The following is a 57,671-nucleotide window of genomic DNA, read 5'->3' on the forward strand; positions in this document are numbered from 1 at the left end:
CACCGTGATCGTAATCAGTTGGATAAACGTTTCCACACCATTGAAAAAGTATGCTTCAGCTTTGTATGTTTTCTTTCGGCTGTCGAGGAAAAGATTATTTTCTTGGTTGAACTTCTCGATCTCTATGTGCTCGTTGGCAAACGATTTTACTACGCGGATTCCCGATAGACTATCCTCTACCTGTGCGTTTACGTTCCCAATTCCCTCTTTATTTTTTCTTAATGCCTTGTTTAACTTCTTATTAAAATACAATGCAAAGACACCTAAGAATGGTAAAAAACAGAATACGGCGATCGTTAATGGTACGTTAATAGAGAACAAAATGACAAATGCTCCAATAAAGCGGACTAAATATTTGAGGTAGTCTTCTGGTCCGTGATGATACAGCTCGGAAAGGAGCAACAGGTCGTTCGTTATTCTAGACATGAGCTGTCCTGTCTTTTCCTTATCGTAAAAGGTAAAGGAAAGCTTTTGCATGTGCGCGAACAGCTCACTGCGCATATCACTTTCCATTCGAGCACCGATTTCATGGCCTTTGTAGTCCACAAAGTAGTTTCCTATATTCTGGATTGCGACTAAAACTAGCATCAGCCCACCAATCCAATACACTTCACTTAACGCAGTAGACAAGTCTCCTTCCAAAACATCTTTCGTAATATACCGAACGAGTAGCGGAAACACCAAAGTCACAGCAGATACGATAAAGGTGCACGCCAATACCGAAAGAAACAACGTTAAATATGGTTTGTAATATGAGAAAAATTTTTTTACTGGAAAACGCATGATTTACCCCTTTTTGTGTGTTTTTTAAATAAACACATATAAGGGGGTACACCGTTTACAATTTAAGAGAGTGTTCCACCCTTATATGTTTGTACGGTTTGATTCATCATGTTTTTCATGTTAATTGCCTCCTTGTTCGTTGATAATTTCATTGTAAACGATTCCTTAGAGAAATGAACAATTATTTCAGAAAGTGACGTCTATACAGTTACAGGAAAAGAAAATATAGATAATAATAAAAAAAGTACATGATCAGAGAATTAGAAATTATCGGTTCCAACTTTCTTTTTATATCTGTTAACAATTGCATTCCTATGATTTCAATTGCTGTTTAACTAAGGTAAGCCGCTATAGCTCACTATTCTTACATCAGGGAGAAAATCATGGCGCAAATAAAAACCCACAGAGAAAAATTCATTTTCTCTGTGGGTTTTGAGACAGCACTTTTTTTATTTCTAGTTCTTTATATCATTATTTTTCTCATAATTCCTTTGTCATAAATACACTGTTTGGATCTTCTATATAATCTGAAAACGGCTTACAATACTGAAACCCGAAGCTAGCATATAGTCTTTTTGCTGGTTCGAAAGCTTCCATTGATCCCGTTTCCAAACTTAAGCGTCGGTAGCCTCGTCGTTTGGCTTCTTCAATAATATGTTGAAGGAGTCGCTTTGCAACCCCTTTTCTTAAATGCAATGAAGATGTTCGCATTGATTTTATTTCTCCATGTTCGGCATCAAGTTCTTTAAGTGCCCCGCATCCAACTAAGTCATCTTCCTCCCATGCACTCCAAAAAGTTATTTCTGGTTTCCGTAATGCGTCAAGATTTAGTGCATGTATGCTTTCTGGCGGAGAATGCATTGTCATACCTTGAAGATGCTCTCCCACCAATTCGGCCACTTTAGATCCAGTTAAATCATCTACTTTAATATCCATTAGAATCCCTCCTCGGTTACGGTAGAATATACATTATTATAATTTAATAGCAGATCAAGTTTTGAATCTGATGCAATAATTTGATTTTTCAATCATTAGTAAATATGTATATACAGCCTGTTTTAAACAATCACTTTCTCAAAACAGGCTCGATGATATTTATAAATCTGTTTTTACGATCGAGTAAACATTTACATCATTCGGGACTCCATTTTGATACATATATGCTCTTAAAATACCTTCTTTTTCGAAACCTAAATTTAACAGCAATTGATTCGATGCATCATTTTCGAGAAAAACAACGGCTCCAATACGCGTTAAATCAAGCTGTTCAAATCCAAAAGAAATCAATTTTGCAATTGCTTCTCTTGCATAGCCATTTCGCCAATAATCCGGGTGAATTTCATAACCGATCTCGGCTCGGTGATGCTTTGGCAGCCATAGGTTGAATCCGATCGTACCAATTAAATGATTAGTCCCTTTGCGTTTAATCCCCCAGCGAATCCCCCGTTTTTCAGCATAGATTTTCGAAAAAAATTCCACAAACTCTCTCGCCTGTTCTAACCTCGTTAATGGTTCTTGTCCGTAATAGCGAGTAACAAGCTGATTCGAAAAACAAGCAAAGATATCTTCCGTATCTTTTTCTGTTATCTCTCTTAATTCAAGTCTTTCTGTTTCTAATTCAGGAAACATCGCGGCTCCTCCCCTTAAAGCTCATAGTAGCACTAAACGTACGAAAATTCCGCTTCGACTACCGCTGATATTGACAAGGTTCCTGTTTGAATCGGTGTTGTACTGCTTTCCATCGCGTATACGCGCGGTCTCGGTACACCATCTGGAAAGAGCTCCTTTATCTTAAACGGCGTTTCATTTAAATTGACAGATAAAGAGTTGGTGATGGCTCTTGCTTTTTCTTGGGCATTCTTGACCGCCAGAGCTAATGCACGATTTTTTCCAGCAGACTCATCTTTTAACGTAAATTGGATAGACGAAATTGAGTTTGCTCCGCTGGCAACTGCCGCATCGACTATCCTTCCAGTTAACTCAACTTGATCAAGGGTGATTTGCAGAAGGTGAGTGACAAGATAATTACGGAAAACCTGCCTTCCTTCCACATAATCGTATTGAGGCTCCACCCGGTACGTAACCGTTTGAATCGCTGACTCAGGAACCCCTAAATTGGCTATTGCAGAAATAATTCTGTTAATCACAGCGGCATTTTCCTGCTGCGCTTCACTGACACTCTTATTTTCGGTTGTTGCCCCCAGGATGATTTTTGCTTGATCGGGTGCTGCTGAAATTGTGCCTTCTCCTATTACTAGAAGCGTATTTCCAGCTGGCTTTACCGGTGACAAAGAAGGCTGGCGAAAAAATTGCGGATCACGTCTCATTAAGAACCCTCCTTTCGTTTGTAGAGCAGTTCTTTTCATTATATTTCAATATATAGGCTGATGTGTATTACCTTTTAAGAAATCAAACGAAGGCCGACAGCAGAAACGAGGATCAGGCTTATGAAAAAAATACGCTTCCATTCCTTTCTCTCACCAAAGGCAATCATTCCGAGCAGCATACTCCCGGCTGTACCGATTCCCGTCCAAACAGCGTAGGCCGTCCCCATTGAAATACCGGTCATTGCCAACGATAATAGTGAAAAACTTGAGCCGTATGCAAGTACGAGAAACAAATAAGATGTCCAGTTTTGATACACGGTTACACGTTTAATGGCAAAAACACCGAACACCTCACAGAAACCTGCAGAAAAAAGAGCAATCCAAGCCATTAGGAAGCACCCTCCTTTTCTTCGCTAGTTATGAACTTTAAGCCAATAATCCCAGTTGTTAGCAATGCAATAAACAGAATTTTAAGAGGATGAACTGGTTCGTTGAAAAGAAATATTTCTGTAATCACTGTACCCGCTGTGCCAACACCAGTAAAAACAGCATACATCGTACCAACCGGCAGCTTTTCAGCAGCGCGGAGCAGCACTTTGAAGCTGATTAAGATGATTACAGCTGTTACGGCCCACTGCCACCATGTGGTTGAATATTTCAAACCCGCAACCCAAACAACCTCGAATACTCCTGCAATTAACAAGAACCACCATTCTTTATTCATTGGATGTAGTTCCCCCTTCAAGCTTTTACTGTCTTATCAGTGTAATTAAATTTTTCCATAAAGTATAATGATAGATAATGATATAGGCATCATTTTACTTGATAGCAAAAGAGGTGAAGGATGTTCATGGAACTAACAGATTTCAAAATCTTCGCAAAAATCGCAGAGGAAGGCAGCATATCCCGGGCAGCTGAAAAATTGGGCTATGTCCAATCCAACCTGACAGCCCGTTTGCGGAAACTTGAGGAAGAATTGGGAGTAGCGCTTTTTTACAGGCTTCCAAAAGGGGTCACTTTGACAGAAAAGGGAGCAGTATTTTTAAAATATTCTCGTACTATTTTGCATTCATCTGAAGAAGCCCTTAAAGCTGTACGTGATACTCCTTATCCGAGCGGACCTCTAACAATTGGTGTTGTAGAAACAGTAACTTGCGGTAATTTCATGAATACACTTTCCGAATTCCAAACCCTTCATCCTGACGTCTCCCTCTCTATCTTGACCCGTACTTCACAAGAATTATTGGCAAAAGTGTTTAACCATCAACTGGACGGAGCCTTTGTTACAGATCCCAGCAATTCTCCTCAGTTGATTTATGAATACAAGCGCAAAGATGAGATTGTGTTACTGACAAAATCACCTGGTGCTTATCCAGACCTCAACGATACGAAATGGGCTGTTTTTCCTGAAGGTGATCCGTTTCGAAGAGTGTTGGAGGAATGGCTTGAGAGTGAAAAAATTCCTTTAAAGAATTTGATAGAAATCAGCTCATTAGAAACAATTTTAAGCTGCGTGCAATCAGGGCTGGCTGCTACGCTGCTTCCGAAATCTGTATTATCCGGAAATTATGAGTCCCTGGGTACTTATACGATACCGGAAAAATTCAGGTTTACGAATACTTGCATGGTTCGTCGAAAAGACCGTTTTTCAAGTAAAGCATTCAATGCATTTGCAGAGATGGTTAGGGAAAAAGGACTGTAATTCAAATGAAAAATCCGTACTGATACGAGCACGGATTTTTCACTTTACTCCTCTTCCATTGTCAATCCCTCAACATGCTTTCTATCAAGCTGATGTTTCGCCTTCCGGTAGTCCTTTGATTTGAAGATGATATCAAAGTCATAATCTTCAGGGTACAACTCTTTCGCAGCAATATACAATTTCAAGCGTTTGTGATTGATCGTTTGCTTTTCCTCCTTCACTTGCACAATGTAGTTTCCTTTCTGGTCCGGCCCTTGATAGACGATGCCTGTTTCATTTGTTGCTGTTATCGTTACATTATCTCCTTGCTCAAACTCTGTAACCTTTTCCTCGCTAGCCTTTGCGTACTTTGGTGTTTGCGCTCTTCTCGCGTATTTGTTGGTAGCAATCTGTTTGGAATAGCGCGGCTCCTTCAGTTCATTCTCATCAAATTTGCTTGTGAACGGATGCTCTTTTTTGTACGTAATTTCATAAGCCTTTTCAATCATACTTGGATGCATGCCCAGCTTTAAGGCAATAGCAAACGCCTGGCTCTTTCCGCTTTCTCCAAGCAACAGACGATAGGTTGGCTGAAGGGTTTCCAGATCAAATTCCATTGATCCGTTCAAAAACCCCTCTTTTCGATCTGCAAACTCCTTCATCTCACTGTAATGCGTCGTTGCAAACAGTGTCGCCCCCTTTTCAAAAAGCTGTTCCAAAATCACAATTGCTAAACCCATGCCTTCACCCGGATCCGTGCCAGAACCGAGCTCATCAAGCAACACAAGCGAATGGTCATTCGTTTCTTGCAAAATCTCAATGATATTTACGAGCCTTGAACTAAAAGTGCTCAGGTTTTCTGCTATGCTTTGTCCGTCGCCGATATCCACGAAAATTTGCTGATAAATGTGGAGAGTACTCCCCTCATCAGCCGGGATATGGAGACCGGACTGAGCCATCATCGTTAATAAACCAACTGTTTTTAAAGTGACTGTTTTCCCGCCGGTGTTTGGACCTGTTATCACGAGAGCGCGGTTTTCCTGTCCGAAACAAAGCGAAAGCGGGACAGCCTTTTCCTTTAGCATCGGGTGCCTTGCCCGTTTTAAGTCAATGAGATAGTCTTCATTTACTGACGGTGATGTCCCCCTGAGGAGCTGGCTGTACTTTGCTTTTGCAAACAATACGTCATAATGATGCATTGTGTCAGCCGCAATTTGAATCGTCTGCTCACGGGAGAGGAAGTTCTCTGTAAGGACATATAAAATCCGTTCCATCTCCCGCTCTTCAGAAAGCCTGAGCAAATCAATCTCCTCTCTCATATCCGAAAGCTCATTTGGCTCAATAAACAGAGTGGCGCCCGATGCAGAAGCATCAACAACAGTTCCATTGATTTTATTCCGGTATTCTTTCTTAATCAGAAGGACAAACCTCCCATTTCTTTCTGCTACCATGGTATCCTGCAAATAATTTGCGTATTTTTTCGACTTGGCCATTCCTTCAGCCTTATCCTTTAATTTCGCAAGCTGTATTGACAGCTGCCTCCGAACAGAAGCCAAATGACTGGAAGCATGATCATCAAGCTGCCCATGCCTCATACAGCGATTTAATTCATCCTCCAGATCGTTTAAATTGTCAATCGATTCCGCATACAAACTAACCGTCGGTGCCGCCGCGTTTTTATCCTTCATAAAATTCTTCAGCTTTCGACAATGGTCGAGAAAGGATAAAATACGTGAAAATTGGACTGCCCGCAAATATAACCCTTTCTTCGCTTGCTGAATGTATTGATCCATCTCATCCAACGCATGAATTGGGACACTAGAACTAATGTTCAAAATCTGTACAGCCTCCTGTACTTCTTCCAACATCCGTTCGATCGCCCGTTTATTCATGATCGGCGTTAAATTTTTTATCGTGTCCTTGGCGCGAGACGTCCTTGCGAAGCCTGCCACCTCCTGTAACACTTCGTGAAATCCTAATACATCAATTGTTTGCTGGTTCATTTTTTTGATCCTCCTTCATTTTTTCCAATCAAAAAAAGCCGCCATGAACAAACGCTCATGACGGCCAGAAGAAATAATTTTCTGCACAAAAAAACATTTTATGCACAAAAAAAGCCACGACAATACATGCCATAGCTTGGATTTAACCATTCTTCTTTGCTATGATGCTTGTTCTTAACAATTCTCGAAAAAGGGTGCACGAAAGAAACCTGTGCTTTACACAGTTTTTCACCTTTTCAAGACCGTATTGAATTACGGATTAGTTAAGAACAACCACACTCATAAAATAATCTCCTTTATTGGAAGGGGTTAGACATTTTTTAGTTTATGCTTTTTTCAAGAATCTGTCAATGTCCTTTTTGATTGAGAGTTGAATCACTTCTTTGCCTAACATTACTCATCACAAACCTGTTTTTTGGAAGAGTAGGCATTCTCACCAGACTGAAGCTCAGATCCTGAGATGGTACAGTATAGTCGAGCTGCTTCGCAAGAAAGTCTACACTTGCCTTCATGATTTCAATTGTCACCCATTCGCCCGCACACCGGTGGCCCTTCTCATGATCACCGCCGCCCTGGGGAATGAAATCAAATGGACTTCCCTGCCAATCCTTGAAACGCTCCGGGCGGAATTTATCCGGCTCGTCCCACAGTCGCGGATCATGGTTTGTCCCATAAATATCAAGCAGCACCAGTTGTCCTTTATGGAAAAGGCATTGTTTCCAAGTGAAGTCCTGGCGCACCCGCGCTCCTAAAAAAGGGCCGAAGGGATAAAACCGGCGAACTTCCTGAACAAACCATTGATTCATATTCTCGTCATCAGACTGCAGCTTCTTCCGATACTCAGGATTGTCATGCAACGCCAACGCTGAAAAGGTAATGTAGGTAGCAATTGCAACAATAGGCCTTAATACATTGATCAGCTCTATCGCTGCCATTTGCGTATCCATCGGTTTCCCGTCCAGATTTTGATGAAATGCCATTTTATACACCGCTGTATGCTCAGGCGCATCTAAAGTTCCGGACCGGACATTATCAATCACTTCCCTGATCCACTTCTCCGCCCGTGCCCTGGCCTGTCTCCCGCGCCAGTGTCTCGGTCCTGCCGCTCCAAACGCATCGACCATCTCCCCAAAATCACTGGCTCTTTGCGCAACCTCTTCTTCCTTTAAGGGAACCCCTGTCCATTGACAGACTGCCCGGCACAACATCTCCTGTGTTTCATCAAAGAGAACCACTTTGTCCTTGCTTTCCCACCTGACTGCACTCTTTTTCCACTCTTCGATCATCAGATCCGTCAGAGATTTTTGGCGTTCAGGTGTCATCAGCGACATAAAGAGGAGCTTACGCTTCTTATGAGCTTCACCATCCATAGCCTGAACGGCATTTTCTCCAAACAACGTTTTTTGAACTCTTTTCGGCGCTGCACCCTTTCGTTGAAACCGCTCCGTATCATAAAACACTTTTGCCGCTTCCTCTCCGCTCATACATATCACCTTCTCCCCCAACAAACGAGTTTGAAAGATGTCTGATTCATAGCGGCGGCATCTGTTTTGGATAAACTGATATCCTTCCAATAGCAAAGCAAGACTGTTATCGAGCGTTTTATCAGAGGGGACATTTTCCGTCATTTTCATACGTACTCGATCTCCTTTTTCTTTACGTTTCGTAAGCGTCTTTATTCCAGAATAGATTCCCATCTATGCGATGGTTTTATACCACAAGATGAACGGTAGTCTTACTTGTTTAGTTGTGGATTGTTCTCTTTTTTAGCAGTTCTTCACTGCCCGATCTTAAACGAAATACTTAAGGTTACTTTCCCCTAAAGTTTTGATTTTCAAACTGGAGAGAACAGAGAGATTGAAGGAGAACAAAGCACTAGGTTTAATGGATATAAGGCATAAGACTCATACTGCATCCAATTCATCCAGTTTATAGTCATGCTCTCATCTAGGCAATAGTAATCAAAATCCTAGAAAACATTGAAATATTCTCCATCAGGTGATACATTTTTGTTTGTAATCGAGTAAACGTTTACATTCAACAAATGGGAGATGGGAGATGTGGGTATGAAAAAGAAAAAGCGGTCTGCTGCAATTACATTGTCACTGTCATTTACGCTGGCTGTAAGTTTATCAAGTGGAGTAAGCGCGGAAACAGTATCTAGCAATGGGGGCGATAATAACAGTAAAAATGGAGTTTTTTATGAAATCTATGTCAACTCTTTTTACGATTCTAACAATGATGGACACGGGGATTTGAAAGGGATTACAAAGAAGCTGGATTACATAAACGATGGAAATCCACATAACAAAAAAGACTTACAAGTAAATGGAATGTGGCTAATGCCCATTCATCCTTCACCAAGCTATCATAAATATGACGTAACCGATTACTATAGTGTTGCCCCCGAGTATGGAAATTTAAGAGATTTTAAAAAACTGACAAAAGAAGCTCATAAGCGTGGTACGAAAGTCATCATCGATCTCGTCGTTAATCATACGAGCAGTGAACATCCTTGGTTTAAGAAAGCCGGTACAGATAAAAACAGCAAATACCGTGACTTTTATATTTGGGCAGATGATGAAACAGACCTAAATGAGAAAGGTCCATGGGGACAACAAGTGTGGCATAAAAATCCATACGGTGAAGGGTACTATTATGGAACGTTCTCGTCTGTGATGCCTGATCTAAACTTTGATAATCCAGAAGTGCGTGAAGAGATTATAGATGTTGGGAAGTTCTGGCTAAAACAAGGCGCTGATGGTTTCCGGTTAGATGCAGCTCTTCACGTATTTGAAGGGGAAACGCCAGAGGGCGCAAAGAAAAATATTGAATGGTGGAACGAATTTCGTGACGCAATGAGAGAGACAAATCCACAGACATATTTAGTCGGTGAAGTCTGGGAACAACCTGAAGTGGTTGCGCCATATTATCAATCTCTAGATTCTCTCTTTAATTTTGATTTAGCCGGCAAAATCATTGATTCAGTGAAAAACGGGGCAGATCAAGGTGTAGCTGACGCAGCCTCTGCTACAGATGAATTATTTGAATCCTATAATCCCAATAAAATTGATGGCATATTTTTAACGAATCATGATCAAAATCGTGTCATGAGCGAATTAAATGGAAACATAAATAAAGCAAAGACGGCAGCTTCTATTCTTTTGACTCTCCCTGGTAATCCATTCATTTATTATGGAGAAGAAATCGGCATGACAGGCAAAAAACCAGACGAGCTTATTCGCGAACCCTTCCGTTGGTATGAAGGTGATGGAGAGGGTCAATCCAGCTGGGAAACACCGGTTTATAACACCGGTAATAACGGAATCTCAGTTGAAGCACAAGATAAAGAAAAAAATTCTCTGTTAAACCATTATCGTAAAATGATCCGAATTCGCCAGCTGCATGAAGAGCTAATAAAAGGCGATTTAGCATCCATACAAGTTGAGAACTCACAAGTCATTGCCTATAGCCGCTCTTATGAAAAGGAGTCGCTTCAAATCTATCATAATCTATCAAATAAACCAGTCACCATAACGGTTCCACAAAAAGGAAAGCTGATTTTTTCAAGTGAAAAAGGCGCGAAAAAAGTGAAGTCAACTTTAGTCATTCCGGCGAATACGACAGTGATAATAAAATAAAATGAAGCTTCAATCAGTTGGGGTGTTTACATCCCCAACTGATTGTTCGATAAACCAATCAGGTTTTTAAGGGCAGCCCATCCCACCTAGTAAACCTAGCAAATTAAAGTTTGCTAGGTTACTTTATATTATTGATTACTGTTTTACCATCTGACACTTGATACAATTCAGCACCTAAAGAGGGGTTTTTTCTTCCAATATTTCTTCAATATCACTTTTTGGAATCCACTTCTTATATAATCCTCGCTCCCAAGGTAACCCTGATGGGGGAAACCCTACTTCTTTCGTAATTTTATAGCTCCCTTCTCCTAATAATAATTGAACTCCGTTAGTTTCCCATATTGGGAATTTATGCCCTTTATATTTTGCAAACTGATCAATATAATACAAAACGTCAATTTCATCTCGTGTAACAAATTTTTGATAATTACCTTTTTCATTTAATTCGAAGTCATCTGGTGCAAGTGATGAGTCTTTTACGAATAACTTATAGATTTTGTCGTTTTTTGTAATATATTCATATTCTACCCCTTTATATACTGCTCTCTTCCCGCTTCTCATCTTTATCCCCTCCTATTTCATTAAACTAATAAACTTCTTATCCTCTTCATTATAAATTGCAATTAATTTTTCGCCTTCATTCTTAATTTCATATAATAACAGCCTTACTAGATCCCTTATGCTAGAAAGTTAGTAAAAAAAATGAAAAACATTAAATATTGGACTAGTAATCGTAATTTAATGCTTTTCAACTTACTTCATTTTGTAGTTGCTTTTATGGATAGTTAAACCCCCTCCTATTTTCAACGACTCTCGGAACTTTGAGGTGAGGTCTTACTGCCCGTTAATAGGGGTTAAACTGAATCGAACTACTATTTAATTGGCCCATGATATGACAAGTCTCAGCCTTCTTATAAATGAATATCTTTTTCCTCTTCTATAATTTCAATATCTTCTTTTTTACTTTTTTCTCATAATAATATTTATCAGTCCGTTCAAATCCATTTTTCTGTTTCGAGTAAAGAAACCTTAGCCAGCAATTAATAATAAAGAGTGGTAAACCATCCCTTCATCGCTTTCCAGCATTTCATATTCCTCTTTCATTGCGCGAACCATTTCATTCACTTCTTTTACGGTTTCCGATCGTTTTTTTTCGGCATTATCGATTGGAATAGAATCAAGCCAGGTTTATATCACATAAATGAAAAACACCCTATGTTTCTCTTCGTAACATAGAGTGTTTTTGCGACTGTGCCATCACTTATCAACCAACTAAAAGAACATTGATCAGAAAAGACGCTGCGATATTACTTGAAAAATATGAGCTTGTTATTTGAATTTCTAACCATGGACGTTATTAGCACTTTCTTCTTATTCCAGTTTATATTGAAATTCAAAGTTGAAATAATCCCTTTAAAATTTTACAATTCTATTTCTTTACGTTCTTCTATTAGTTTTACCTCATTTTTAGGTACCCATTTTTCATAAAAATATTTATCCGTCATAGGAAAGTCTAATTCATTTGCAGCTTTACTATCTGCTCCTAATAAATATTCACCATTATACTCTCCATTTATAATTAAATCATAACCTTTATATCTACCAAATGTTTTTATCTTACAAGGGTTGCTTAGCTCTTCTTTGGAGACATTTTTTGTTAAAATACCATCTTTATAAACCTCAAATCCTGCTTTCATATCTAAAGGATCATTGCTTATTAAAGTAATCGAATCATCTTTTTTAATTATTTTATATTCTTTCTCATTATATTTCGCATATATTCCTTTTTTATACATATATTCACAACGTCCTTTTCTATGGTTTTATGAATTTTCCTAAAGTGGCATCAAAAACCCCTAAAAGTTTTTCCTCCCCAGCAGATACTTTATAAAGTTCTGCTCCGTCTTCTGGAGAAAATCTTTGGCCTGAAGTAAACTTCCATTCTGGAACTATTTCTCCGTTTCTCGAACCTGTAAAACCATTTTGCGTACATGGTGGACCATCCGTATTAGTACCACTAAATCTTTCTCCGTATGGGATCTCTATTTCATCAATTTCTTTAGTTTTAAACCTTATCATTCCGTACGAATCTCCATCTGCTGGAAATGGTCTTGTCCCATCTGGGAATGAATAATCCAGTCTGAAGGATTCAACAACATCTCCATAATTATTAATATGTCCTACATCTTCTGCCTTTGCTATATAACCACCTATTTCTGTATATTTTCCAGATAGATAATTCTCAATATCTGATGAAGGGATAGTTTTTTGCAAAAGGGTATTTTCCTTAATTGGTAGAACAGCATCTCGAAAATCTTTCATTATCTTCACTTCTGCATCTGTTAACTCAGATACAGATTTTAATTTCAAGTCATTAAACTCACCTGGTGTTATTCCATGCTTTTTAAGTTCATTATCAATCTGATGACGAAACCCTTTCATTTCACTTGTTACATCAAAGCCAAATTCTCCTTTGCTGGATCCACTAGATTCCTTAGTTACATCGCTTGTAACATTACCATTTTTCATTGAAAACTCCTGTGAGATTTCACTGTACGGCAATTTGTTTCTTGTTTGCACATGGTCCACATATCGCGCCAATCCGCCCACTGCCGTTATCCCAAGTGCATTCGTCAGGCTTTGCGTGCGTTTTTCGTCCGAAAGCTTGTTGCCGAACATGTCCCTTCCTGTTGCTGCTTCGCCAAAGCCGTTGGCTGCGACTAAACCGTAGATACCCATCTCACTCTTATGTAAGATATCCATACCTTTAGTGCTCTTATAGGCGTCTAAGGCATGGTTTGCCGCGTTTAAGCCCTTTGCAGTTTTATAGATCGCACTTCCGCCTTTAATCGCCCGGCCCGCCCAGCCGACGACTGGGATAAAGCCCGCAGCTGCCATCGCTCCGGCCGCGACTCGTTCTGCGGTGGTAAGCTTTTCGCATGTGACAGGGTCGATGCCTTCTGTTGCTCTCTTAAAATCATAATATCCCGAGATCTCTCCTGTAAAGGTGCATGTCGCATCCCATGTTTTTTCCTGCCACGAGCGGTTTTCCAACTCTTCTTGTTCTTTTGCCAGTCTCCTTTGTTCGATTTGCTCCTGTTTAAATTCTATGTACTCCTCATGTCTAGCAGCATTTTCTTCCCGTATCTTGTAGATTTCGCTGTTGTGATAGGCCTTGGCATCGAAGTGGATCGGAGTGACGTTTCCGCCGCTTCCAGTCGAGGCAAGCAATTGCTGATAAAGAGTGGTGACGATCGCTTCATCGCTTTCCAGCATCTCATATTCCTCTTTCAGCGCGCGATCCATTTCATTCAGTTCTTTTACGGTTTCCGATCGTTTTTTTTCAGCATCCTCGATTTGGGAATGGAAGGATTCTTTTGAAAAAGGTGTGAGGGAAATTAGGTCGTCAATTTGACGGAATGTACCTTTTAATTCCCGGTGCTGCTCAGATACCATTTCCTTCGCACGAGTGAGGCCGTTAGATACATCCTCTTCGACAAAAGGAACATGTACCTCGGTATTGCCGGCAAGATCAAAATCCTCTTCCGTACCAGGTATCCCTTTCAAAAAGGCAATATTTTTATCAATAAGGTGAACCCACTCGTTCACCACGTCGATTTGGGCTTGATAAAAGCTTTTGATTGCCTCAGCCCCTTTTCCATGAAATCCATCGAGGTTAATAAGCGACTGCATGCTTCGTTTCACATGATTCATTTGGCGCTTAAGCTCTTGATACTCATCGGCTCGAGTTTTTGCTGCAGATACTAGTGTTTTCGCTTCATAGACTTTGTTCGCCATTCGACCAATGCCTTTCTATATGTATTTTGCATGAACGATCACGATGACCTCTGCTGATGTATATCGACTTTATTTGATCGCTTGATCCTGTTCTTTTAAGGTGTTTACATTATCTCTTGTATCTTCGAGGTTTTTTAATACGGCCTCCTTATATTGAGAAACCAACTCATGGATGTTTTTTTCTCTTTCCAGCCATTTTGCGGTAAAGTCTAGTTTGTTGTCACCAAGAGAACTGGCGGAAGGACTTCTTAATGAGAGTCCTTCAACCGCTTGATTAATTTCATTCAGCTTCGAAATGACTTCTTTATGCCTAAGTTGTATCGTTGTCATTAAAACAGCCACCTTTTCAAATCGTTAAATTTGTCCCCTGCTGCTTCCCATGCATCTTGTCCCGCGTCCGCTATTTCTACCGCTTCGCGCGCCAGGATGCCTGCAAAAGACAGTGTTTCCTTTTGCATGTTTAATTGTGCAATCTCCCAATCTATCCTATCTTTATAGCTTTCATATTCATGATTTAAGATGTTTTCAATCGTTTGATGGGCTTCATCACGGGAGTCGTTAAATTTGTTCGCCCGTGATCCTGTCCATGATTTTGCTAACTCGGGTTTTAATATTTTTCTGCATTCTCCCAAATAATCATTTTGCTGGTGTTCTATTTCCTTTTTGGCCTGATTCAATCGGTCTATCTTTTCCTCGACATCTGCAACTTCCCCCGATATGGCGCTGCGGATATGAACAAGACTATCCAAACTAAACAATTGCTTTCACCTCATTAGACAGATTCATCGTATGGCATCTTTTCCCACATCTATCTTTAGTGTAAGGAGAAAGCCACGCTACTTAAATAGGATTATCTTCCTCTTTTCTCTATTTAACAGGATAAAAGACCTATTAATGTGCCGAGAAGTACATTTATTTTTTATGGATTGTACGCTTTAGGACCACTTCGATGTAATTAGATCTTGGTTTTGTGCAATTAAACCCCGGATCCGTGCTATTGTAGGACGCTTCAGTGCATTTAAACTTCGTAACTAATAAAATTGACGGATAATAACTATTTTTTTATACTTGATGGATTGAAATCAGAAATAAGGTGAGTATTGACATGGATTTTCAGATCCGCTTTTTATCATTTTATGTTATACACATTGAAGGTAAGGACGAACAAGCAAACAAACGGTTCAAACACTTTCAAACGCTTGATTCCGATGAATTTGATAAAAGTGAATTAAAGGATTTTTTAGATGGAGAACTAAAGAAAATTGTGAAACGAAAGTCGGAACGCCATCCGAAATCGGAACAGGTGCCGACCAAAATTGGACACTTTGTCGTAGAGCCGGGGCATGAACTTGACTCCAATCCTAACTATAATTTATTTCACCGTACCCGCTTTGCCGATACGAAAGAGCAATTTAACGAAATGAGCGAGCAATTCGTTCGTACATACTTGGACACAAGCGCAGTCCGCGGAGGTGCCTTTCTTGTTGCATCCGCTGTGCCGCGAAAATATTACGATGATTCCTTTGTCTTCATTATGAAATGTGATTTCGAGCCGAAAGTGGCTTCCATTGCAGACGAGGCATCGTTAATTAAAAAGGTCGAGATGGCGATTACAACCAAGAATATGAAATCGATTCAATATCCGTATATGCCAGAAGAAGGCATGGTGGAAGAAGGAGAACTAAAAATCCACCAAGCGTCACATGCTCGCTACTTTGAAGACTTTTTAAAGTACGTGGAATACGGTGAGTCGATGCCGGAAATCATGAAATCGCAGGTTATGGATATGGTGCAGGAGCATGTGTACGAAACGTTCGAAGAAAACAGCGAAGAACTTCAGCAATTCGAGCAAGACATGGAAATATGGGAAGCCAGCCCTAAGCGGGAGATTCAAGAGAGACTAACGACTGCTCAGGTTGTGGAAGCGACGGCTCAGATTGTGGAGCATACGCCGGAAGCAGAAGTAAAAATGAAGCTGGGAGAAACAGAGATTAAAGGTTTGCTTGCGGATTTTGGGGAGAACATTCACCTTGCAAAAATAAACGGACGATACGTATTGCTGGTGGAAGCAGACGGAATCTCTTTTGAAAAAGGATTTTCTCCCATTGAGTTTCATCGACCCGAGGGGCTGCATGAGGTGATTGAGAGGATTAATAGGAAACATGTCTAAGTAAACATTATTAATGAATATTTAATATATTACTTTCACCCCAAAAAAGAGCAAGATATGCTCTTTTTTTGGGGTATTTTTTACTTTCGCAACACAAAACATTTCTACCACAAAAAATTCCCTCAACACCACTTAACATGGTACCATTTAATTAATTACTACCTGCTTTCTAAAATTCGAATAAAAATTTATGAAAAAAGAAAACTTTCTCCATTGCTGTCCGTATATAATGTAAAGGTAAAAATAAAGGACGTGAAACCTATTGAGCTTCTTTACAAAATTGTTTGGCAATAAAGAGAAAAAAACTCCCGTTGTGGAAGAACGTACGGTCATGAATCTGAGAACAGGTGATATTGTGACCTATGATCTTGAGGACTATGAGGTTGTCGGGAAGCTTTCGTACAATGATCATGGTTTTAAGTGGTATGCTTATCAGCTTCAGGGTGCGAGCCGCGTGATTTGGCTTAGTGTCGAGGTTGATGATGAGCTGGAGCTTGGTATATATGAAAAATCCAAGCTGAAACTCGAAGAGCCGATTCCGAAAAAGCTTGCGGTGGATGGGGTAGATTATTACTTGGATGAGTCCGGAACGGCGGTTGTCCGCGGGGAAGGACGAAGCCAAAATGTCGATGGAGTCCAATGCCAGTATTTTGATTTTTATGATGATGCGGAAGAAAAGTACCTATCCGTAGAGATTTGGGGCAGCGAAATTGAAGTCAGCACTGGATATGGAATTGAAGAATATGAAATAAAAATTATTGCAGGAAGCAATTAACTAAAATTGGAGGAATCAAAGATGTTTCAATTTTTCAAACGAGTAAAAACAGTAGTTGGTTCTGAATTAAATGCGATGCTTGACAAGGCAGAAGACCCGGTAAAAATGCTCGATCAGTTTATGCGGGAGATGCAAGCAGATATCCGTGATGCAGAAACAGCGGTAGCAAAGCAGATCACGAATGAAAAATTGCTGTTTAAGAAAGTGACAGATGCTGAACAGATGGTTTCAAAGCGTGAAGAGCAGGCTGTTAAAGCTCTTGAAGCTGGAAATGAAGACCTTGCACGCCGGGCGCTTGAAGATAAGAAAGTTCATGCTGAAACAGCGGCAACACTTCGCGAATCTTATGAACGAGCCAAAACGGATGCTGCCTCTCTTCGCTCAAAACTGGATGAAATGAAGAGTGAATTTAATGAAATGAAGTTGAAAAAGGATTCATTAAAAGCACGTGCAGAATCCGCAAAAACTCGGACAAAAATGAACAGGGCCATGTCCAACTACGGCGACAATGAATCGAAGGCCGGATTTGCACGGATGGAGGAAAAAGTCCTTCAATATGAGGCTGAAGCAGAAACAAGTGAAGAAAGGCGTTCTTCCAGCCGCAGCTTGGATGATGAATTAGATGCGTTAGACGATAATGGCGTCGAAGACGAATTAGCGGCACTCAAGAAAAAATTAGGAAAATAAGGTATACAAAAAGAAAGGATTTTGAAAAGATCCTTTCTTAAAGTCTGCCCTGCTTTTTTGCGGGACAGATTTTTGTATTGTTTAGGAAAGCGGGTGATGATCGTGAAGAGGGCGTTAGTGTCCGTTATCATTGCAGGTGTGCTCGTTTTTTTAGCCGCATGCGGGAACGGATCAGGTTCAACCTTCAGTGAAGATATTGAAGACTTTATCAGTGATAACTATCAGCTTTATGATACCGTTTCATCCACGGAAAACAGCGGTAATTTTTCAACAATCTATCTTGCGGATAATCAGGATATCTCTGCTGTCGCAAAAAAGCTTCAGAACCATTCAAAGCCGACAGAAATGAGTGAGTTAAAGGACGATAAACAAATTCTCGTCTATGACGATCAGTTTGTTACATTGACTAAATCAAAAGAAAATTCCGCTGATACGTTGGTGGAAGTAGCGGATGAGGATTTTGTCCGTCACAATTACCGGCCAAGCTTTTTTCAAGGTTATTTATTGGCATCTTTTATTAACAATCTGTTCGGAAACAATTGGAGCAGAGATCGAAATCAGGCGTGCCGTGTGAACCCGGATCATTGCTATGGAGGCTACAATTCTTCCGGAGGGTTTGCCGGAAAAAAAGGCACTCCTTCAGTACGTGGCGGTTCATCCTCGGTTCGCGGAGGCGGGCCCGGCACAGGCAAGTAAAACAAGAAAGGGGATTATTAAAATATGCAACCGTTTTTGCTGACTATCATGTACTTTGTAATTGCGATTATTATCGTTGTCGCAAGCCTTGCTATTTTTGAATTGCTGACAAGGAAATATAAGGATTGGGACGAAATCTTAAATGGAAATAAGGCCGTCGCGCTTTCCATCAGCGGCAAAATTGTAGGGATCTGCATCATTTTAGCGTTTGCGATTTACCACAGCCTCGCCCTGCATGAAACTCTGATATGGGGAGCTGTTGGTATTGTGCTGCAGCTTATCGCTTATGTCTTATTTGAATTGCTCACTCGAAAATTTTCTGTGGAAGAACAATTAAAGCAAGGAAATATAGCAGTCGGAATCATCAGCTTTGCTGTTTCGGTAGGCCTAGCCTTTGTCATCGGCGCATCTATTACATAATCGTGAAAAAGCAAGAGCTACCCGAGTAAGGAGTCGAATGAAATGAAAAAGCAAGAGCTACCCGAGTAAGGAGTCGAATGAAATGAAAAACCTGACAGACCTGGGCACGAAGCAAAGCAATACGATATATTGGGCTTCAGGGATTGTCTCCATTTGCGGAATTATTTTTGAAGTATTATTTGGAGCAGCAGGCTCTTACATTTTGGGAGATGGTGTTAAGCAGTATACGCTCACCATCTCGCTTTTTTTAACAGGAATGGGCATCGGCGCTTCCATAAGTGAACGAGTCTCGAAGCATTTAATTCTGTCCTTTGTGTGGATCGAATACGCCATTGGTCTTATCGGCGGCTTATCGACATTTTTGTTTTTTGGTGTAACCGCTTTTCTTCCGGACGGAACCGATGCCCTTTTTTTATATTTCATTACGTTATTGATTGGGGCACTGACTGGACTTGAATTGCCGATATTGATTCGAAAGGCAAACGCTATCGGTGTCACCTTGAAAAAAAGTACAGCTAGAGTACTTTTCTCCGATTATGCCGGAGGGTTGATTGGCGGTCTGTTGTTTGTTTTTTGGCTGCGTCCCGAATTTGGCTTGGTCAAATCGGCTTTTATCGTCGCGCTAATCAATGTAGGCGTGGCATTGTGGATTCTCTTTTATTTCAAAAAAGAAATCAGCCGCTTTCGCTGGCACGCAGCAGCAGGCATTGCCTTATTTATTACTTTATTGTCCGGCGTTTTTTGGGGAGATGAGACTGCCTTTACATTTGAGCAGCGTCTCTACCGTGACCCAATTATCCACCAGGAGCAATCTGAATATCAGCAAATCATCCTAACGAAAGAGGAAGGTGATGTGCGGCTCTTTCTCGACGGCCAGCTTCAATTTAGTTCAGCCGATGAATACCGCTATCACGAAACGCTTGTCCTCCCTGCTATGGGAAGTGTAAAAAATCCTAATCGTGTCTTAGTTCTTGGCGGTGGCGATGGTCTCGTATTAAGGGAGCTGTGGAAATATGATGAAGTGAAAAACGTTGATTTGGTTGATCTCGATCCGGCCATGGTCAAGCTGGCAAAAACAGATTATGATCTCGTCCGTTTAAATGAAAATTCATTTTCTGACCCGAGGGTAAATGTCCACCATCAGGATGCGTTTAAGTTTATGGAACAATCAGATCAATTGTATGATGTCATCCTTGTCGATTTACCCGATCCAAATAATGAATCCTTGAGCAAACTGTATACACTTGAATTTTATCAGCTGCTCCGGAATCATCTTCGACCAGGCGGTACGCTTATGCTTCAATCCACAAGCCCTACATTTGCTACGAAGGTTTATTGGACAATCGATTACACTATTGAACAAGCAGGGCTGCACACGAAAAACCTGCACTTGGATGTTCCGAGCTTTGGTGATTGGGGATTTGTCATGGCAAAAAGAGAAAACATGAAGAATACCATCAATAATGTGAAGCTTCCTAATAAGACCAAATTTTTAACTAAAGACGTCCTCCAAGGGATGACAACGTTCGGAAAAGATATCGACAAAGACATAATTGATAAAAACGGAAAACCTTTCAGCTACGAAGCAAATACATTGATGAATCCGATCATCATACCGATGTATGAAGAGGCTTGGAGGAATTACTAGGGGACATGGATCACTTCACGGATTGTGAAGTGATCTTTGTTGTTTTCAAGTAAGGATTTTCATTGTATATTCAATATGAATTGTGATGTTAAAAATATTATTTCATAGTCAGTTTTTCTTCAGATAATGGGAATAGCGTCTCTCGTGATTAAATATCTATCCTTTGCTTGTTTTCGTTCTTGTAAAACCCCGTAATAACAAAACATGTAATAAACGCAACTGAAGTAACGATTATGGAAAAAAGTAATCCTATCGCCCCCATAAACGTATCATCGCCTGGATAAGAAGGTTTCAGTGTCAATAACCAATATACGAATATGACAGTCAAAACAATATAAAAACTGCTCCCGATAAACCCCATCTTTAAACGATTTATTTTTGTCCCTTGCCATGCCTTGTAAATTAATATCCATAGAAAAATACTCACGATTGCAGCAAAAAGCATGATAAATAAATGAACATATGGAATTAAAAAATAAGTTAATACAAATACGTATAGTATAAGTCCAGTAGAAAAAAAGAGTACAGCATTCACAATGAACAGGAACATTCCTGCCAGCCAATGATTTTGAAACCATTTCGTATCTTTTAGCTTGTGCACCAGTTTATGATTACTGCCAACCTTTCCTGTTAGTGGTTTTATAAAAAATAAAGTAAGTATCACTCCAACAGTTCCAATTAATAGAATAAAGGTCACAATATCCTCTCCTTAATCCTGTTCTGATTTTCATTATATACATAGTAATTCTATGTAGTCAATTATCTTCCTTCATCGATTGAACAACACTTCTCTTCTCGCTTTTTTTAAGGCACAAACCTTGTTCTCTTTTTCAGAAATGTCGAATATAATGATTAAAAAACCGCTCGTGTTGATACAACCGAACAGACAATAAAATACAGTTACACGAAGTAAGAATCCACCTTTTCCTCATTAAGCTCAAAGTGTGGATTCTTTTTTGCAGCTCTTATTTAACTGAATCGAAAAAAGGAGGAAGTCCCAAAGAATGACTTACGCTCCCTTAAAAATCCGTATTTACGCTTTCTTATTTGATTATCTCATTATCGTTTTATACGGCATTTTCGTAGTCGGCACTATTTTTGTCATATTTCGCCCGTTTATTACTCCATTATTCTCGAATTCCCCAGCAGCAGCTGAACTAACAGGATTTTTCTTGGTAACGCTGCCTACTGCCTTATCCGATACTGCCGTTTACATGATTTTAATTGCCGTCTATCTCACAGCTTTCATCTACTTTATAAGCCCTCTTATGAATAAAAAGAGAAAAACGACTTATGATTGGATTGCTGGAACAAAAGTTGTTCGTTAACAGGAAGTTTTTTTCAATCTGTTGAATCCAGTCTAGCTTTGCAAGCTCCCCCTCAACCAAGGGCGAGATCGATAGAAACCGATCGGAATTTGAATTAAACTCGTTTTTCCTTGTGATTCCATTTTGTAAATCTCATCACATACGTTCGCATCAAATCCAAGAAGAGGATGCCCGCCCATTCCAATGGAAGACGAAGCTAGCAGCAAGCGTTGGACAAGCATTCCTGCTTCCATTTGTTGAATTCTATATCCTCTGTAACTAAGTTCTGAAATAAAGATATCCTTATCCCCAGCCACATGCAGGCAGAGAGGAACCTGGAACAAATTCACATTATACATTGACATTCCTGATTGTAACTGTAGCCGATGATCTCCGAGATGCACCTGACGTAATTCATGGGTATGACCATCATAATGATAAGCCCCGTCCGGAATGCCTTCAACATGATGCAAACAGCTGTACAGTGAGACACGTGGCTCAAAATTATGTGCACAGTCCAAATCATTTCGATACGAGAAGGAAGCCGTTGCCTCATGAAGCAATGTGGCCAGCTGTGTTGGAGTAACTTTTCCTAATACGAAATCGATGTCTGGTGAAAATCGCTTCCGGCAGGCAGCTGCCAGATCATATGATAACCGCTTCACGTCTGGTAAAGCTATCGTTTGAACTTCCCAATTCTCACTCTTAATCCCCTTGATTTGCTTGAACGATTGAGTTGATTCCAGCATCGAAGCTTCATTTACTTTGGTTATCATCGGATGCTCAATGACCTTCCGTGACCGAACGTAATGATTGTGCTGAATTGCTGGCAGCTCACGGCATAATTCGGTTGAGGAGACACTACCGTCCACGTAACTCTCGCTTGTAAACGAGACTCCAGGTTCCGCCGATAACGGAATCACTGCATACACGCTCTCCTCTTTTTCAGATAACCCAAGCAGATGGTTGATGGCCCTATCAAGAAATTGGAAGCACACCCCTGTTTCAAAACCAAAACGTTTCGCTACTTCCAGTAATTGTCCGATCAGCACCCCAGCATCCAGTCCTTGCAGGCGGTAAGCAAAGTTATTGTATTTAAAGAAATTTTTCCAAAACATCGTCGACACAAAAACAGTACCAAAGCAATCGGATACGTCACAACGATTTCCGAGAGTACGGGCAATATACGAATCGAAGTTACCTTCTCGCAACATCACCAAACGATGGTGTGCTGCATCATAATGGTATACCCCTGCAGGTAGTTCATCCACCTTCACATACACGTACAACTCACTTGGATACAATCCTCCACCTGAGGGAGCAAAACGGCGATACGACTGCATAAGGTCCACTTCTTGTTCTTTGGATTCCGTTGAAAAGGCTGACTGGCTAATTTGAGTGAGACCGAATACATACCAAAAAAAATGACCGATTCTGCGAAGATCGAGCGTAGCAGGTGCTTCACATCCTTCGATTGTCAACGGTACTTCCATTGAGAGCGGAACGACAGGCAATCCTCGATATAGCTTATACGGAAGCGGTGCATCTTCCCAATCCACTTCCCAATCCGGAGGGCTTACCTTATCAATGTCAAAATGCAGATTGTGTAAATATTTCTCTAGACTCATCCTCCATGCCTCCTAGTCACTGCTTACGGAAACGGATGCGGATATGGATTAAGCTCTTCAATAGTCAGCGGTTGTTTTGCATATCCAAGCTCCCATGGTACTCTAAGCACCCTCTCCAGCCCAGTTACGCGGGTAAGATGATGTCCGAATGTCATCGGCAGCATCCCCGGAATCAGTACTTTCACGCAATGCAGTCCGTTTCGTATCGTTTCTGATGTCGTTTGATTCACAACAATGACATCGAGGTTCAATCGACGAAATTTTTGAAATACGTCTTGAAGATCAGCGGTCAGGTCTGTATGCTTCCCCTTCCAATTGAATTCCTCCTCAAACGTTCGCACAGGACGATTATCGTCCAGCAAAAACTGCAACCGCTCCTCTGCTTGCGGCAATCCGTACAGCATGCCATGATCATCCATCTTCCGCACTAGAGATGAATCTTGCAGCATGCTGACATACTCCTCCTGGTTTGACTCAAGTTTCTCGTCAAGCGTAAGCATCATGCCAGCCAATTCATGTATGGCACTTTTCACTGCACGTACTGGGTCTAAGTGAGCTCCGGCGGCACAAATAATATTCAATCCTTTTTCTTTCCTGTTTTTTGCCATCACCCAAACGCTTGGAATTCCGTTTTCCATCGTCGAGTTAAACAAATACAGATCATATCCCGCCACCGCCCGAACACGGTCGACCATCAAATGTAACTCTTCATCGTTTGCAGAATAAAGGTCAATACGCGGGAGCGGCAACTGGGCGTACCAGGTCAACAGGAATGAATCACGTTCCACAATTTCCAAGACACCGTGGAAAATAGCCTCCTCCAAACTTCCGCCTAGCGCACAACCGTTGGAAGTTTCATAGACAAAACCGTGTCCGCATCCCAAACTGTAATAGGCGAGCAGCTCTGGAACTAGAATTGGACGTTCTTGCAATAACGAATATCCCCACACCCAATTTATCGGACGATTAGGAGTGAACGGTTTGAACGGAAAATCATGCTGCGCATACTGCTCCTTTGTATGGATCCCTACTTTGACTGGGTTAAGAGCTTGATCTTTCAGGTTACTGAAACTATCATGGACAACTGTCCGTTTGCCGCGGGCCGCTAGACCGCAGGATCTCTCCAAACCTTCCAAAATGGCAGTCACTTCGCTTACAGCATACGTATGAGTTCTGCCCGCTACTCCTTCGTCACCATTAAACAAAGGCAGATTGACACTGACATCTGCAAATGGCGGGATGAGGTCATACATTTTATCATTCAAAAATCCCGTTCGGTGATCAAGATAGTCTTTAACAAGTACTTCTTTCAGGTCATCCATCGAGCGGCAGCGATAACTGTCTGTGCTGATTTTTAAACTTGGCTGCAGAGAAATGCGAGCCAAATCCGGTGAATCGTCGGGTAATCCGCCGCAAACTGTACACAACGGGTCGGGAATAAAGGAATGCCGTGAACTTTTCAGTGTTTTCATGTTAATTAAAAATACCTGTTCCTCCAAATTGGCCGAGATCCCTTGCAACACCTTATCTGCTTCAGATTCGAGTAAATAAGCCAACTGTAAAAGTCCCAAACGCGATCCCCAGACGTCACGCTCAACTCTATCTTGCTCCTCCAGCCTTTGCTGCAGCTCCCACATCTCTTTACGGTCGCGTCCTGCCATAAGGCGCCGCGTGTCCGCACATTGAGAGCACCCCTGCTTATCCTGTCGCACCAGCGGTCCAACGACACCTTCGCCAAAAGAAACGAAGCTTCGAAGCCAAGGAATTCCGGTTGGACGTATTACTTCTTCCGCCTTAAGATGAACGGAAGGAATCCAGGCATCGTGCACCACTAGAACCAAATTAGCCGCCTCGGGTATTCCTGCCTCGAAATCGGGCTGACGGACTACCTCGTATTTACTTGAAAGATCCTTACATACGCGATCCGCCAATACTCCTTCTCCAACAACAGCCACAATAGCACTCACCGGGATTCCTCCTCTCGTATCAACACTCCAAATACTTCTAGTTCCTCTTGCATAAATGGTTCAACGGCTAGATCAAAGATTAATAGGCGCTTTTGGTTCTGTTTTAAGACCTTCATGGCGGACTGTAAAACCTCAGCTTTTGTTATCTCTTCGCTTTCGTGAATGACAAGGCTTTGGGGTACCTTCTCACCAAGAAGGACAGGTGAAACCTTCAATGGCTCCCACGTAGTGTGTTCTGTTTTGTTTTGTGCATTCAATAGCGCTTGTTGTAACGATTTCTGCAACGCCATAGTTATATTCAAACCGATATTTGCATACCAGCTGTTGTTCGTACCGACCCATACCACAGGAAAACCAAACACTTTCTCTCCTAAAGCAATGATCGGTTCACCCTGCATCGTGGTCAGTGCCTGCAAATAAAAGCGGCATCGTTCATCTTCAACAGCAGTTAACCGCACCTGCAAGACATCGGTTTCCCGACCGGCTTGCACCTTACTCAGTTTCTCGGCCAAACACTTTTCCAGCCCTCGGCAAACACCTTCTGAAAACGTTTCTCCTGCTCCGACACCTATAAATTCTCGTTGACCTGCCATGCTTCCCATTACATCCTGATGTGGCGGTAAAGTCGGAATGAGCAAACCGGCCATTCGCGACACATACGATTCAATTCCTGCTAAACCCGCTTCTCTCCTTGCCTTCTCATGTGTCAGATCTGAACAGACTATATTTGGCAGCAGCTCAGCTGGTCCCTCCGACATTGGGTCTACCGCCTGAACTTGGCATTGGGCTAACGGCAGCTGAATTATATCCCCCTCCTCCCAAATATGAAAAATCCCTGATTCGGCAGATGTCAACTGACTAAAGTAAAGAAACAGTCTGCTTGGCTCACCTTTACTCGAGGTCTGTTCGAGCCGCCGATCAAAATCTTGAACCCATTGGGCTGCCGCATGTCCAGTTACCAGTGGATGAGGTGAAAATGAATGCCAGTTTCCTTCCAATGTATCCAGATCAAGCAGGAAAAATTGATTCCTCTGTTCCGAGTCTTCCACTTCGGTATGCTTTTTAAATAGTTCAAAGACGATGACATTGGCCAGCATCGCACTCGCTGTATTAGAATACTGCTGGTTTTTGGCCATCACCGATTTGTGCAGGCGTCTCCACGCAGACTCCCAGCAACCCTCTGAATCAGGATGGACAAGCGGCCCTGCCATACCTGCCTGCTGAAAACATACGGCGGGGAGAAACAGCTTCTTCTCTTTTCGGCAATACGAATGAATACCCCGCAGCTCCTCTATATCACCCTCCTGTGATACATACAAAATCGAATGAAACGGCTGTAAAATTTCTGCCCAAGAACTCTCCCTCTCCTTATGCAGTGTAACTTCCTCTATGGATGCCCCGGGGTCTGTTTGACGTGCATGTTCCGTAAGTTCCGTTATCCGGTCTCTATTAGTTGGTATCGAGTCTGTGATCAATACATGAAACTTAGACAATCCGGATTCAAGTAACGCAGAAACCAAAGAAATAAAAAAAGAACCGGAACCAACTGCCAGCACTTTTGCTTGTCGATAGGCTTGAAAACGGTACGCACCCGAATCGCCAAAGCTGTTCAAAAATTCAATTTGAGATGCATGCTTTTTTAATTCCTCTTCTGTCAATTGATGAGGGCGGTCTTTACTTACATCTCGAACATATCCGTTTCGATACAGCACTTCCGCTATTTCGTACACCCGATCCCGGTATAGTCCCGGCAATCCGTCTGTTAAATCCCCCAGCGTATACTCTCCGTTAAACATAGGTATCAGCTTTTCTACCCACTGATCAATCATGCTTCCTTCCATACGGAAAGAACTGACGTTGTTCCGAAAATACACACCGCTTTTTGGATCAGGGAGAAAAAAAGTATCTCTTCTTACTTTCAGACGCATAGATGGGGTTAAAATTGTCATTTCGCTCCTCCTTAACCGTAAGCTGTACTCATATCTGCATCATTACTTTCAATTTCATCCTATGTAAAGCAATTTGTCTCTTATGTCTATTCCTCAAGAGAAAAGCCCCTGCAACAAATTCTGCAAGGGGCAGGTACTTCTCCTAAGACAACCTATACTTTCGTAAGAAAAATAGAATGTATTAACCTCCGCAGCGGCCACCGCCGCCACAATTGCCTCCGCATCGTCCCCCGCAATTGCCTCCACAATTACCTCCGCAGCGGCCTCCGCATCTAAAGCAGTTAAAACATCGGAAGCAATTAAAACAGTTAAAGCAAACAAAGCAGCTAAAGCAACTAAAACAACTGAAGCATCTAAAGCAGCTGGCACCGCCGAATTGTCGAGCCTGATCAATGTAATACTGGTTTTGATCCCAAGGAACTGCCTCATTTGCTTGAAATTCTCCAACATTTAACGATTGAAGTTCATTTTGAAAATTGTTCACTTTCATAACCTCCATAATAAAATTTGGCAAAATGATGCGCACATCAAAAAGGGGAAATCATAAACAGGGAGATCAATTAACACTTTAGGATACTTACCCAAACAAAATATGAAATACAGTTGGGTATTGTTACTGATTCAAACACCTAATTTATCTTTAAAAAGTTTTAAAGGGTTAAGACTACCAGCCTCTATGTGAAGCTTCCAATCAGATAGAGTAGAGTCTCCATAGGTATACAATCGTCGTTTTTTTCATAAAAAAAGAGGACTTCTCGTTTTTTAGTCCATACGAGAAGTCCTCTTACTTTTTCTATTACTATACTAATTATCCAAGATACGCTTTTAGCATCCAAATATGTTTATCTATATTTGCTTTTAATCCGATAAACAAATCCTCTGTAACATCGTCGCCTTCATCACCGGCGACGGTAATCGCTTGGATCAGTTCATTACGGATGGCTTCATAGTTCTCTACTAATTCTTGTACAAATTCACCGCTTTGCCGATCTACGTTTGTTGACTCGACTAAGCTTGTATTTGCAAGATATTCACTTAGTGTTGAGAACGGTTTGCCGCCGATAGACAGAAGCCGTTCAGCTAATTCGTCAAAAGCTTCGGCTGCTTCATTGTAAAGCTCTTCAAATTTCTCATGTAATGTGAAAAAATGCGGTCCTTTGACATACCAGTGAAATTGATGCAATTTTGTATATAACACATTGTAGTTAGCGATTTGATGATTTAGGATTTCTTTAACACTTAAAGTAACAGTAGTTTCCATGAAAATCTCTCCCTTTTATAAAGTAATTAGCTCTAGATTTTTTATTTCTTTTGAGACAGCATTCACAAGACCTTCGATGAATACGGGATCTGCATTTGGCATCTTAGGCCGGTAATAGTGAACATCCAGCTCGTCTGTGACTGCTTTGCATTCAATATCGTTATCATATAAAACTTCAAGGTGCTCGGCTACAAATCCGACTGGACAATAGATGAAAGACTCGTATCCCTTTTCTTCATACAGGGTTCTCGTCAAATCCTGTACATCCGGGCCTATCCAAGGCTCCCCTGTTTGTCCGGCGCTTTGCCAGCCGATCGCGTAATTTTTCACATTCGCCAAATACGAAATCCTCTTCGCTGTTTCTTTCAGCTGATCTGGGTACGGGTCACCATTTTGCAATATTTTTTCTGGTAAACTGTGGGCAGAAAAAATAACGACCGATTTTGTTTCGTCTTTAATAGACGACATCGTCTCTTTAATTTTCTCTGCCCAATACGAAATAAATTTAGGTTCGTCATACCATGAATCAATCGTATGGATTTCTGGTCCGTTAATTTTTTCAGACATGCTTTTTGCCCGTTCATTATATGCTTTGACACTAAAAATCGAATAGTGTGGTGCAAGAATAATGCTAATCGCTTTTTCGATCCCGTCATTTTTCATTTGTTGAACAGCATCCTCAATGAAAGGAGCTGTATGTTTAAGTCCTAAGTACAAAACAAATTGAGTATCAGGGAACGTTTGATTTAGCCGGGATTCCAATTGTTCCCCTTGCTCTTTCGTAATTTTTGCAAGTGGGCTAATTCCGCCAATTGCTTTGTATCGATCCTTCAGGTCTTCCAGTAATTCATCTGAAGGCTTTCTGCCATGACGTATGTGCGTGTAGTAGGATTCCACCTGATCGAGGCTTTCAGGTGTGCCATAAGCCATCACGAGCAGCCCGATTTTCTTGCTTCCCATGTCATTCACTCCAATTTCGCAGCATTTGTTTAGTTATTAAAAATTATATTTTTTAATCATAATTATTAGTTTATAATTATTATAATTTAATATTTTCGATGTGTCAATCAGAAATCCCCAGATTAGCAGATGCCGCTATCCTGGGGACTTATTTTACCTCTTCTAAATGCATCGGGTGATCTAGCTCATACAACTTTCGGTAATGCTCGGATTCGTGCAAGAGCTCTTGATGCGATCCACGCATTTTTATCCTTCCTTCTTCGAAAAACACGATTTCATCCATGTTCTCCATACCGACTAAATGGTGTGTAACCCAAATCAATGTTTTGCCTTCAAGCGTCCGAAAAATGGTAGACAATAGATCATGCTCAGTTATCGGATCAAGCCCTACCGTCGGCTCATCCAGCATGACAACTGGTGTGTCCTGAAGCAAAACGCGGGCCAGAGCAATCCGCTGCCGCTCTCCACCTGAAAATCGTTGACCCGTTTCGTGCACGGAGGTATTGTAGCCGTCAGGCAAGGAACGAATGTAATCATGGAGCTTGACCTTTTTCATGACTTCGATGATTTCTTCTTCTGACGCATGTTCGTTCGCCAGCAATAAATTATTGGCTACACTCGTGTAAAAAAGGTACGGATTTTGATTCAGCACTGAAATGAGCTTCGGCGTATCATTTGTAATCGCAGAGGCTTCAAACCCGTTAATCGATACTGTGCCATTTGTTGGACTTAGCACCCCCTGCAAAAGTTTAAGCAGCGTTGATTTTCCGGCACCGCTTTTTCCGATGATCGCGATTTTCTTTCCCTGTTTTGCGGAAAACGTAACATCTTTTAAAGCTTCCATCGTATCGCCTTCGTAACTGAAATGCAGCCCGTTCATGTTAATCGTGATATCAGATAAAGATGCAGTGTATGCTTCTTGTTTATTCACACCAGAAACTGATTCTGCACATTCGTTTTCAAGCTGTGTGACCCGATTTAAGGATTCCTCGTACCGCGGATATTTTTCTACCGCATTTGAAACAGGCAGCAAGGCTTCTGACAAAGGAAATACGACAAGCACGAAGGCTGCAATAAATACGCCCGCCAATTGATCGTTCGAAACCAATGATGCTGCAAAACAAATCATGCTTACGATCATAGCCGCAATCACTAGCTGGCCAACAAATTCACGGTAGTACGTCCAAGTTTTCGTACGCCTACCCATTTGGTCAAGCCTCTGTTCCATTTGATAATATCGGTCAAAAAAATTCTTTTTCTGTCCGCTCATCAGCCAGTCGCTAATCCCAAGAAAGCCGTCTGTGACATACTGGTACACATCGTTCTTTTGTTTTTTGTAGGCTTGATGTACAGCTTTCATATGGAACAAAGAAAATAACGGCATAGCAACGACTAACAGAAACAGATACATGGCCATCAAGAGAGCGAACGGAATGCTGAAGAAGCCGAGCCCGATCACCGTGAGAATATAGAGCAATAAGGTTGAAGCAGTCGGAAGCACCGTTCGTAAAAACAAATCCTGCAATCCTTCAATGTCTTCAGCTAAAACGCCGAGTATTTCTCCCGTTTTATAGCGCAGGCTTGCCCCCACTTTTGGTTCCACCAGGTGATAAAGACGAGTTCTCATTTTCGCAAGCACACGGAGAATAAAATCATGGCTAACCAACCGCTCCGAGTAGCGAAAGACGGACCGTCCCAAACCAAATGCACGAACGAGGACAATTGGTACGTAAACTAGCAAAATAGTCTCCGGCTGTAAGGAGGCTTTAGAAATCAAATATCCAGATGTAAACATTAATGCACCGGCAGATCCCACCGTCAACATACTAAGCAGCAAGATGGACAGCATGCGGTATTTATATTGTTTCACGTATGGCACGATCCAGTCTCGCTGTCTCATGATGCATCCCCCATTTGCACTCTCAGCAAGCGATAGTAAGCTCCTTGTCGATGAAGCAGTTCGTAATGTGTTCCTGTTTCCACAATTCTTCCCTTATCCATGACAACAATCACGTCCATGTCCTTCATCCAATGCAAGCGGTGAGAAGCGAAGAACATCAATTTATTTTCCGCTAAACGCAGCAGCACATCTTTTAATTCATATTCTGTTTCAATGTCGAGCTGGGCAGTCGGTTCATCAAGCAGCAATAACGGACGATTGCTCAGAAATGCCCGTGCCAGCGCAACACGCTGAGCCTGGCCACCGCTCAAGACTCTACCTCCATCACCGATGAGTTCATCTTCTTTGTTCGGAAATTTATTGACAATTCCTGTTAATCCAGCTAGTTCAATTGCACTTAAGACTTGTTCATCAGTCGCGTTCGGACAGTAAAACCGAATGTTTTCTTTAATCGTCCCTTGAAAAATAAACGGATGCTGCGGGATATATGCCGTTTGCTGCTGCCAATCCTGACAAGCAAGCTTCACCTCTTTTTCATTCACACATATCTGTCCTTTATTAGCTGAAAGAAACCCGCTAAGAACATCGACAAATGTCGATTTCCCGGCACCGCTCGCTCCGACAATCCCAACCTTTTTGTTTCCTTTTATCGCCAAAGAAATATCTTTTAAAGCAGGTTCATCATGACCTTCATGACAAACTGCCACACATTTTAATTCCAAAGAGCTATCCGCCTTCCATTCCGGCGCCGCCCCAGCTCGTGATACAGTTTCTGCTTGTTTGATCACTTTTAAAATCGCGTCTCCTGCTTCCTTCCCATCCAGCGTAGCGTGATAGTCGTTTCCCACCTCGCGAATCGGCAGAAAATACTCCGGCGCTAATAAAAGCACAAGCAAAGCAGGTTCTAACAATAAAGTTCCATCAACGAGGCGCAACCCTAGTGTTACTGCTACAATCGCAACGGACAGCATCGTAAAAAAATCTAAAGCAAAAGTCGAAAGAAACGCAATTCGCAGCGTTCCCATCGTCGATTTACGGTATCTGCCGCTCACTTTTTCGATCGTCTCCGCATGTCCGCGGCTTCTGCCGAGAAATTTCAAGGTTTCTAATCCGCGTAAGGAATCGACAAAATGATTGGATAGCACCCGGTATGAATCCCACCTATCGTCAATTTTCTTTTTCGCGGCCAAGCCCAGCAAGATCATAAAAATAATAAGAATCGGCATTGTAACAAGTAAAATAAGACCAGATAACGAATCATTCATCCAAACGTAAGCAAGAAGAATCCAAGGCGTAATACCGATCGCTGCCATTTTCGGAATGAAGAGCTCTAGATAATTTCGCAGCTTGGATAATCCTTCGATTAAAAAGGTCACTAAATTTCCCGTGCCTTCTTTTTTGGTAAACCTTGGGCCGAGAGCAAAAATGCTTTCCAGCAAATCCGTCCGCAGTTGCTCCACAGTCCTTTCTCCAAATCTGAGACACACCTTCTTTACAGCGAATGCAAAAAACTGCCTGGCAAGAAAGGCGACTATAAAGCCGCAGATTGAAGGTACCTTTGATCCTAATGATTCTCCGTGAAACAATGAGGTAATGACATCAGACAGCCATTTCGCTTGAAGGATAATGGCCGCGGTTTGAAGCAAAATGAGTCCTGACACAACGGCAAGGACAATCTTTATTCCTTGGTAGGCCATTAAATTTCTTCCCATCAGTACTCCATATGCTCCCTATGATCAACGCGTTTACGAAATACATAGTAGCTCCATATTTGATATCCCAGAACAAACGGCAATAAACCGAGGCCTAAATAGGTCATTACCTGTAAAGAGTATGGTCCTGAAGCGGCATTCTGAATCGTTAAATGATACGTATCACTGATAGTGCTGATCATCACCCTCGGGAATAGTCCAATGAACACTGAGCTCGTAAGCAGGATTAAAATCATTCCGGACATGAAAAATGCCCAGCCGTCTCTTTTTATCGTTATGAACCATCCGGAAAGCAAATAGACGAGGATTCCCAGTACAAACAAGTATTCTAATATCATTCCGTGTGCATCAAACACGTCAGTTGTAAAGAAAGTCGCAGCCAAAAAGACAACCAGCAAAAGCGCGTTGATCGGCAGCAACCTCTTTGCCGCTTTTCGGCAGCGAGTACGAAGCAAATCAACCGTACGAAGTGTGGCAAAGAGCAGACCATGCCATAAGCAAAGCATCGTTAAGGTAATGCCGCCAAGAACAGTATAGACATTTACGATGTCAGTTAGCCCCGCGTGAATTTGCATATTTTTATCAATCGGAACCCCTCTGACCAGCGCTGAGAACACGATTCCGAAAACAAGCGGAGGGATCAGACTTCCGAAGAAAATAATCCAATCCCATACACTTCTCCACACCGGATTCTCCGCTTTTCCTCTAAATTCAAATGCTACACCTCTGCCAATCAAGGCTAGCAGTAAAATGACGAAAGGAAGATAAAATCCGCTTAATAGTGTAGCGTACCAGTTCGGAAACGCGGCGAACATCGCTCCTACCGCGGTAATCAGCCACACTTCATTCGCATCCCAAAACGGACCGATAGTATTGATGAATACTCTACGTTCCGCATCGCTTTTCGCTACAATTTTCCCCGACATACCAACTCCAAAGTCAAAACCTTCGAGAAAAATAAAGCCGACAAACATAAAGGAAACAATGATGAACCAAAACTCATTAAGAGAAAGCATGTTGACCCTCCTTCGTAAATGGATCTTTATTCTCTTCTTTTTCCTCCGCTTCATGATACGGTCCTTTTTTAATTTCACGAACAAACAAAGTGACCATGACACCTAAAAGAATCAAATAGAACGCGGAGAATGTGATCAGTGAAAACAAAACCTGTCCGGCGGTTACATTTGCAGAAACGGCATCCTCCGTTTGCATATAACCAAAGACGACCCAAGGCTGACGGCCGATTTCTGTCATAATCCAGCCTGCCGAATTTCCGATAAACGGAAAGGAGATTGCCGCGATCATAATTCGCAAAAACCACTTGCTCGTTTCTAATTTTTTGCGAACCATTAAGTAAGCGCCGCAAATACTTAAGAAAGCAAGTACTCCTCCAAGACCTGCCATGATCCGAAAACTCCAGAACACCGTTTTGACAGGCGGGATATAATCCCCGTTGCCATACATTTTTACATACCTCTCTTGCAGCTCGTTCATCCCTGTCACCGATCCGGAAAAGTCTCCGTAAGAAAGGTAGCTCAACAAATACGGAATTTTAAATTCTGCAGTATTTTCTTTTTTATCGACATTGATGTTTGCTGTAACCGTCCAAGCACCCGGATCTTCGCTGTTTTCCCACAGGCCTTCACTGGCAGCCATTTTCATCGGCTGGGTTTCGACTAAATACTGCGCCTGTTCGTGTCCCGAAAGCGCTACGCCTAAAGCCGAGATCAAACCGACTGTAATGGCAATTTGAAACGACTTTTTATAAAATTCGATATGTTTTTTTCTAAGAAGCATGATCGCACTTACGCCGGTAATAAAGAACGCTCCTGTCACAAAAGAGCCGAATACTGTATGAGGGAACTCCACCCATAGCTGGCCGTTTGTCAAAATCGCAAAGAAATCATTCATTTCCAAGCGCCCGTTTTGAAGCACCATACCAACAGGATGCTGCATAAACGAGTTGGCGGCCAAAATGAAGAATGCAGAGAAAATCGTTCCTAAAGAGACGAGCCAAATGCATAAACAATGCACCCACTTCGGCAGCCGGTCCCAGCCGAAAATCCACAATCCTAAAAACGTGGACTCCATAAAGAAAGCAAGCAATGCCTCAATCGCAAGCGGAGCGCCAAACACATCTCCTACGAACCGGGAATACTCTGACCAGTTCATTCCAAATTGAAACTCCTGCAGAATCCCTGTGACGACACCGACAGCAAAGTTAATTAAAAACAAATGCCCCCAAAACTTTGCCTGTCTCTTATATTGTTCATCCCTTTTCACAACGTACATCGTTTCCATTATTGAGATGATAAACGCAAGCCCTATTGAAAGCGGCACAAATAGAAAGTGAAAAAGTGTGGTAGACGCGAATTGAATACGAGAAAGCTCGATTACATCCATTTTTACAGCCTTCTTTCTACAGATTAATATATAATGAAAAAGTTTGCTCAGTATTGAACAAACTTTTGATTTTGTCTTTATTATATACGACTTTTTTCCTGTTTCAATTGCTCAGTATTGAACATTCTATGACGTAAGTTTGGCGAAATTGTTAACGGATGATTTAGATTGTGACATTTTTAATCTATCAGATATACGAAATAGGTATGATTAGTAAGTTAGAACGTTTGTAACTAATTTGAAAAATGGTAAATCTCATTAAAATAGTCTAACATTAAACAATCCCATAAAATCTTAATATTTAATTACATAAAAAAGACACTCCTAAATATCAAAGTGTCTGTCCGTTATCGATCGTAAATTTTTGACCTGTAATCGATTCTTGGGTTAATTGGAAAAGAACTGCCTCTGCAATATCATCCGGCATGGATACTCTATTTAGCGGCAAATCACCGGCGAGTTGATACATTTTTTCGCGATTATCAGCCCACCATCTCGTATCGACTGCGCCAGGCGCGATACAATTTACTCTAATACTTGGTGCTAATGCAACTGCCAGCGATTTAGTCATCGTGTGAATCGCTGATTTTGTAGCGGCATATGGGATAGATGAACCAATGCCTGTAACGCCTGCAACACTTCCCATATTGACGATAGCACCGGATTTATGCTCCTTCATATAAGGAACGACAGCTTTAACACAATGAAACATTCCTTTTACGTTTACATTGAAGAGTGTATCCCACACTTGATCCGAAGCTGAATGTAAGTCTTCTATTGGTATTTGAGCAGTTATACTCGCATTGTTTACTAAACAATCAACTGTCCCAAATGTGTTGACAGTCCGGGATACCATCTGTTCCACTTCTTTTTCTATCGATACATTTGCTTTTACAGCGAGTGCGGTGCCTCCTCGTTTTGTAACCTCGTCGACTGCTTCCTCTGCCTCTTTTTCTGAGCGACTGTAATTGATGACCACTTTCGCTCCCTCTTCTGCTGCTTTTAACGCTGTTGCTTTTCCAATTCCAGTTCCGCCGCCTGTTATAATCACTACTTTATCTTTTAACTTCATTTGATCTCCTCCTCGCTTAATTTTACCTGCTTGTCGCATAAGAGGTATAATACTGAATAATGAGACTGATATCATTTTTAATGATATCAATGGAGGAATGGAATCTTGGAAAGTCATGATTTAAGGATTTTCAAACATGTTGCACAACTGCAATCAATGTCAAAAACAGCTGAAAAATTAGGCTATGTACAGCCTAATATCTCCCAACGACTGAAAGGGTTGGAGGTTGAGCTCGGAGTTAAATTATTTATACGTAATAACCGTGGCGTAACATTGACGAACGAAGGGAAAATTTTGTTGAATTATGTAAACCAAATGACCGTTTTAATGGAAGAAGCAAAAGCGGCAATCAATCCTCATAAATGGAGAGAGCCTTTAACAATAGGAGCAAGTCAAACAATTTCTGCTGTTAAAATACCTCAATTGGTTTCCGCATTTTTAAAAACAAATCATACTGTGGATGTGAAAATAAGGACAAGTGAGAAGTTAAAATTACTAGAAATGCTTTCTTATGGAGAACTTGATGGGCTTTTTATTAATGGTGAATACAATCATTCTCAGTTTGAAGCCGTCTATTCTTATTTTGAAAACATCACGTTAATTTCACTCACTCATGATCAATTAAAGAAACAGCATGAACAAACTTTACTAGTTAACAGCGATCCGAGCTGTGTTTATAGAAATACATTATTCGATTTTTGGAGGAAACGAAATGATAAAGAGCCAGCAATTATAGAATTTGATTCGCTTGAAGCCATTCTGCAAGCTGTCAGTGAAGGCCTTGGGATTAGTTTAATGCCAGCGGATGTTGCTCAAAATCGAAAAGAAAATACAATCCATTTTCAAGAACTAAAAGAGAAAATAAAAATTGAATTTGTTATTAAACAGAGAAAGCAGCAGCGCCATAGTTTAAAAAAATTCATTCATTTTTTACAATCATAATCAAAGCATTCAACATCCAATTCCCTAAAAAATGCATCTTGGAGAAATACCAGTTTCCGAGGTGCGTTTTTCATAGAATGACCGTTACTTTACCTCTATTAGATAGATTAATGAATAAAGGAGTTGACACTAAAAATAAAAACAGGGTTCTAAATTCACAGCGAAAATACTAGTAAAAGAATATAACAACCAAAAATTAGCTGTTAAATTAAATATCTTTACATGATTATTTCATCCCTGCTGTACTGTTTTCTTGATAATATCATTTGTAAATATTTATCATAAATAGTTCGAAACAACTATTGAAAAATCTATTCTGTGTACTTTATTTCCTCATTCATTAGTTAAGCTACCTAGAATACTTACATCATTCATTTCTCTTCAAAGTTTAATTTCATGTAAATTTTTTACGGTATATTTACAATCAAACCGACTTAAACCTCATCACTCCAATCTTTGGTGTAAATTCCCTGCTAAATCAACTCTGTTCTTGTTTACAAAACGATAACAAAGCCTATAACGTTTCGTTAATTTAACAAAATATCTGGATAGTAAACTTAAGATGACAAATATAACGAAGAAGGGAATGATGAACCTAGTGCCTCAAATTCTCTTTTCCTCAACTCTCGCTTGGTCACTTCCGGTTGAAGAAATAGTACCTTTTGCAAAAGCGTCCGGCATCGACGGATTGGAGATTTGGTCTGAGCACGTGTGGCATTATCGTTCGGATCCTCAGCTTATTCACAAGAATAATAACTTCGAATTGAACTTTACACTGCATGCGCCAAGCTGGGATTTAAACATCGCATCATTAGACCAGGAAATCAGAGAGGCTTCGATTGCAAGAATTTTTCATTCCATTGAACTAGCGGACCGGATTGGTGCAGGTTCTATTACGTTTCATCCCGGACAAGCTACACTTCCTGTCTTGGGAACTGAGTATTATGAAGAAATTCTGCTTGAATCCGTGGACAAAATTGTTCAGAAAGCAAAACAATACGGAAAAACAATGTCGCTTGAGCTAATGGAAGAAAAACCGAAAGAATTCATTACATCACCTACTGTATTGAATCATTTCATTCAGTCCTGTCACACAGCTCTTCGCACCACGTTTGATGTCGCACATATTAAGAGCTCGCAAGATCCCGTTGCCGCTTTTGCTGAAACAGCAAGAGTCGATAAGATCCATTTAAGTGACAATTTGAACACTCGTCTGCACGTCCCGCTTGGCACCGGCATAATCGATCGGGAGTCAATTCATTATTTTCTCACCCAAGTACCTCTTCCTATTGTTATTGAAGGCTTGGATCCATCGCCATCTCTTGATTGGTGGCATATTAACCTTTATTACGTAAGGAAGCTCTTCTTACCCGAAGAACAGGAGGTGTTCGGTTGAAAATATTAGTTTCCAACGATGATGGCATATTTGCTCCCGGCTTAGAAGCAATGGTACAGGTTTTACAGCATTTTGCCGATGTGTATGTTATTTGCCCAGATCAAGAAAGAAGCGCCGTCAGTCATTCCATCACGCTGCGCCAGCCGATCAAAGCGATGCCGCTCGATATTTTCCCCGGAACCAAGGGAACCTGGTGCATTAATGGAACACCTGTCGATTGTGTAAAGCTTGGCATCGAAGTGTTGATGAAAGAGCCGCCCGATTTTGTGTTTTCCGGCATTAACCTTGGACCGAATCTCGGCAGGGATCTTTACTACTCCGGAACAATAGCAGGCGCTTCAGAAGCAGTTCTTTACGGAATTCCTTCAGCTGCCGTTTCTCTTAATGCGTTTTCAAGTCAAAAAGTGAACTTCACAAAGGTTTCACAGCTATTTTACAAAGTGGCGGAGGTATTGATTCAAAACAAGCTTCCCAACACTGCTTTTCTAAACATTAATCTGCCATATTTGAGTAAAGAGCAGTGCAAAGGGGTAAAGGTGATTCCGCTTGACATGACTGTATCCCGCTACCGATATGTCGGCCTTAATGACCCGCATGGACACATTTATTATTGGCTGAAGGATCTAATGCCCGAACTGGATAACCTTGATAGTGAAAGTGATTTTCAGCTATTGCGGGAAGGCTATATTACTATCTCGCCAATCGAATTCAGAACTCATTATAAGAAAAAACAAGAACAAATCGATCGATGGTTCAACAAACATACATTCCAAACCTTTAAAGGAGTTCAACAATTATGAGAAAAAAATTAACGGTCTTACTAAGCGCACTCATTCTCTTATTACTTAGTGCATGCGGGAGCAACTCATCTTCAGGCTCAAACGATCAAAACGGGCAAAACGAACAAAAAAGTGAAAAGATAGAGGGAACCCTTCAATTTTATACCTCTCAGCCAGACGCTGACGCAGAAAAGCTGGTCGCCGGCTTTAAAGAAAAATATCCGGATGTCAAAGTAGAAACCTTCCGTTCCGGAACAGAAGAAGTTATTTCAAAGGTGAAAGCGGAGAAAATGTCAGGAAAAGTCCAAGCAGATGTTATGCTATTAGCCGATTCAGTTACGTTTGAAAGCCTTAAGAAAGAGGATTTGCTTCAAGCTTATGAATCAAAAGAAGCCGGCAGCATCCCTGAGGAATTTGTCGATGCTGATCATATGTATTTCGGAACGAAGGTAATGGCTACCGCTCTTGCCGTGAATACCGATAAGGTCAAAAGCCTGCCTAAAGGATGGGAAGCTCTCACATCAGCAGATGCAAAGGACAAGGTCATCATGCCAAGCCCGCTTTATTCCGGAGCTGCGGCGTATAACTTAGGTGTTTTCACTCGCCAAAATGATTTCGGCTGGGATTTTTATGAAAGCATTAAAGGCAATAATGCAGTTGTTACAAAAGGAAATGGCGATGTATTAAAAGCCGTTGCTTCAGGAGAAAAATCGTACGGAATGGTTGTAGATTTTATTGTGGCTCGTGCAAAAGCTGAGGGTTCTCCGGTTGATCTCGTATATCCTGAAGAAGGCGTTCCAGTCATCACAGAACCGATTGGAATTATGAAGGATGCAAAAAACGCAGCGGCCGCTAAAGCGTTCGTTGATTACGTCTTATCAGAGGATGGCCAAGAGCTTGCAGTTGAATTCGGCTATACACCGATCCGTGAAGGAATCTCTGCCCCTGAAGGCTTACAAACCATTGACAAAATGAAAGTACTCAAAACGGATATCAACGAGCTTTATCAATCCAGAGAAGACGATAAGAAAAAATTCGGTGACCTATTTGGCAAGTAATCGTAAAAGAAAGGAAGCGAAATGACATGCTATTTAAATCTTCTATTGAACAGAAAGCGAAACCCGTTTTTTCGCTTTCTTTCCTATCTTTTCATACTTTGACCTGGAAAATTATCGGTTTTGCTGTTCTCCTCTTTCTATTTCTGATGCCTATCGTCCGTTTAATAAGCTTAAGCTTTGGAGCAGAAGGTGCTTTAAGTTTTGGGGTATATGAAGAGGTGCTTACAGATCCCGCTACGTGGAAATCCATTGAAAATACGGTTTGGATTACAGCTTTTAGTACTCTGCTTTCCGTCGTGCTTGGTGTCAGCACGGCCTGGATTATGGCCTATGTGGATATCCGCGGCAAACAAGCAATGCAGCTGTTTATCTATCTCCCTTTTATCATCCCCTCCTATATTACTACCCTCGCATGGGTTCAGTTTTTTAGCGGTTCAGGACCGCTTGCGATGTTGTTTGGAGATGAGATGCTGCCTAATCTTTACGGGATGGGAGGAATTATCTTTGTTCTCGGCATTTCCCATTACCCGGTCGTCTATCTTATGAGTGTCGATGTCTTTCGAAAAATTCCCCGCGACGCGGAGCAAGCGGCGATGGTTTCCGGAGCCGGCAGATGGACTGCTTTTCGGAAAATTATTTTCCCCATGGCTCTTCCGGGAATAGGAAGCGGTGCTTTGCTTGCATTTTTATCGAACTTAGACAACTTCGGTGTACCTGCATTTTTAGGCATTCCATCAAACATTCGCGTACTGAGCACCTATATTTACGAGCAAATCATCGGTTACGGCCCCAGCGCATTTGCCAGAGCTGCAGTATTATCAGTAATGCTCGGCGTTATCGCTTTGGCAGGTACTATCATTCAAGCGATCATTGTAAGAAAAAGCAAAGCAAATGAAACGACAAAGCGCGATATGGAGCCCCGTTACTACGTGTCAACAAGATCCAGGCGATTGATTCAAGCCAGTCTTTGGAGCTTTTTGCTGTTGACAAGCCTAGTTCCGTTTCTGGCAATGGCAGCCACCTCCTTGATCAAGGCATACGGTCTATCACTATCGTGGGAAAATCTTTCGTTCAAAAACTATCTTTATTTGTTTACAGACAGCAAGGTAGCGCGTTCGGTAAGCAATAGCATTATGTTAGGCTTGGCCACAGTGATCACTTGCCTTTTCGCAGGAACCTTGCTCGCATATGTTCGATTTAAACAACCAAATCTCTGGACACGAGCAGCAGAAGGAATCGTCACATTGCCTTATGCTCTCCCCGGAACGGTTTTGGCCTTGAGCATGATTCTGATGTGGATGCAGCCTGTCCCAGGATGGTACCCAGGCGTGTACGGAACGATCTGGATCTTGCTAATCGCCTATTTGACAAGATTTCTCGTGCTCCAATTCAGAGGAAGCCTGACAGCCTTCTCCCAGCTTGATCCCAGCATGGAGGAAGCAGCACAGACGTCGGGAGCATCCGGGTTTACCAAATGGAGAAGCATTTTGCTTCCCCTGCTGCTGCCAGGAATAATGAGCGGAGCATTTCTCGTATTTCTTACGGCTTTAGCTGAGCTTACTGTCTCAAGCCTCCTATGGTCAAGCGGCGCAGAGACGATCGGCGTCATGATTTTCAGCTTTGAACAGGCAGGCTACAGCACATATTCAACCGCTTTTTCTACATTGATTGTCTTAGCCATCCTGATTGGCGGTGTCAGCCTGATGCTTTTTCAAAATTTTATAGGAAAGCGAGTGAGCTTGAAAAATGATTGAACTTAACGGCGTGAGCAAGCAATATGGTTCGTTTTCTGCATTGAATCATATTAACCTTTCATTTAAAGAAGGAGAATTTATTGCGATCCTTGGTCCTTCTGGCTGTGGAAAAACGACCCTGCTCAGGCTTCTGGCCGGATTTATCAAACCGAGTGAAGGCAGCATTTTTCTAAACGAAGAAGAAATTGCCTCGCCTAAACGGCTTGTAAAGCCTGAAAAACGAAATATAGGCATGGTTTTTCAATCATTCGCGCTTTGGCCGCATTTAACCGTGCAAGAGCACGTTGAATTTGCCCTTAAACACCACAGGTTTACCAAAAACCAATCCAAACAGCAGCAAGAGGAACGCGTTCACGACGTTCTGAAAATGGTGGAAATGGAAGCCTTTAAACACCGGTATCCTTCTGAACTTTCCGGAGGCCAAAGACAGAGGGTCGCACTGGCAAGAGCCATCGTGCCGGAACCTGTCCTGCTTTTGATGGATGAGCCGTTGAGTGCCCTCGATGCAGAGCTCAGAATGGAAATGAGGAAAGAAATTCAATCCATCCATCAACAGACAAAAGCAACAATTGTCTATGTCACCCACGACCAAAGTGAAGCACTCGCCATGGCTGATAGAATCATCGTCATGAATAACGGAATCGTTGAACAGGCAGACACTCCTGAAGTGATCTATACTAAGCCGGAAACTGTCTTCGTTTCAACATTTGTGGGCAAAAGCAACCTGATCCAAGGACAGTGGACGAAGCAAAATGTATTTATTCCGGATGGTTTCCCTATGGTAGAATGGGAGGATATCGGCATTTCACAAGAACTTAAGAATCAGAACCTCTTCCCTGTAAGACCGGAGCAATGGAAAATCGGCGACCCCACGGAAAACAGTATTGTCGGTGTGGTATCATTTGTCCAATTTCAAGGAAACGAAATCCATTATAATGTTAAAATAGAAAAGCAAATGCTCACTCTTTATTCACCAGCTTTTCAAGAGCGGTACCAGCCTGGTGATATTGTTGGACTGACTTTGGCAGTTGAAAAAAAGAAAGGAGATAATAAAACCAATGATCGATTTGCACATTCATTCCGTGTTCTCTGACGGACATTGGACACCGGAAGAAATCATTGCAGACGCCCAGAAAAAGAAGCTTACTGATATCGCAATTACCGACCATGACGCGATTCAAGGCTATCAAGAAGCAAAGAAGCTTGCTCCATCAAACTTGAACCTGATCTCCGGCATCGAGCTCAATACAGACGGTGTCTACGGTGAACTGCACATACTCGGATATAACTTCGATCCGGAACACCCTAGTATGCTAGGGCATATTTCCTGGAGATCTCAAGAACGAAAAGACTGGGGAAAAAAGATTGTTGATCGATTGAATGAACTTGGATATACGATTTCATTTGATAAATGTCTCGACCGTGTCGGGAAAGGTGTTCTCGTGCGTACTCACATCGCCGAGGAGCTTGCTGCCGCCGGTTATTTCCCTAATTGGAAGGAAGCACACCAAGCATTGCTGAAAAAAGGAAAGCCCGGGTTTGTCGAACGTAGTCCCTTTTCCGCTGTAAATGCGATTGATCTCATCCATGAAGCAGGAGGAGAAGCCTTTCTCGCCCACCCAGGCATTTATATAAAACCATTTTCATTAGAAGAACTTGTTGCTGCAGGTTTAGATGGAATTGAAGTTTGGCATCCTAAGCACAGTTCGGCTGATGTTGAATACTGGGAGAAGCAAGCTGAACGATTCGGCATGACTGTTTCCGGCGGAAGTGATTTTCATGGGCCTGTATCAAGGAATCCATTTCCAATTGGAAGTGTGGAGATTCCGGAGTGGGCTGAAACAGCGGTAAAGAAATTAGTCACCAATTAATGTTTAGGGAAACGAATTGACTCCATCTATTCGTCTCCCTTAATATTTGTCATTAGTCCGATTAGAAAAATAAAAGAACCGCAGATCAAACTTTAAAAAGTTTTCTGCGGTTCTTTTAATTATCTTTTAATTTACAAACACTTTTAAGAACACTTTAGTTCCCTGAATAGTTACTTTCATTAGCGCTTGTAGGAGTATCTGTAGTTAATTGTCCTTGTTCAAGAATGTCGTGTTGACGGACATAGGTTTTATCTCCATCAATATTCAACAAGAAGCTAGGAGCAAATGTAGAATGATTGATACTAGATGCTCCACGATTTGTCATGTAGCTTGTTACTACTACATTATTGTCGTTAGGATTCTTTGGCAATAAAGCATAATGCGAATACGTAAAGGTACGGCTGTTGAAGTCTTCATCAGACGCGATGACAAGACCAGTATCATTAAGCGGTGTATATGGTCCTGTTAATGAGTCAGATACATACCCCAACATATAGATCATATTCGGCGAAATGTTATCTACCCCCATTTTCGCACCTCTTGTATCTGTGAATAGATACCATTTGTCTTTTAATTTAAAGACATTCGCACGTTCAATTTCGTCTGTCACCAAATTGGATGTAATTAATGGGTTCATGACCTTTTTTAGTGTGAAATCATCGTTGATTTCAATAATGCCCAGAGCACCGTTTGCTAATGTCGCTAACTTTTTCTTAGGACTAGACATAATACGTTGAAATTCTGATTGAAAGTAGTAATCATCTCCACCGTAAAATGCTTTGTTATATAAAGATAAATCTCCATGGTAACCATTATCGGATCCTGTATTTCCTTCAAATACAAGGTATTTACGGCCATTATCCTCTACATAATGAGGGTCTCTCAAAGTATGGTTATCTCCGGAAGAAAACATTCCTTCATCATGAAATTGAGAAACATTCTGATAGATTTTCCCATCACCATCAAAGATTGATTTATGGTCTTGTACACCGTCAATGGTTAATGATTCATCATGTAAACCAACATTTACTTGAGCTGTAGTTAAAGTTTGTTTGCTATCACCAGTGCCGCCAAGAGCCATGCTGCCTGAGAAATCTGTATAAAAAAGGCGGATCTTATGATCGATTAATGCAGCTGAGCCTGACCATTCTTCCGTTTGATGCTTTAAAATCGGATCATTTGCATTGAATTTATCGGCATCCGTAAATACTCGTCCGGCATTTTTCCAGCTGTCAATCGAAGTCTCTCCGATTTTTTGATAAAACATATAAATAAATGTTTCATTCGTTCTTGGCTTGCCAGCAAGAGCAAATACAATATGGTAGCCGTTATATTCAGCAACAGTTCCATCCGGGTTTTGAAGCGGCCAGCTGTCCCATACATCCAAATCAATTGGTGCTTCAGAATCTGAATATCTTTTAGCTGAAGGAATATTGGCTATTTCATCAGCATTGAAATTAGGCATTCTATATTGAGAATTTTTTTCCTGAAAAGGAATCCGGGAAATATCATACCTAGTGATTTGTGAGGTATTGTATTTATTTGTATAGGAGACAAAATTATCACCTAAATTGGAACGATAGACAAATCCCGTTCTTCCGTTATAAGTTACCTGATACATACTGGAGTTATCCGGACTCGTTGTAGTTACTTTATTATTGATATCAATTGAAGTAATAATTCGTTTATCACTTGAAGTTGTATCGTATAAATTTGACTTCTTGACTACATATTTAGTGATAGGTTTCGCTTTGTCTCCCAGATCCGCACGATAAACATAGCCCGTTTTCCCCTTATATGTAACTTTGTACATGTTGTCAGACACTGGACTTGTCGTTGTTAGTTTATTATTTAGAGGAATTGACGCGATTATTTTTTTATTCCCCTTGTATGAATCATATAGATTCGTTGTTTTTACAACGAACTTATCAATAGCCTTTGGCTTGCCGCTTAGATTCCCACGATAAACATATCCTGTTTTACCGTTAATTTTCACTTGGTACATATTATCAGATACTGGACTAGTAGTTGTCAGCTTATGGTTAACAGGAATTGACGTGATGATATTAGATTTACTGCTATTTGAAGAGTATAGATTTGACGTTTTTACGGTATACTTCTCAACCGCTTTCGGCTTGTCTCCCGTGTTCCCACGATAAACATATCCGGTTTTGCCTTTGTATTTCACTTGGTACATGTTATCAGAAACAGGACTCATCGTTGATAGTTTAACATTAACAGGAACCGACGCAAGTATTTTTGATTTACTCTTATTTGAAGAGTATAGATTTGACGTTTTTACAGTATACTTCTCAACCGCTTTCGGCTTGTCTCCCGTGTTCCCGCGATAAACATATCCGGTTTTGCCTTTGTATTTCACTTGGTACATTTTATCAGAAACAGGACTCGTCGTTGATAGTTTTACATTGACAGGAACCGACGCAAGTATTTTTGATTTACTCGTATTTGAAGAGTATAGATTTGATGTTTTTACGATATATTTCGTGACCGGTTTTGCTTTATCAGCAAGATTCGATTTATATACGTATCCGGTCCGTCCCTTATATGTAACTTTATACATGCTAGATGACTTTGAACTTGTCGTTGAAAGTTTAGTATTAACAGGGATAGTAGTAATTTTTCGTTTTTTGCTTGTGGTTGTGTCATATAGATTCGACGTTTTTACTACATAATAACTACTTGTTTTTTGTGTTTTAGCCTCAGCTGCAGTATGTAAGAATGCATAGCTAAATACTAGGCATAAACTAAAAGCTAATGCGCGCAGAAAAACCTTCTTCAAATTGATCTCTCCTTTTCTAATTTCAAGTCTTTATATTACCATTAATTTGTTTATTTTAATAGTCTATTTCCCTAAGAAATCGTCAAAATCTGATTCTAACTTACTATTACAAAGGAAATGGAAATCTAATAGAGTATCTTCTATTATTTATATAAATATATAAATAACTGTAACTAATGTTTATTATTTAGAAATGAAGTATGAAAAAGAGATGGCTTTTCTATATCATAGCGAGGGCTTTAGAGAACTTATTTCTTTGCAGCTAATAAAAAAGCAGGCTAGAATCCTTCATGGAATTCCCCTGCTTTTTATTGATTATCAATTACTTTTATTAGATTTTCATAAATCTTTTTTTATCACACCATGATCTTGCAAATGTCGTTTGTAAACTCGACGGGATCGTTGACCGGCAATCCTTCAATAAGAAGCGCTTGATTGTACAATAGATTTGTATATAAATTGACTTTTTCTTTATCAGTTTCAAATGCTTCCTGTAATGACTTGAACACTTCATGATTCGTATTAATTTCCAAAACCTTTTCCGCTTGAATGTTTTGGTTATTCGGCATCGATTTCAGGATTTTTTCCATTTCGATACTTACTTCGCCATCAGTGGATAAACAGACTGGATGGGTCTTTAATCGTTTTGATACCCGTACATCCTTTACTTTGCCGGACAGCGTCGTTTTCATATATTCAAAGAGGTCTTTGTTGTCCTTCTCCTCTGACTCTGTATCCGTCTCGCTTTCTTTTACTTCAATTCCTAGATCACCGCTTGAGACAGATCTGAATTCTTTTTCTTTAAAATTTGTCAGCACTCTGATTGCGAATTCATCCACTTCATCGGTGAAATATAAAATTTCATACCCTTTTTCTGCTACGATTTCCGTCTGCGGCAGTTTTTCAATCCGTTCATGGCTTTCTCCGGAAGCGTAATAAATGTATTTTTGATCCTCAGGCATTCTTGATACATATTCATCTAAAGTGACAAGCTCTTTCTCTTTGGATGAATAGAACATCAATAAGTTCTGCAGCACATCTTTATGACTGCCATAGTCACTGTATACCCCGTATTTCAACTGTCTTCCAAAGGATTCATAGAACTTTTTATACTTCTCACGATCGTCTTTTAATAATCCTTGCAATTGACTCTTGATTTTATTCTTAATGTTTTTCGCGATAAGCTTCAACTGGCGGTCTTGCTGTAAAATCTCTCTTGAAATGTTAAGTGATAAGTCTTCAGAGTCGACCATTCCTTTAACGAAGCTAAAATAATCCGGAAGCAAATCAGCGCATTTTTCCATAATTAATACGCCATTCGAATAAAGCTCTAATCCCTTTTCAAATTCCTTTGAATAATAGTCAAACGGAATTTGCTCAGGTATAAATAAAATGGCATTGTACCTCACAGCTCCATCAACACTGATATGAATATGCTTTAAAGGCTTGTCAAACCCGTAATGCTTTTCCGAATAAAAATTCTCGTAATCTTCGTCCTTAAGCTCATTTTTATTCTTTCTCCAGATTGGAACCATGCTATTGATTGTTTTTTCTTCTTGTATATCTTCAAATTCATTTTCGCTGTCTTCTTTCGGCTTCCTTTCAGTCACGTCCATTTTAATCGGGTAGCGAATGAAATCAGAGTATTTTTTTATGATCGATTGTAAACGATACTCCTCTAAATACTCATCATACGTTTCATCTTCTGTATTTTCTTTGATTTTTAAAATAATCTCTGTTCCCACAGTTTCTTTTGGATGCGTATCTATCGTGTAACCATCCGCACCTTGAGATTCCCACTTATACGCTTCATCACTGCCGAGTGCTTTTGTGATGACGGTAACCGTGTCAGCTACCATGAAGGATGAATAAAATCCGACACCAAATTGCCCGATGATATCCTGGCCATCCTTCATTTCATTTTCTTTTTTAAAGGCAAGCGAGCCGCTCTTGGCAATCACTCCAAGGTGATCTTCAAGCTCTTCTTTTGTCATGCCGATTCCTGTATCAGAAATCTTTAGCGTTCGATTTTCCTTGTCAGCATCCACTTTTATGTAATAATTGCCCTGCTCAAACGTTAAAGTGTCATCGGTTAAAGCTTTGTAGTAGATTTTGTCGATTGCATCGCTTGCATTTGAAATTAACTCTCTTAAAAAGATCTCTTTTTGAGAATAAATCGAGTTAATCATCATTTCTAACAACCGTTTAGACTCTGCTTTAAATTGTATTTTTTCCATTAAAGAATCTCCTCTCTTTACAACAAGCACTTAAAGATAATCACTTTTTTAATATCATAGAATGTTTTTGCTGTCAATATATTCTACCAGCCGTGAAACCTTACTTTTTTCCCTTTATCAACAAGACTGGAACTGATATTATCCAAAGCCATATGAGCGGAATGGTCCCATACGTGGGCAAGGCTTAGATCAATACAAACCATTTTCGAGTTATCAGTCAAATCAATCTTTTCCTTCAAAGTCTCTGCCGTTACAAAGAAGAGCTGCCCTTTTACGTGATAGACCTTTTCTTCCCCGTTCCAATCGTTCGTTACTTCCAGCTTTGCAGATTTATAAGCATATTGTAAGACACTTAGCAATACACCAATGAGCACACCAATTGCCAGGTTATGTGTAGCGAGAACAACCAGTACCGTCGTGACCATGATAACCACTTCGGAGATCGGGGTATTCCGGATATTGCGTAAGTAGTCCCAATCGAAAATTTCGCTGCATACATAAAACATCACTCCAACGAGTGCAGCAATCGGAATCATAGAAACAAGATCACTAAATACAAAAATAAATAATAGAAACACAACCCCTGAAACGATCGTAGACAGCCTTGTTGTTCCACCATTTTTCACATTCAGATAGGATTCAGCAACCAATGCACAGCCTGCCATCCCTCCGATGAATCCGGTGGCTGTATTTGCAATCCCTTGTCCTCTTATTTCCTTGTCTTTACTCGTCTTCGTATCCGTCATTTCATCAATCTTTGATTGCGTAAGTAAAGTCTCTGCATATCCGACAATTGCGAGTGACAGAGACGTTGGGAGGATTACCCAAAGCGTATCAAGGGTAAAAGGAATATTCGGAACATGCGGAAGCGGCAGAGACGTTGATAAATTAGCCAGATCACCTACTGTCTGCAAATTCCCTCCTGGTAAAAAAGAGTAGACAAGCGTCATAATCACGATAGCAACAAGCGGCGACGGTACGACCGAGGTAAATTTCGGTATTAAATAAATTACAAGGAGTGTTCCAGCAATCATAACGTACATTCCCCAGGATTGATCTTCAAAGTAATGCAGCTGTGCTAAAAAAATAAGAATAGCAAGAGAATTAACAAATGCAGTGATAACCGAATGCGGCACAAACCTCATGAGCTTCCCTAGTCGAAATGCTCCCATCAATAATTGAATAATTCCCGTAAGTATCGTTGCAGCAAATAAGTATTCGATACCATTTTCAGCCACCAGAGCTGTCATTAATACCGCCATTGAGCCGGCAGTTGCTGAGACCATTCCCGGCCTTCCGCCGAAAATTGAAATGAGTATTAGGATGCTGATGGTCGAATAAATGCTGATCATCGGATTCACACCGGCAATAAACGCAAAAGCCAAGGAGTCTGGGATTAGTGCGAGAACGGTTGTAATACCTGCCATTACATTTAGACGTATACTGGTAAAGTTAGGTTTTATATCTTGCAAAACAGTCATTTCATTTCTCCGTTTCTGTTGATAAATAGCTATGTACAACATCTTCGTAAACAGTATATGTGAAATTGAAATATTCATCAATTTTTAGATAAGTGAAATAAGCGGATGATACAGTCAAGAATCGATACATGATTACCATAAATATGTGTTAGTTAGTATGCAAAAAAAGAGTGCCAATATAGACACTCTGATTAAGCAGACTTCATAAGCTCGAAAACATAGGGCTGACTGTTTTACGACTCTATCAAATGTGAATAAAAGAATGATTTAACTGTTTCAAGCGTGTGGGGTTGAGTAAAAGCTATATGTCCGGCACCTGTTATTTTATATAAGGTTGCGTCATTTCCTGCTTGTTTAAGTGCTTTAAAAAATTGTACGCTTTGCTCATATGGTACGACATCGTCTTGATCCCCATGCATCATTAAAATGGGTGGTGCATCAGGGTGCACGTATTCAATTGGACTAGCTTTTCTCGCTTTCTCTTTGTTTTCCTGAACAGCCCCGCCAATAAGCTTAGATTCCGGCGATTGGGGAGAATCATGGTCAAAGGCTGACGGGAATTGGCTCATGGTGAGGATTTCTGTCGGACCAAACCAGTCTACAATAGCTTGAACGTGAGTAGATTCGTGGGGATATTCCCGATCTCCATCAAACTCTTCAATTCCTTCTGTTAATCCCAGTAAAAGAGCCAAATGCCCGCCTGAAGAATCTCCCCATACACCTACTTTCTGTGGATCAATGTTATATTGGAAGGCATTTGCTTTTAAGAAACGTACAGCAGTTTTTACATCCTGAATTTGCGCAGGGAAAATAGCTTCGCTGCTCCCTCTGTATTGCACACTCGCGATGACGTAGCCTTGTTTCGCAAAATCAACAAGCTGCGGCAAGAAGCCAAAAGTATCCTGCTCCGTCCATCCCCATCCACTGCCTTGCAAATAAATAATCAAAGGATATTTTTCTTGGTTACCATCCCTGTTAAATAACGCATCCATAGGGTTTCTATATACTAATAAATTTAGCTTCAATGACGTACCCTCTACGTTTGAAAACTCAATATTTGGAATCAATTGGACATAGGAATTAATGTTTTGCTCCCAATCTAGAACTTTAATTTCTGAATCTGCATTGCTGATATCCGCCATTTTCCTTTCTCCTCCTCAAATGTAATCTTAAAAATAAAAGGTGTGCAGCAATTTCTCAATTTGCTGTGCCGGGATTTATTTCATTTTTCCTCACCTCCTAAAATGGCAACGAATGATTTCGTTGTAATCAAACCCATTACAACAATGAGAGAAGCTGACCTATTTGATATTTTACGGCAATAGCTCCAACCCGTTGTAAACAAAAATATTACAACATTGTTAAAAAGATTATGCTTCCTGAGAAGCATTCTTTTTTTGGATAATAAACTCAGTTATTTCTTGTATTGAAACTTCCTTTAGTATATCCTCCATGGCTGTTTGCGCTTTTAATAAAAAAAGCTCCAGAACCTGATTAATATTTGCTCCGACCCAACAATTCGGGTTCGGATTTTCATGAGTGTGGAAAAGCTCGCCTTCCAAAACGACATCAACTGCTTTATATACATTATATAAGGAAATATCGCTAGCATCTTTTAATAAATATGCTCCTCCCGAACCCCTTCTCACATCAATCAATCCTGATTTTTTTAGTAACCTGCTGATTTGACGGATAATCACAGGATTCGTATTTACGCTGTCCGCGATTTGCTCTGAAGTAAGAAGGTCTGTACGGACCGCTATCAGAGATAACATATGAACGGCGATCGTGAACCGGTTGCTAATTCTCATGGAATCACCCTTTCGTTGTAACAAGTATAATTACAACGAAAGAAATAGTCAATCCATTTGTAAAAAATATCAGCAATCGCTTCGCCAGTTTACAAAATGATTATAAAGATTTATGCGTTTATTATAACGTATAACAGCGAAACCGAACCTACCCTCTCCCTTCGACATTCAGGTAGCTCTTTTTCCCAACAATTCAAAAACCAAATCAGTATACTGTCATTTTCAGCAGCCAATTAGTGTTTTCGGAAAAAGTCAGTTTAGAAATCGTTTACGCTATACTAATTTTTCATCACATTACCTCCTAAATAAAACCATCTCCTCGTACTAAAAACGTCATTTATCTAGTTGAACAGTTTCCTTACTTAATTATTCAGCTCATAATTTCAATAATTCCTCCAAAAAAAATTAAATAGAGAAAACGTTTACTCTTATTACTAAAGACCTCTCATATATTACATTTTCATTAATTATCCGTCGCTTCGTCCCTTTTTTTACTCTGACAATTATACCAAAATCTCCGGAAAATTAAGCGCTAACAATTGGATAGGTACAAGGAATCTTCTTAATTTCTATCATTCGTCGTATTGTTCATTTTTGAAGGAATTGGTAGGTTAAGTACGTACTAAAATTCTATTCGATGAGGTGATTGTATGCTAAAACTTACACAATTATTCAGAGTCATGATTGCAGCAGCTCTAGTAATGGTTGTATCCTTGCCTTCAACCATTACAACAACGTTTGCGGCGCCAGCAGGGGGGCAAACACCGGCAGCTCAGCCTGAACCGGATACTCCCCTTAATAAGGATAATTTGCAAACGTTTACTGTAACCGGTGTCAAAAATTTAAAGAATGGCGTTCAATTTGATTTAGGCGAATATAAGGCTTTCATTCGTCTATATTCAGAAGATCTAGCGAAAGTTTCCGTTTTAAAAAATGGGCAAAAGGAGTTTGATTCTCCGGCCATTCATAAAAAGGATTGGAAAACACCTAGCTTCGAAACGTCGGATGGACAAGATGAGTATACGATTACAACAAAAGAGCTTACGATTAAAATCAATAAATCCAAGTTTGGTGTGAAATTTTTAGACAAGCAAGGAAACGTCATCAATGAAGATTACATGAAAAATGGCGCTTCCTCAGGATATGAAAATGGAAAGCCGTACGTATTTAAAAAGACAAATAAAGAGGAAAACTTTTACGGCTTCGGGGAACAAGGAGGATTAAACTTAAATAAACGCGGCAAAAGTGTCGGAATGTGGAATACGGATGCCTTCGGCTATTCAAAGGATACAAAGTATCTTTACACTTCCATTCCTTTCTTTATGGGTCTGAAGGATAAAAAAGCTTACGGTATTCTTTTTGATAACTCGCATCGTTCCTACTATGAAATGGCCAGTGAGTCGGATGATTACTATTACTTCTATGCAAACGGCGGCCCGCTCACCTATTACTTCATGTACGGTCCGGAAATTTCAAACGTGATTGATCGATATACAGAACTTACCGGAAAAATGGATCTGCCGGCCGAATGGACACTGGGTCTTCATCAAAGCAAATGGGAATATACACCTGATGAGATTGTGAATGTCGCGAAAACCTACCGGGAGAAAAAGATTCCGTTAGATACGATGCATTTCGACATTGATTACATGCAAGATTACAGGGTATTTACGTGGGATCAAAAATACAAAGATGCGTTGAAGCGATTAAAACAGATGGAAGGCTTCCATGCCATTGCTATTAATGATCCTGGTGTAAAGAAAGATGAAAATTACAGCGTTTATAAGGAAGGAACAGCGAAAGATTATTGGGCGAAAAACCCTGACGGCAGCAATTTTGTGGGTCCGGTTTGGCCAGGCGATTCCGTGTTCCCTGATTTTTCAAAAGAAGAAGTTCGCAATTGGTGGGCAAAAAGCCATAAACCCCTTTTTGATGCAGGAATTGACGGCATCTGGAACGACATGAATGAACCGTCTGTGTTTAGGGATGACGACAAACACAACAACACGATGCCGCTGGATACTTACTTTGGATCAGATGAAAACAAAATTTACTCAACAGAATTCCATAATTTGTTTGGCCATCGAGAAAACGAAGGAACCCATAAAGCATGGTCCATGTATAAACCGAATGAACGTCCGTTTATTTTAACGCGTGATATGTTTGCAGGTTCTCAACGCTATGCAGCGATATGGACAGGAGACAATACAAGCAACTGGGAGCATTTGCAAATGTCCATGCCGATGAACATGAATATCGGATTATCAGGAGTATCCTTTGTCGGAAATGACATTGGCGGTTTCGCATCCAGTGCGGACAGCGAACTTTTCACACGCTGGATCGAAGTCGGCGCTTTCCTTCCATTTTCCCGGATTCACTACATGCCGGATCCGAAGAATTACGGTCAGGAGCCTTGGAGATTTGGACCGGAAGCAGAAAAAACTTCGAAAAAGTATATTGAAATGCGCTACAAGCTCTTGCCATACCTGTACAATGCATTTAAAGACTCTTCCGAAACGGGCAAACCTGTTCAGCAGCCGCTTGTTTATCACTTCCAAGAAGACGAGAAAACCTATAACGTCAGCGACCAATTTATGTTCGGTGATTCCATGATGCTTGCTCCGGTTGTCAAGAAAGGTCAAACAAGCCGTAAGGTCTACTTGCCTAAAGGAGAAACATGGATCGATTTCTGGACGAAAAAAGAATATAAAGGCGGCCAAACGATTACTGTCGATGCTCCGCTTGATCATTTGCCAATCTTTATGAAAGAAGATTCAATCGTACCAACTCGCGAGGTACAGCAATACACAGGTGAAAAAGAATTAACAAACCTTGTTCTTGATACTTACGTAGACGACGAAGCAAACTATAGCTTCTACGAAGACGACGGCAAATCGCTTAACCACAAAAAAGGCGAATTCGATATAACAAACTTCAGCATTGAAGAAAAACGAAACAAAATCGAATTCAAGAAATCAATGGAAGCTGATCGCTTCGATTCTGACATTGAGCAATATACGCTTAAGCTCAATAATGAAGAAGCTCCGGAAAAAGTATATGCAGCACGCAACAATTATAAAGCAGTTGATTCTTTAAAAGACATGACAAAGACTAAACGTTCCTATTTCTACGATGAAGAAACCAAAACGATTTATATCAATATTCCTGTAGAAGAAAGCAAAAAAGTCCAGATCAAATTTAATTAATTTTTTTATAAGGGACTAATCGCTCTAGTGATTAGTCCCTTCGTCTTTTTTGAAAACAATCGTTCAAATATAGATACAAATTGGTTATTACCTCATCTTCACATAACTCCTATGCTTTTTTCCTACAACTTGCTTTGGATAATACCGCCATCTTTCATTATTCATCTCACAAAAAAATTAATTTTTTTATCAGATTATTTGTTTGTTCATCCCCGCCTTCTGCGATGAGTGACACAAGAAATAAAATTCGTTCTGATCCTTCATCATGAACAATTCATTCTAAACTTTCCAGATCAAACCTTCTTTAATACGTTGCATGGCGAATTTCCGAACGAGATAAATGAGAGAATACTAGATTTTGTGGAACAAAATTCTGATGACAACTAATTAATAAAGTGCTGGATTGTCAGTATAAAATTGACGAACCAGCCCTTATTTTATTTATAGGTTGATAAGAAATCCGCCAATCGCCCCAAAGACTACGATCATCCACGGCTGCAGCTTCCAAAAAGCCAGCATACTAAATAAGATAGCAGCGAAGGCGAAATCAATTGGTGCCAGAATAGAACTTGTCCAGATTGGTTCATAAAATGCAGAGATTAATATCCCCACCACTGCTGCATTGACGCCCATTAGTGCACCTTTAACTTTTTCGTTTCGACGTAAACTTTCCCAAAATGGCAGTGTGCCAAAAATCAGTAGAAAAGCTGGTAAGAAGATGGCAACCGTCGCTAATAACCCGCCAAGCCAGCCATTCATGATCGTCCCTAAATATGCTGCAAATGTAAATAGCGGACCTGGAACGGCTTGTGCAGCGCCATATCCGGCAAGAAAGGTTTCTTTGCTTATCCATCCAGGATGTACAAATTCACGCTCAAGAAGCGGCAAGACAACATGTCCTCCTCCAAACACAAGAGAGCCTGAGCGATAGAAGCTATCCACCATAGCAACCCATTGTAATGAAGTAATGTCCCTCAAAATAGGGAGACCAACAAGCAATCCAAAAAATAATAATAAGCAAAAAATTGCAAAACGACGTGAAATAGGGAAATGAATTCTGGAATCATCTTTTTCTTCAGGCTGTTTAAAAATAAAATATCCAATCATTGCAGATAATAAAATGATCCCCACCTGTGTGTATGCCGTCTGCCATAATAGCGTTACTACTAATGCGATTAGTGCAATCGTTTTTCGTTTTACATCCGGGGTTAACTTCTGCGCCATTCCGATAATGGCGTGTGCAACAACTGCTACAGCAACCATTTTCAATCCATGTATCCAGCCTGCATCTCCAATTTGCAGTCCTTGCAAAATTAATGCCATCATAATGAGTGCAATAACTGAGGGTAATGTGAAGCCAAGAAAAGCAACGATTCCACCAATTACACCTGCACGCATGACTCCGATGCCAATACCAACCTGGCTGCTGGCAGGACCGGGGAGAAATTGGCATAAAGCGACTAAATCAGCATAGCTCTTTTCATCCATCCATTTTCTTCTGCGAATATATTCTTCATGAAAATATCCTAAATGGGCAATTGGACCTCC

The 57,671-nt window shown here is 40.7% G+C and carries 46 protein-coding genes and 2 pseudogenes (2 of these 48 cut by a window edge); 17 read left to right on the forward strand and 31 right to left on the reverse strand.

Annotated features, from left to right (window positions below; translation table 11 throughout):
• The 6 genes and pseudogenes from JOC74_RS21100 to JOC74_RS21125 all read right to left on the reverse strand — a co-directional run.
• Positions 1–783 (reverse strand): annotated as a pseudogene (locus JOC74_RS21100) (ABC transporter ATP-binding protein) (it extends 956 nt beyond the left edge of the window).
• Between the two features lie 480 nt (positions 784–1,263).
• Positions 1,264–1,719, reverse strand: a complete 456-nt coding sequence (locus JOC74_RS21105) for a GNAT family N-acetyltransferase (RefSeq protein WP_053602044.1) — start codon at positions 1,717–1,719, stop codon at positions 1,264–1,266.
• Positions 1,720–1,878: 159 nt separating this feature from the next.
• Positions 1,879–2,412: a GNAT family N-acetyltransferase gene (locus JOC74_RS21110; RefSeq protein ID WP_053602043.1), complete on the reverse strand. Its 534-nt coding sequence runs from the start codon at positions 2,410–2,412 to the stop codon at positions 1,879–1,881.
• A 32-nt stretch (positions 2,413–2,444) separates the two neighbouring features.
• Positions 2,445–3,110, reverse strand: coding sequence for an SIMPL domain-containing protein (locus JOC74_RS21115; protein WP_053602042.1), 666 nt, complete (start codon positions 3,108–3,110; stop codon positions 2,445–2,447).
• A 74-nt stretch (positions 3,111–3,184) separates the two neighbouring features.
• Positions 3,185–3,499 carry a DMT family transporter gene (locus JOC74_RS21120; RefSeq protein WP_053602041.1) on the reverse strand — a complete coding sequence of 105 codons (315 nt, stop codon included), beginning with the start codon at positions 3,497–3,499 and terminating at the stop codon, positions 3,185–3,187.
• Positions 3,499–3,834 carry a DMT family transporter gene (locus JOC74_RS21125; protein WP_053602040.1) on the reverse strand — a complete coding sequence of 112 codons (336 nt, stop codon included), beginning with the start codon at positions 3,832–3,834 and terminating at the stop codon, positions 3,499–3,501. Before JOC74_RS21125 ends, JOC74_RS21120 begins: the two co-directional genes overlap by 1 nt.
• 126 nt (positions 3,835–3,960) lie before the next feature.
• On the opposite strand from JOC74_RS21125, the gene JOC74_RS21130 reads away from it, so the two are divergent.
• On the forward strand, positions 3,961–4,812 hold the full coding sequence (locus JOC74_RS21130) for a LysR family transcriptional regulator (RefSeq protein WP_053605934.1): 852 nt from the start codon (positions 3,961–3,963) through the stop codon (positions 4,810–4,812).
• Positions 4,813–4,856: 44 nt separating this feature from the next.
• Here JOC74_RS21130 and JOC74_RS21135 read toward each other — a convergent pair whose 3' ends face one another.
• On the reverse strand, positions 4,857–6,794 hold the full coding sequence (locus tag JOC74_RS21135; protein ID WP_211086313.1) for an endonuclease MutS2: 1,938 nt from the start codon (positions 6,792–6,794) through the stop codon (positions 4,857–4,859).
• A gap of 347 nt (positions 6,795–7,141) precedes the next feature.
• Positions 7,142–8,422, reverse strand: a complete 1,281-nt coding sequence (gene cypC / locus JOC74_RS21140; RefSeq protein WP_053605933.1) for a CYP152 family fatty-acid peroxygenase CypC — start codon at positions 8,420–8,422, stop codon at positions 7,142–7,144.
• A 438-nt stretch (positions 8,423–8,860) separates the two neighbouring features.
• Here cypC and JOC74_RS21145 point away from each other — a divergent pair, with 438 nt between their 5' ends.
• The gene (locus JOC74_RS21145) at positions 8,861–10,435 is read left to right on the forward strand and encodes an alpha-amylase family glycosyl hydrolase (RefSeq protein ID WP_053602038.1); all 1,575 of its coding nucleotides are present in this window, start codon (positions 8,861–8,863) and stop codon (positions 10,433–10,435) included.
• A gap of 174 nt (positions 10,436–10,609) precedes the next feature.
• Here JOC74_RS21145 and JOC74_RS21150 read toward each other — a convergent pair whose 3' ends face one another.
• The 5 genes from JOC74_RS21150 to JOC74_RS21170 all read right to left on the reverse strand — a co-directional run bounded on the left by JOC74_RS21150 (position 10,610) and on the right by JOC74_RS21170 (position 14,991).
• The gene (locus JOC74_RS21150; RefSeq protein ID WP_053602037.1) at positions 10,610–10,996 is read right to left on the reverse strand and encodes a UCP033725 family protein; all 387 of its coding nucleotides are present in this window, start codon (positions 10,994–10,996) and stop codon (positions 10,610–10,612) included.
• An 860-nt stretch (positions 10,997–11,856) separates the two neighbouring features.
• On the reverse strand, positions 11,857–12,231 hold the full coding sequence (locus tag JOC74_RS21155; protein WP_053602036.1) for a UCP033725 family protein: 375 nt from the start codon (positions 12,229–12,231) through the stop codon (positions 11,857–11,859).
• Between the two features lie 19 nt (positions 12,232–12,250).
• Entirely contained in the window at positions 12,251–14,233 is a 1,983-nt protein-coding gene (locus JOC74_RS21160) for a ribonuclease YeeF family protein (RefSeq protein ID WP_211086314.1), read from the reverse strand.
• 69 nt (positions 14,234–14,302) lie between these two features.
• Positions 14,303–14,563 (reverse strand): YwqI/YxiC family protein, encoded by a 261-nt coding sequence (locus tag JOC74_RS21165; protein ID WP_053602034.1) that lies wholly within the window; start codon positions 14,561–14,563, stop codon positions 14,303–14,305.
• Positions 14,563–14,991, reverse strand: coding sequence for a YwqH-like family protein (locus JOC74_RS21170; RefSeq protein ID WP_053602033.1), 429 nt, complete (start codon positions 14,989–14,991; stop codon positions 14,563–14,565). Before JOC74_RS21170 ends, JOC74_RS21165 begins: the two co-directional genes overlap by 1 nt.
• Positions 14,992–15,338: 347 nt before the next feature.
• Here JOC74_RS21170 and JOC74_RS21175 point away from each other — a divergent pair, with 347 nt between their 5' ends.
• The 6 genes from JOC74_RS21175 (at position 15,339) to JOC74_RS21200 (ending at position 20,629) form a co-directional block, all read left to right on the forward strand.
• Positions 15,339–16,403, forward strand: coding sequence for a DUF3900 domain-containing protein (locus JOC74_RS21175; RefSeq protein ID WP_053602032.1), 1,065 nt, complete (start codon positions 15,339–15,341; stop codon positions 16,401–16,403).
• A gap of 262 nt (positions 16,404–16,665) precedes the next feature.
• Positions 16,666–17,178 (forward strand): DUF4178 domain-containing protein, encoded by a 513-nt coding sequence (locus tag JOC74_RS21180; protein WP_053602031.1) that lies wholly within the window; start codon positions 16,666–16,668, stop codon positions 17,176–17,178.
• A 21-nt stretch (positions 17,179–17,199) separates the two neighbouring features.
• The gene (locus JOC74_RS21185) at positions 17,200–17,865 is read left to right on the forward strand and encodes a PspA/IM30 family protein (protein ID WP_053602030.1); all 666 of its coding nucleotides are present in this window, start codon (positions 17,200–17,202) and stop codon (positions 17,863–17,865) included.
• Between the two features lie 102 nt (positions 17,866–17,967).
• Positions 17,968–18,561 (forward strand): DUF4247 domain-containing protein, encoded by a 594-nt coding sequence (locus tag JOC74_RS21190; protein WP_225970312.1) that lies wholly within the window; start codon positions 17,968–17,970, stop codon positions 18,559–18,561.
• A gap of 24 nt (positions 18,562–18,585) precedes the next feature.
• A complete protein-coding gene (locus JOC74_RS21195; RefSeq protein WP_053602029.1) occupies positions 18,586–18,981 on the forward strand; it encodes a DUF350 domain-containing protein in 396 nt (131 codons plus the stop codon).
• Between the two features lie 82 nt (positions 18,982–19,063).
• Positions 19,064–20,629 carry a polyamine aminopropyltransferase gene (locus JOC74_RS21200; protein WP_053602028.1) on the forward strand — a complete coding sequence of 522 codons (1,566 nt, stop codon included), beginning with the start codon at positions 19,064–19,066 and terminating at the stop codon, positions 20,627–20,629.
• Between the two features lie 148 nt (positions 20,630–20,777).
• Here JOC74_RS21200 and JOC74_RS21205 read toward each other — a convergent pair whose 3' ends face one another.
• Positions 20,778–21,326 carry a cation-translocating P-type ATPase gene (locus JOC74_RS21205; protein WP_053602027.1) on the reverse strand — a complete coding sequence of 183 codons (549 nt, stop codon included), beginning with the start codon at positions 21,324–21,326 and terminating at the stop codon, positions 20,778–20,780.
• 307 nt (positions 21,327–21,633) lie between these two features.
• Between JOC74_RS21205 and JOC74_RS21210 the strand changes: the two genes are divergently transcribed.
• The gene (locus JOC74_RS21210) at positions 21,634–21,957 is read left to right on the forward strand and encodes an RDD family protein (protein ID WP_211086315.1); all 324 of its coding nucleotides are present in this window, start codon (positions 21,634–21,636) and stop codon (positions 21,955–21,957) included.
• A 32-nt stretch (positions 21,958–21,989) separates the two neighbouring features.
• Here JOC74_RS21210 and JOC74_RS21215 read toward each other — a convergent pair whose 3' ends face one another.
• From JOC74_RS21215 to JOC74_RS21265, 11 genes are all read right to left on the reverse strand, one after another.
• The gene (locus JOC74_RS21215) at positions 21,990–23,564 is read right to left on the reverse strand and encodes a SagB family peptide dehydrogenase (protein ID WP_053602025.1); all 1,575 of its coding nucleotides are present in this window, start codon (positions 23,562–23,564) and stop codon (positions 21,990–21,992) included.
• A 23-nt stretch (positions 23,565–23,587) separates the two neighbouring features.
• Complete coding sequence (locus JOC74_RS21220) at positions 23,588–25,531, reverse strand: TOMM precursor leader peptide-binding protein (RefSeq protein WP_053602024.1); 1,944 nt, start codon at positions 25,529–25,531, stop codon at positions 23,588–23,590.
• Positions 25,528–27,480 (reverse strand): putative thiazole-containing bacteriocin maturation protein, encoded by a 1,953-nt coding sequence (locus JOC74_RS21225; RefSeq protein WP_211086316.1) that lies wholly within the window; start codon positions 27,478–27,480, stop codon positions 25,528–25,530. Before JOC74_RS21225 ends, JOC74_RS21220 begins: the two co-directional genes overlap by 4 nt.
• Positions 27,481–27,661: 181 nt before the next feature.
• Positions 27,662–27,979 (reverse strand): heterocycloanthracin/sonorensin family bacteriocin, encoded by a 318-nt coding sequence (locus JOC74_RS21230; protein ID WP_312883856.1) that lies wholly within the window; start codon positions 27,977–27,979, stop codon positions 27,662–27,664.
• Positions 27,980–28,288: 309 nt separating this feature from the next.
• Positions 28,289–28,741 (reverse strand): Dps family protein, encoded by a 453-nt coding sequence (locus tag JOC74_RS21235; RefSeq protein WP_053602021.1) that lies wholly within the window; start codon positions 28,739–28,741, stop codon positions 28,289–28,291.
• Between the two features lie 15 nt (positions 28,742–28,756).
• A complete protein-coding gene (hemH, locus tag JOC74_RS21240; RefSeq protein WP_053602020.1) occupies positions 28,757–29,701 on the reverse strand; it encodes a ferrochelatase in 945 nt (314 codons plus the stop codon).
• A 148-nt stretch (positions 29,702–29,849) separates the two neighbouring features.
• A complete protein-coding gene (cydC, locus tag JOC74_RS21245) occupies positions 29,850–31,601 on the reverse strand; it encodes a thiol reductant ABC exporter subunit CydC (RefSeq protein ID WP_225970311.1) in 1,752 nt (583 codons plus the stop codon).
• Complete coding sequence (gene cydD / locus JOC74_RS21250; protein ID WP_053602018.1) at positions 31,598–33,313, reverse strand: thiol reductant ABC exporter subunit CydD; 1,716 nt, start codon at positions 33,311–33,313, stop codon at positions 31,598–31,600. Before cydD ends, cydC begins: the two co-directional genes overlap by 4 nt.
• Complete coding sequence (gene cydB / locus JOC74_RS21255; protein ID WP_053602017.1) at positions 33,313–34,329, reverse strand: cytochrome d ubiquinol oxidase subunit II; 1,017 nt, start codon at positions 34,327–34,329, stop codon at positions 33,313–33,315. The genes cydD and cydB overlap by 1 nt, the downstream gene beginning before the upstream one ends.
• The gene (locus tag JOC74_RS21260) at positions 34,316–35,716 is read right to left on the reverse strand and encodes a cytochrome ubiquinol oxidase subunit I (protein WP_053602016.1); all 1,401 of its coding nucleotides are present in this window, start codon (positions 35,714–35,716) and stop codon (positions 34,316–34,318) included. The genes cydB and JOC74_RS21260 overlap by 14 nt, the downstream gene beginning before the upstream one ends.
• 331 nt (positions 35,717–36,047) lie before the next feature.
• A complete protein-coding gene (locus JOC74_RS21265) occupies positions 36,048–36,788 on the reverse strand; it encodes an SDR family NAD(P)-dependent oxidoreductase (protein ID WP_053602015.1) in 741 nt (246 codons plus the stop codon).
• 105 nt (positions 36,789–36,893) lie between these two features.
• Between JOC74_RS21265 and JOC74_RS21270 the strand changes: the two genes are divergently transcribed.
• The 7 genes from JOC74_RS21270 (at position 36,894) to JOC74_RS21300 (ending at position 44,588) form a co-directional block, all read left to right on the forward strand.
• Positions 36,894–37,730 carry a LysR family transcriptional regulator gene (locus tag JOC74_RS21270; RefSeq protein ID WP_053602014.1) on the forward strand — a complete coding sequence of 279 codons (837 nt, stop codon included), beginning with the start codon at positions 36,894–36,896 and terminating at the stop codon, positions 37,728–37,730.
• Between the two features lie 562 nt (positions 37,731–38,292).
• On the forward strand, positions 38,293–39,126 hold the full coding sequence (locus JOC74_RS21275; RefSeq protein ID WP_082363627.1) for a sugar phosphate isomerase/epimerase family protein: 834 nt from the start codon (positions 38,293–38,295) through the stop codon (positions 39,124–39,126).
• Entirely contained in the window at positions 39,123–39,926 is an 804-nt protein-coding gene (gene surE / locus JOC74_RS21280; protein ID WP_053602012.1) for a 5'/3'-nucleotidase SurE, read from the forward strand. The genes JOC74_RS21275 and surE overlap by 4 nt, the downstream gene beginning before the upstream one ends.
• Complete coding sequence (locus JOC74_RS21285; RefSeq protein ID WP_053602011.1) at positions 39,923–40,963, forward strand: ABC transporter substrate-binding protein; 1,041 nt, start codon at positions 39,923–39,925, stop codon at positions 40,961–40,963. The genes surE and JOC74_RS21285 overlap by 4 nt, the downstream gene beginning before the upstream one ends.
• Before the next feature lie 26 nt (positions 40,964–40,989).
• On the forward strand, positions 40,990–42,717 hold the full coding sequence (locus JOC74_RS21290) for an ABC transporter permease (protein WP_053602010.1): 1,728 nt from the start codon (positions 40,990–40,992) through the stop codon (positions 42,715–42,717).
• On the forward strand, positions 42,710–43,810 hold the full coding sequence (locus tag JOC74_RS21295) for an ABC transporter ATP-binding protein (protein WP_053602009.1): 1,101 nt from the start codon (positions 42,710–42,712) through the stop codon (positions 43,808–43,810). Before JOC74_RS21290 ends, JOC74_RS21295 begins: the two co-directional genes overlap by 8 nt.
• The gene (locus tag JOC74_RS21300; protein ID WP_053602008.1) at positions 43,776–44,588 is read left to right on the forward strand and encodes a PHP domain-containing protein; all 813 of its coding nucleotides are present in this window, start codon (positions 43,776–43,778) and stop codon (positions 44,586–44,588) included. Before JOC74_RS21295 ends, JOC74_RS21300 begins: the two co-directional genes overlap by 35 nt.
• Positions 44,589–44,742: 154 nt before the next feature.
• On the opposite strand, the pseudogene JOC74_RS24390 reads toward JOC74_RS21300, so the two are convergent.
• From JOC74_RS24390 to JOC74_RS21325, 5 genes and pseudogenes are all read right to left on the reverse strand, one after another.
• Positions 44,743–46,137: pseudogene (locus JOC74_RS24390) on the reverse strand (glycoside hydrolase family 68 protein); the annotation flags it as partial.
• Positions 46,138–47,744: 1,607 nt separating this feature from the next.
• Positions 47,745–49,625 carry a molecular chaperone HtpG gene (gene htpG / locus JOC74_RS21310; RefSeq protein WP_053602006.1) on the reverse strand — a complete coding sequence of 627 codons (1,881 nt, stop codon included), beginning with the start codon at positions 49,623–49,625 and terminating at the stop codon, positions 47,745–47,747.
• Positions 49,626–49,708: 83 nt separating this feature from the next.
• Positions 49,709–51,106 carry a SulP family inorganic anion transporter gene (locus JOC74_RS21315; protein WP_053602005.1) on the reverse strand — a complete coding sequence of 466 codons (1,398 nt, stop codon included), beginning with the start codon at positions 51,104–51,106 and terminating at the stop codon, positions 49,709–49,711.
• A gap of 233 nt (positions 51,107–51,339) precedes the next feature.
• A complete protein-coding gene (locus JOC74_RS21320; protein WP_053602004.1) occupies positions 51,340–52,248 on the reverse strand; it encodes an alpha/beta hydrolase in 909 nt (302 codons plus the stop codon).
• 228 nt (positions 52,249–52,476) lie between these two features.
• Positions 52,477–52,917, reverse strand: a complete 441-nt coding sequence (locus tag JOC74_RS21325) for an Rrf2 family transcriptional regulator (RefSeq protein ID WP_053602003.1) — start codon at positions 52,915–52,917, stop codon at positions 52,477–52,479.
• A gap of 650 nt (positions 52,918–53,567) precedes the next feature.
• Between JOC74_RS21325 and JOC74_RS21330 the strand changes: the two genes are divergently transcribed.
• Complete coding sequence (locus JOC74_RS21330) at positions 53,568–56,123, forward strand: glycoside hydrolase family 31 protein (protein WP_053602002.1); 2,556 nt, start codon at positions 53,568–53,570, stop codon at positions 56,121–56,123.
• 441 nt (positions 56,124–56,564) lie between these two features.
• Here JOC74_RS21330 and JOC74_RS21335 read toward each other — a convergent pair whose 3' ends face one another.
• Positions 56,565–57,671, reverse strand: the 3' portion of a protein-coding gene (locus tag JOC74_RS21335) for a chromate transporter (protein WP_053602001.1). 99 nt of this gene lie beyond the right edge of the window; 1,107 of the gene's 1,206 nt are visible here — the last part of the coding sequence; its start codon lies beyond the right edge, outside the window — the gene reads right to left on this strand; it ends in the stop codon at positions 56,565–56,567.

Origin of the sequence: Bacillus capparidis (assembly GCF_017832095.1) — a bacterium.
GTDB classification, from domain to species: Bacteria; Bacillota; Bacilli; order Bacillales; family Bacillaceae; genus Bacillus; species Bacillus gobiensis.

What these genes read in the sequence shown, in the direction of transcription:
- JOC74_RS21105 (WP_053602044.1), bottom strand. Translation starts at nt 1,719, where the DNA reads ATGGATATTAAAGTAGATGATTTAACTGGATCTAAAGTGGCCGAATTG.
- JOC74_RS21110 (WP_053602043.1), bottom strand. Translation starts at nt 2,412, where the DNA reads ATGTTTCCTGAATTAGAAACAGAAAGACTTGAATTAAGAGAGATAACA.
- JOC74_RS21115 (WP_053602042.1), bottom strand. Translation starts at nt 3,110, where the DNA reads ATGAGACGTGATCCGCAATTTTTTCGCCAGCCTTCTTTGTCACCGGTA.
- JOC74_RS21120 (WP_053602041.1), bottom strand. Translation starts at nt 3,499, where the DNA reads ATGGCTTGGATTGCTCTTTTTTCTGCAGGTTTCTGTGAGGTGTTCGGT.
- JOC74_RS21125 (WP_053602040.1), bottom strand. Translation starts at nt 3,834, where the DNA reads ATGAATAAAGAATGGTGGTTCTTGTTAATTGCAGGAGTATTCGAGGTT.
- JOC74_RS21130 (WP_053605934.1), top strand. Translation starts at nt 3,961, where the DNA reads ATGGAACTAACAGATTTCAAAATCTTCGCAAAAATCGCAGAGGAAGGC.
- JOC74_RS21135 (WP_211086313.1), bottom strand. Translation starts at nt 6,794, where the DNA reads ATGAACCAGCAAACAATTGATGTATTAGGATTTCACGAAGTGTTACAG.
- cypC (WP_053605933.1), bottom strand. Translation starts at nt 8,422, where the DNA reads ATGACGGAAAATGTCCCCTCTGATAAAACGCTCGATAACAGTCTTGCT.
- JOC74_RS21145 (WP_053602038.1), top strand. Translation starts at nt 8,861, where the DNA reads ATGAAAAAGAAAAAGCGGTCTGCTGCAATTACATTGTCACTGTCATTT.
- JOC74_RS21150 (WP_053602037.1), bottom strand. Translation starts at nt 10,996, where the DNA reads ATGAGAAGCGGGAAGAGAGCAGTATATAAAGGGGTAGAATATGAATAT.
- JOC74_RS21155 (WP_053602036.1), bottom strand. Translation starts at nt 12,231, where the DNA reads ATGTATAAAAAAGGAATATATGCGAAATATAATGAGAAAGAATATAAA.
- JOC74_RS21160 (WP_211086314.1), bottom strand. Translation starts at nt 14,233, where the DNA reads ATGGCGAACAAAGTCTATGAAGCGAAAACACTAGTATCTGCAGCAAAA.
- JOC74_RS21165 (WP_053602034.1), bottom strand. Translation starts at nt 14,563, where the DNA reads ATGACAACGATACAACTTAGGCATAAAGAAGTCATTTCGAAGCTGAAT.
- JOC74_RS21175 (WP_053602032.1), top strand. Translation starts at nt 15,339, where the DNA reads ATGGATTTTCAGATCCGCTTTTTATCATTTTATGTTATACACATTGAA.
- JOC74_RS21185 (WP_053602030.1), top strand. Translation starts at nt 17,200, where the DNA reads ATGTTTCAATTTTTCAAACGAGTAAAAACAGTAGTTGGTTCTGAATTA.
- JOC74_RS21195 (WP_053602029.1), top strand. Translation starts at nt 18,586, where the DNA reads ATGCAACCGTTTTTGCTGACTATCATGTACTTTGTAATTGCGATTATT.
- JOC74_RS21200 (WP_053602028.1), top strand. Translation starts at nt 19,064, where the DNA reads ATGAAAAACCTGACAGACCTGGGCACGAAGCAAAGCAATACGATATAT.
- JOC74_RS21210 (WP_211086315.1), top strand. Translation starts at nt 21,634, where the DNA reads ATGACTTACGCTCCCTTAAAAATCCGTATTTACGCTTTCTTATTTGAT.
- JOC74_RS21215 (WP_053602025.1), bottom strand. Translation starts at nt 23,564, where the DNA reads ATGAGTCTAGAGAAATATTTACACAATCTGCATTTTGACATTGATAAG.
- JOC74_RS21225 (WP_211086316.1), bottom strand. Translation starts at nt 27,480, where the DNA reads ATGACAATTTTAACCCCATCTATGCGTCTGAAAGTAAGAAGAGATACT.
- JOC74_RS21230 (WP_312883856.1), bottom strand. Translation starts at nt 27,979, where the DNA reads ATGGAGGTTATGAAAGTGAACAATTTTCAAAATGAACTTCAATCGTTA.
- JOC74_RS21235 (WP_053602021.1), bottom strand. Translation starts at nt 28,741, where the DNA reads ATGGAAACTACTGTTACTTTAAGTGTTAAAGAAATCCTAAATCATCAA.
- hemH (WP_053602020.1), bottom strand. Translation starts at nt 29,701, where the DNA reads ATGGGAAGCAAGAAAATCGGGCTGCTCGTGATGGCTTATGGCACACCT.
- cydC (WP_225970311.1), bottom strand. Translation starts at nt 31,601, where the DNA reads ATGAGACAGCGAGACTGGATCGTGCCATACGTGAAACAATATAAATAC.
- cydD (WP_053602018.1), bottom strand. Translation starts at nt 33,313, where the DNA reads ATGGGAAGAAATTTAATGGCCTACCAAGGAATAAAGATTGTCCTTGCC.
- cydB (WP_053602017.1), bottom strand. Translation starts at nt 34,329, where the DNA reads ATGCTTTCTCTTAATGAGTTTTGGTTCATCATTGTTTCCTTTATGTTT.
- JOC74_RS21260 (WP_053602016.1), bottom strand. Translation starts at nt 35,716, where the DNA reads ATGGATGTAATCGAGCTTTCTCGTATTCAATTCGCGTCTACCACACTT.
- JOC74_RS21265 (WP_053602015.1), bottom strand. Translation starts at nt 36,788, where the DNA reads ATGAAGTTAAAAGATAAAGTAGTGATTATAACAGGCGGCGGAACTGGA.
- JOC74_RS21275 (WP_082363627.1), top strand. Translation starts at nt 38,293, where the DNA reads ATGACAAATATAACGAAGAAGGGAATGATGAACCTAGTGCCTCAAATT.
- JOC74_RS21285 (WP_053602011.1), top strand. Translation starts at nt 39,923, where the DNA reads ATGAGAAAAAAATTAACGGTCTTACTAAGCGCACTCATTCTCTTATTA.
- JOC74_RS21290 (WP_053602010.1), top strand. Translation starts at nt 40,990, where the DNA reads ATGCTATTTAAATCTTCTATTGAACAGAAAGCGAAACCCGTTTTTTCG.
- JOC74_RS21295 (WP_053602009.1), top strand. Translation starts at nt 42,710, where the DNA reads ATGATTGAACTTAACGGCGTGAGCAAGCAATATGGTTCGTTTTCTGCA.
- JOC74_RS21300 (WP_053602008.1), top strand. Translation starts at nt 43,776, where the DNA reads ATGATCGATTTGCACATTCATTCCGTGTTCTCTGACGGACATTGGACA.
- htpG (WP_053602006.1), bottom strand. Translation starts at nt 49,625, where the DNA reads ATGGAAAAAATACAATTTAAAGCAGAGTCTAAACGGTTGTTAGAAATG.
- JOC74_RS21315 (WP_053602005.1), bottom strand. Translation starts at nt 51,106, where the DNA reads ATGACTGTTTTGCAAGATATAAAACCTAACTTTACCAGTATACGTCTA.
- JOC74_RS21320 (WP_053602004.1), bottom strand. Translation starts at nt 52,248, where the DNA reads ATGGCGGATATCAGCAATGCAGATTCAGAAATTAAAGTTCTAGATTGG.
- JOC74_RS21325 (WP_053602003.1), bottom strand. Translation starts at nt 52,917, where the DNA reads ATGAGAATTAGCAACCGGTTCACGATCGCCGTTCATATGTTATCTCTG.
- JOC74_RS21330 (WP_053602002.1), top strand. Translation starts at nt 53,568, where the DNA reads ATGCTAAAACTTACACAATTATTCAGAGTCATGATTGCAGCAGCTCTA.